This is a genomic window from Planosporangium mesophilum, from assembly GCF_016863255.1.
Taxonomy (GTDB): domain Bacteria; phylum Actinomycetota; class Actinomycetes; order Mycobacteriales; family Micromonosporaceae; genus Planosporangium; species Planosporangium mesophilum.
On record NZ_BOON01000062.1, the window covers coordinates 1 to 43,790 of the forward strand.

At 69.3% G+C, this 43,790-nt stretch carries 35 protein-coding genes; 21 read left to right on the forward strand and 14 right to left on the reverse strand.

Translation table 11 applies throughout. The annotated features are described in order from the left end of the window. Nucleotides 1-176: 176 nt before the first annotated feature. The 4 genes from Pme01_RS27590 to Pme01_RS27605 all read left to right on the forward strand — a co-directional run bounded on the left by Pme01_RS27590 (nt 177) and on the right by Pme01_RS27605 (nt 3,914). On the forward strand, nt 177-809 hold the full coding sequence (locus Pme01_RS27590; protein ID WP_239088504.1) for an SGNH/GDSL hydrolase family protein: 633 nt from the start codon (nt 177-179) through the stop codon (nt 807-809). A gap of 72 nt (nt 810-881) precedes the next feature. Next, the gene (locus Pme01_RS27595) at nt 882-1,499 is read left to right on the forward strand and encodes a hypothetical protein (protein WP_168117861.1); all 618 of its coding nucleotides are present in this window, start codon (nt 882-884) and stop codon (nt 1,497-1,499) included. Nucleotides 1,500-1,676: 177 nt separating this feature from the next. Beyond that, on the forward strand, nt 1,677-2,210 hold the full coding sequence (locus Pme01_RS31280; RefSeq protein WP_275408574.1) for an FAD-dependent monooxygenase: 534 nt from the start codon (nt 1,677-1,679) through the stop codon (nt 2,208-2,210). Nucleotides 2,211-2,855: 645 nt separating this feature from the next. Next, the gene (locus Pme01_RS27605; RefSeq protein ID WP_203935915.1) at nt 2,856-3,914 is read left to right on the forward strand and encodes a magnesium and cobalt transport protein CorA; all 1,059 of its coding nucleotides are present in this window, start codon (nt 2,856-2,858) and stop codon (nt 3,912-3,914) included. A gap of 88 nt (nt 3,915-4,002) precedes the next feature. Here the strand turns inward: Pme01_RS27605 and Pme01_RS27610 are convergent, their stop codons facing one another. Both Pme01_RS27610 and Pme01_RS27615 read right to left on the reverse strand, forming a co-directional pair. After that, on the reverse strand, nt 4,003-5,589 hold the full coding sequence (locus Pme01_RS27610) for a DHA2 family efflux MFS transporter permease subunit (protein WP_168117859.1): 1,587 nt from the start codon (nt 5,587-5,589) through the stop codon (nt 4,003-4,005). After that, nucleotides 5,586-5,885 carry a hypothetical protein gene (locus Pme01_RS27615; protein ID WP_203935916.1) on the reverse strand — a complete coding sequence of 100 codons (300 nt, stop codon included), beginning with the start codon at nt 5,883-5,885 and terminating at the stop codon, nt 5,586-5,588. The genes Pme01_RS27610 and Pme01_RS27615 overlap by 4 nt, the downstream gene beginning before the upstream one ends. A 253-nt stretch (nt 5,886-6,138) precedes the next feature. Between Pme01_RS27615 and Pme01_RS27620 the strand changes: the two genes are divergently transcribed. Beyond that, nucleotides 6,139-7,731, forward strand: coding sequence for a GMC family oxidoreductase (locus Pme01_RS27620; RefSeq protein ID WP_203935917.1), 1,593 nt, complete (start codon nt 6,139-6,141; stop codon nt 7,729-7,731). Continuing rightward, nucleotides 7,728-8,162, forward strand: a complete 435-nt coding sequence (locus tag Pme01_RS27625) for a hypothetical protein (RefSeq protein ID WP_168117857.1) — start codon at nt 7,728-7,730, stop codon at nt 8,160-8,162. Before Pme01_RS27620 ends, Pme01_RS27625 begins: the two co-directional genes overlap by 4 nt. A gap of 301 nt (nt 8,163-8,463) precedes the next feature. Here the strand turns inward: Pme01_RS27625 and pfkB are convergent, their stop codons facing one another. The 3 genes from pfkB to Pme01_RS27640 form a co-directional block, all read right to left on the reverse strand. Further along, nucleotides 8,464-9,402 carry a 1-phosphofructokinase gene (pfkB, locus tag Pme01_RS27630; RefSeq protein WP_168117856.1) on the reverse strand — a complete coding sequence of 313 codons (939 nt, stop codon included), beginning with the start codon at nt 9,400-9,402 and terminating at the stop codon, nt 8,464-8,466. After that, nucleotides 9,399-10,178, reverse strand: coding sequence for a DeoR/GlpR family DNA-binding transcription regulator (locus Pme01_RS27635; protein ID WP_239088505.1), 780 nt, complete (start codon nt 10,176-10,178; stop codon nt 9,399-9,401). The genes pfkB and Pme01_RS27635 overlap by 4 nt, the downstream gene beginning before the upstream one ends. 97 nt (nt 10,179-10,275) lie before the next feature. Then, complete coding sequence (locus tag Pme01_RS27640; RefSeq protein ID WP_168117854.1) at nt 10,276-11,613, reverse strand: FGGY-family carbohydrate kinase; 1,338 nt, start codon at nt 11,611-11,613, stop codon at nt 10,276-10,278. A gap of 154 nt (nt 11,614-11,767) precedes the next feature. Here Pme01_RS27640 and Pme01_RS27645 point away from each other — a divergent pair, with 154 nt between their 5' ends. From Pme01_RS27645 to pntB, 14 genes are all read left to right on the forward strand, one after another. Further along, nucleotides 11,768-12,628 carry a class II fructose-bisphosphate aldolase gene (locus Pme01_RS27645; RefSeq protein WP_168117853.1) on the forward strand — a complete coding sequence of 287 codons (861 nt, stop codon included), beginning with the start codon at nt 11,768-11,770 and terminating at the stop codon, nt 12,626-12,628. A gap of 714 nt (nt 12,629-13,342) precedes the next feature. Next, nucleotides 13,343-14,386, forward strand: a complete 1,044-nt coding sequence (locus Pme01_RS27650) for a substrate-binding domain-containing protein (RefSeq protein ID WP_203935918.1) — start codon at nt 13,343-13,345, stop codon at nt 14,384-14,386. A gap of 164 nt (nt 14,387-14,550) precedes the next feature. Then, on the forward strand, nt 14,551-16,083 hold the full coding sequence (locus Pme01_RS27655; protein WP_203935919.1) for a sugar ABC transporter ATP-binding protein: 1,533 nt from the start codon (nt 14,551-14,553) through the stop codon (nt 16,081-16,083). Next, nucleotides 16,080-17,129, forward strand: coding sequence for an ABC transporter permease (locus Pme01_RS27660; RefSeq protein ID WP_203935920.1), 1,050 nt, complete (start codon nt 16,080-16,082; stop codon nt 17,127-17,129). The genes Pme01_RS27655 and Pme01_RS27660 overlap by 4 nt, the downstream gene beginning before the upstream one ends. Before the next feature lie 50 nt (nt 17,130-17,179). Next, the gene (locus Pme01_RS27665; RefSeq protein ID WP_168117851.1) at nt 17,180-18,259 is read left to right on the forward strand and encodes an ABC transporter permease; all 1,080 of its coding nucleotides are present in this window, start codon (nt 17,180-17,182) and stop codon (nt 18,257-18,259) included. A 55-nt stretch (nt 18,260-18,314) separates the two neighbouring features. Beyond that, nucleotides 18,315-19,970 (forward strand): GMC family oxidoreductase, encoded by a 1,656-nt coding sequence (locus Pme01_RS27670; protein WP_168117850.1) that lies wholly within the window; start codon nt 18,315-18,317, stop codon nt 19,968-19,970. Beyond that, the gene (locus Pme01_RS27675) at nt 19,967-20,671 is read left to right on the forward strand and encodes a gluconate 2-dehydrogenase subunit 3 family protein (protein WP_168117849.1); all 705 of its coding nucleotides are present in this window, start codon (nt 19,967-19,969) and stop codon (nt 20,669-20,671) included. Before Pme01_RS27670 ends, Pme01_RS27675 begins: the two co-directional genes overlap by 4 nt. A gap of 217 nt (nt 20,672-20,888) precedes the next feature. Next, the gene (locus Pme01_RS27680; protein WP_168117848.1) at nt 20,889-21,890 is read left to right on the forward strand and encodes a LacI family DNA-binding transcriptional regulator; all 1,002 of its coding nucleotides are present in this window, start codon (nt 20,889-20,891) and stop codon (nt 21,888-21,890) included. A 408-nt stretch (nt 21,891-22,298) separates the two neighbouring features. Beyond that, the gene (locus Pme01_RS27685; protein WP_168117847.1) at nt 22,299-23,384 is read left to right on the forward strand and encodes a nitrilase-related carbon-nitrogen hydrolase; all 1,086 of its coding nucleotides are present in this window, start codon (nt 22,299-22,301) and stop codon (nt 23,382-23,384) included. A gap of 94 nt (nt 23,385-23,478) precedes the next feature. After that, nucleotides 23,479-24,483, forward strand: coding sequence for an alcohol dehydrogenase catalytic domain-containing protein (locus Pme01_RS27690; RefSeq protein WP_168117846.1), 1,005 nt, complete (start codon nt 23,479-23,481; stop codon nt 24,481-24,483). 31 nt (nt 24,484-24,514) lie between these two features. Beyond that, nucleotides 24,515-25,639: a Gfo/Idh/MocA family protein gene (locus tag Pme01_RS27695; protein ID WP_168117845.1), complete on the forward strand. Its 1,125-nt coding sequence runs from the start codon at nt 24,515-24,517 to the stop codon at nt 25,637-25,639. Next, entirely contained in the window at nt 25,636-26,346 is a 711-nt protein-coding gene (locus Pme01_RS27700; RefSeq protein WP_168117844.1) for an SDR family oxidoreductase, read from the forward strand. The genes Pme01_RS27695 and Pme01_RS27700 overlap by 4 nt, the downstream gene beginning before the upstream one ends. Before the next feature lie 156 nt (nt 26,347-26,502). Then, on the forward strand, nt 26,503-28,032 hold the full coding sequence (locus Pme01_RS27705; RefSeq protein WP_275408575.1) for a Re/Si-specific NAD(P)(+) transhydrogenase subunit alpha: 1,530 nt from the start codon (nt 26,503-26,505) through the stop codon (nt 28,030-28,032). Nucleotides 28,033-28,036: 4 nt separating this feature from the next. Further along, a complete protein-coding gene (gene pntB / locus Pme01_RS27710; protein ID WP_203935921.1) occupies nt 28,037-29,455 on the forward strand; it encodes a Re/Si-specific NAD(P)(+) transhydrogenase subunit beta in 1,419 nt (472 codons plus the stop codon). A gap of 163 nt (nt 29,456-29,618) precedes the next feature. Here the strand turns inward: pntB and Pme01_RS27715 are convergent, their stop codons facing one another. The 3 genes from Pme01_RS27715 to Pme01_RS27725 all read right to left on the reverse strand — a co-directional run bounded on the left by Pme01_RS27715 (nt 29,619) and on the right by Pme01_RS27725 (nt 33,396). Continuing rightward, complete coding sequence (locus Pme01_RS27715; RefSeq protein ID WP_168117843.1) at nt 29,619-31,325, reverse strand: right-handed parallel beta-helix repeat-containing protein; 1,707 nt, start codon at nt 31,323-31,325, stop codon at nt 29,619-29,621. Nucleotides 31,326-31,562: 237 nt separating this feature from the next. After that, on the reverse strand, nt 31,563-33,158 hold the full coding sequence (mdlC, locus tag Pme01_RS27720) for a benzoylformate decarboxylase (protein WP_168117842.1): 1,596 nt from the start codon (nt 33,156-33,158) through the stop codon (nt 31,563-31,565). A gap of 97 nt (nt 33,159-33,255) precedes the next feature. Beyond that, nucleotides 33,256-33,396 carry a hypothetical protein gene (locus tag Pme01_RS27725; RefSeq protein ID WP_168117841.1) on the reverse strand — a complete coding sequence of 47 codons (141 nt, stop codon included), beginning with the start codon at nt 33,394-33,396 and terminating at the stop codon, nt 33,256-33,258. 665 nt (nt 33,397-34,061) lie between these two features. Here Pme01_RS27725 and Pme01_RS27730 point away from each other — a divergent pair. Then, complete coding sequence (locus tag Pme01_RS27730) at nt 34,062-35,369, forward strand: cellulose binding domain-containing protein (protein WP_168117840.1); 1,308 nt, start codon at nt 34,062-34,064, stop codon at nt 35,367-35,369. Between the two features lie 544 nt (nt 35,370-35,913). On the opposite strand, the gene yjfF is transcribed toward Pme01_RS27730, so the two are convergent. The 6 genes from yjfF to Pme01_RS27760 all read right to left on the reverse strand — a co-directional run bounded on the left by yjfF (nt 35,914) and on the right by Pme01_RS27760 (nt 43,683). Then, nucleotides 35,914-36,933, reverse strand: coding sequence for a galactofuranose ABC transporter, permease protein YjfF (gene yjfF / locus Pme01_RS27735; protein WP_168117839.1), 1,020 nt, complete (start codon nt 36,931-36,933; stop codon nt 35,914-35,916). After that, complete coding sequence (locus Pme01_RS27740; RefSeq protein WP_168117838.1) at nt 36,930-38,009, reverse strand: ABC transporter permease; 1,080 nt, start codon at nt 38,007-38,009, stop codon at nt 36,930-36,932. The genes yjfF and Pme01_RS27740 overlap by 4 nt, the downstream gene beginning before the upstream one ends. Continuing rightward, a complete protein-coding gene (locus Pme01_RS27745; RefSeq protein WP_168117837.1) occupies nt 38,006-39,571 on the reverse strand; it encodes a sugar ABC transporter ATP-binding protein in 1,566 nt (521 codons plus the stop codon). Before Pme01_RS27745 ends, Pme01_RS27740 begins: the two co-directional genes overlap by 4 nt. Nucleotides 39,572-39,606: 35 nt before the next feature. Beyond that, nucleotides 39,607-40,584 (reverse strand): ABC transporter substrate-binding protein, encoded by a 978-nt coding sequence (locus Pme01_RS27750; protein ID WP_168117836.1) that lies wholly within the window; start codon nt 40,582-40,584, stop codon nt 39,607-39,609. Nucleotides 40,585-40,779: 195 nt separating this feature from the next. Further along, nucleotides 40,780-41,937, reverse strand: a complete 1,158-nt coding sequence (locus Pme01_RS27755) for an extracellular catalytic domain type 1 short-chain-length polyhydroxyalkanoate depolymerase (protein ID WP_168117835.1) — start codon at nt 41,935-41,937, stop codon at nt 40,780-40,782. Between the two features lie 108 nt (nt 41,938-42,045). After that, nucleotides 42,046-43,683, reverse strand: a complete 1,638-nt coding sequence (locus Pme01_RS27760) for a glycoside hydrolase family 27 protein (protein ID WP_168117834.1) — start codon at nt 43,681-43,683, stop codon at nt 42,046-42,048. Between the last annotated feature and the right edge of the window lie 107 nt (nt 43,684-43,790).

Consider the following 43,790-nt stretch of genomic DNA (forward strand, 5'->3'; position numbering starts at 1 on the left):
AAAAAAGGGGCGCCCCGAGGGGGCGCCCCTTTTTCGTTCGTGAGGTAGCTCGCACACGATCCTGATTCTGCGAAAAGACCCGGATCCGACCGACGAATCTCACGGACGGACCTTCTAGATGTCGAAGAAAGGTCCGAAAACCGTCGCCGGCCCAGGGCATTCCCAGGGGTATTGCGGTGTTGAACGACCTGATGACTCTTCGACTCGCAATCCTTGGTGACTCGATCGCCTACGGCGTCGGTGCGGCCCAGCCCACCGACGCGCTCGGGCCTAGTCTCGCCCGTGACTTGACCGCGTGCGGCCTGCAAGCGCAGTGGCGAACGTTCGCCGTACCCGGAGCACGAAGCGCTGACCTCGCCCGGCAGGTCCAGTCTGCACGATTGTGGCAGCCGGGCATCGTGGTGATCATTATTGGCGCCAACGACCTGACCCACCTCGTCCCGCCCGCTTCGGCCGCCGCGGACCTGGGCGACGCGGTGCGGCAACTACGCGCCGCCGAGGCGGAGGTGGTCGTCGCGCCGGCACCCGATCTGAGCGTCCTACCGCAGGTGCCGCCCGCGATGCGAGATCTGGTCCAGGCCGGCAGTGCGCTGCTACGGCAGGCCCAGGAGCAGGCGGTCCTCGGCGCAGGCGGCCGTATCGCTGACCAGCAGGGGTCAACATCGGCAATCTTCGCCACTGATCCTGCCCTGTTTGCCCACGACCGGTTCCACCCGTCCAGCGCCGGCTACGCGATGATCGCCAAGGCGCTGGCGCCGGTCGTGCGGGCTGCAGCCGACGCCTGCGGTCGGACCGACAAGGTTGGATAAACCCCGTCCGCGCTAGCCGTCCGTGCCGGTTACCACGTTCGGTTACGGCACTGGGTAGGGCACGGTGCTTGCGTGAACTCGACGGTCGGCAGGGCCGGTGCGAGAGACGATCATCGCTGCGTCGTGGTGGGGCTGGGGACGGTGGTCGGGCTCGGCACCATCGTGGGGCTGGGCACGGTCGTGGTCATGGTCGAGGACGGGCCGCCGGGAGAGGTGGGCGGGATGACCACGGTGGTCGGGCTCGGCACCATCGTGGGGCTGGGAACAGTCGTCAGGCCCGGCGCGGCGGGTGAGATCGTCAAGCCCGGCGCGCTGGGTGAGGTCGTACCCGTTGTCGGGCTGGGCACCGTGGTCGGGCTCGGCGTGGTGGTGGGGCTGGGCACGGTCGTGGTCATGGTCGAGGACGGGCCGCCGGGAGACGCGGGTGGGACGACCACGGTCGTCGGGCTCGGCGCCATCGTGGGGCTGGGAACAGTCGTCGGGCTGGGCGTGGTCGTCGGGCTCGGTGCCGGGGTTGGCGACTCCTGGGCCCATGCCTCGCCGGCCCCTCCGCCGAGCGCTAGGGCCGTGCCAGCCGTAACTGCCAGCACGAGTCGACTGATCGGCTTCATGGCGAACCCTCCTGCCGTGCTCAACGGCGGTCGTCGGACACCCTTTCCACCCTGCCCCCTTCAGCTGAGGAGACGCTGAAGAGCATCCGGCGTTGAGCAGGATGGCGGTGGTCCTGACGGCATGGCTGGTCCCGGCCGGTCGGTGGCGAACCGTGCGACAGCCCGCTCGTCTCGGTGACTCGGTCATCGCGGTGCAGCCAGGCGAGCAACTCCGGCATGGTCAGCGCAGGAGAGAACCTGCGCCGGGGACGCGCCGATGCGGCCGCAACCGGCTCCCGACGGTCGTACAGCGCTCCCGCGTACGAACACGGGCAAGCTGCAGCGCTTCCGGCTACTCCCGCCCGGGTACAGCGACACCGCCTCGATCGCCCGGGTGCGCGAGCTGTTCGCAGACATCCTCGACGGGCACGAGGTACACGCGACCAACTCGAGGTGGATCAGCTTCGCGACGGTACGCAACTCCAGCTGGCGGCACGGCAACGTGGTGCTGCTCGGCGACGCCGCGCACACCGCCCACTTCTCCATCGGCTCGGGGACGAAGCTCGCCATGGAGGACGCCTTGGCGCTCGCGGCGTGCCTGCATGAGCATCCGACCGTCGAGGCGGCGCTCACGGCCTGCGAGGCCGAGCGCAAGCCGGTCGTACTCTCCACCCAACGCGCCGCGCAGGCGAGCCTGGAGCGCCGCCGCGTTCGCGGAGGCCGGCGCGGACGCGATCGACGTGTCGACCGGGCAGGTCACGCCACTGGAGAAGCCGGCGTTCGGCCGCTCGTACCAGACGCCGTACGCTGACGCGATCCGCAACCGGGTCGGCATCGCGACCATCGCGGTGGGGGTCATCAGCTCGTACGACGACGTGAACTCCCTGCTGCTGGCCGGCCGAGCCGACCTGTGCGGTGTCGGGCGGGCGCACTGCAGGCCGGCAGCCGCCGGCCGCTGAGCGGACGCACCGACGGGCCGAAGCCGCGGCTGCAACTCGTCCGGGAAGGCGTACCGGGTACGCGACACGCTCGTTGGCGTCCCGGGGGCGCATGCCGGTAGCCAGCCACCAGGGCGATCGTGCGGGTGGTGACCGCCAACTCGACCACGCCGTGCTGGGTTGCGCCGCCGTCCGCAAGGCCGGCCTCCGGTAAGATCAGTGTGTCGTGGACGCGACGATATCGGGAGGTGGGGCCTGCGATGAGTAGCAGCCAGCCTCCCAGTCCCCGCTGACGCTCCGGTGACCGCGCCTCCGCCGGAGGTGTCGTCTGGAACGCCGCCCGCGGTGCCGGCACCGACGGCCATAGGTCAGATCTTCGCTCGCGCTGTTCGTTCGTCCGCGTCTTCGCAATAGAGGGTGGTGCCATGTCCGACTGGCCGTCGCGTGCTCGGACTCCGTCAAAGCGTCTTCGGCGCCGCGCCAACGACCGGCGTCCGCCCTCGGCGCCGGAGTTGTCGATGGATCCGCGGGCCGCAGCGGTCGCCGCGCCGGTGGACCAGAACATGGTCAGCTCGGCGATCTACCGGGACGGGCATCGGGTCGACAGCCCGCCCACCCTGGCCGAGACGTACCAGCGGCTGCGTGAGCAGCCCGGCGTGATGGCCTGGATCGGGCTGTACCGGCCTGCTCCGGTCCAGTTGCTGGCCATCGCCGAGGAGTTCGGGCTGCATGAACTCGCCGTGGAGGACGCGATCGTCGCCCACCAGCGGCCCAAGCTGGAACGCTACGGCGACACCCTGTTCGTGGTCCTACGCGCCGCCCGCTACCTCGACGACGTCGAAGAGGTCGACTTCAGCGAGCTCCACGTGTTCGTCGGCCCCAACTTCGTGATCACTGTCCGGCACGGCGAGGCCCCCGACCTCGCCGCCGTGCGCCACCGCCTGGAAGGCGATCCCGACCTGCTGCGTCGCGGTCCCGAAGCGGTCCTCTACGCCATCCTCGACAGCGTCGTGGACGGCTACGCGCCCGTGGTCGCCGGCCTCCAACACGACATCGACGAGATCGAGACCGAGGTGTTCCGCGGCGACCCGAGGGTGACCCGACGCATCTATGAACTGTCCCGCGAAGTGATCGAGTTCCAGCGCGCCGCCCGACCGCTGCTGACCATCCTGAACGGACTCGCGGCCGGGTTCGACAAGTACGGCACGGACGAGGAGTTGCGCCGCTATCTCGGCGACGTGGCCGACCACGCCACGACGGCGGCTGAACGCGTCGACGTCTTCCGCCAGACCCTCGCCGACATTCTGACGCTCAACGCCACCCTCGTCTCCCAGGCACAGAACGAGGAGATCAAACACCTCACCGAGGCCAGCTACGCCCAGAACGAAGAGATCAAGAAGATCTCCGCCTGGGCCGCCATCCTGTTCGCCCCCACCCTGATCGGAACGATCTACGGCATGAACTTCGAGTACATGCCCGAACTGCGCTGGAGGGTCGGCTACCCCTTTGCGCTCGCACTGATGGCCGCTGTCTGCGTCAGCCTGTACCTGGTGTTCAAACGCCGCGGCTGGCTGTGAGCACACCGGCCGACACCGGCCCTGGGGCGTCGTGGTGTTCACGATGATGGCGGCGTGGGGCCTGAGCGGGCCCCACGCCGCGCGTGAATCAGTGAATCACCACTGGTGCGACCCGGTCGCCGCCCTGTTCGTGGTCGCGCAGGTGGGACTCCTGGCGCTTGCGCGGCAGGAAGAACACCGGGATGAAGGTCGCAAGGATCAGCACGAAGCCCACCCCGAACGTCGTGGCGAACGAGTCGGCCACGAACTCCAGGCCGCGCTGCAGCATCCCCGGATCGACCGGGAACTGCTGGGCCAGTGCCGGGTTCTGCGCGACCGCAATCGCGAGCCCGGCCTCGGAGACCGTCCCGCCGGTCTGCGGGTTGACGGCGCCCGGGATGGCCGGGGAGCCGTTCAGTTCACTGGTCAGGATCACCGACATGATCGCCGAGCCGACCGAGCCGGCGATCTGCTGGAGGATGTTCAGCAGTGTCGAGCCGCGCGCCACCTCGTGGTTGGTGAGCGTCTTCAGCGCCGACGTCATGATCGGCATCATCGTGCCGCCCATGCCGAGGCCCATCACGAACAGTGAGCCGCACAGCAGCCAGTACGACGTGTCCGTGCCGACCTGGGTGAACGTGAAGAAGCCTGCCGCCATCAGCGCCAGCGCGAACGGCACCGTCCGGCCGACCGGGATGCGGTCGGCCAGCATGCCGGCGATCGGCATGGTCACCATCGCGCCGATGCCCTGCGGCGCCATCAGCAGACCGGCGTCGAGTGTCGACTCACCGCGCACCTGCAGGAAGTAGCTAGGGAACAGCAGGCCGGCGCCCATGAACGCGACCGTGAACACGGCCAGCGTCACGGACGCGACCGTCAGGTTACGGTCGCGCAGCAGTCGCAGATCGAGCAGCGGATGCTTCGGCTTGAACGAGTAGAGGACGAACCCGACGACCAGCAGGCCGCCGACCAGCATGGGCAGCCACACCTTGTTGTCGGCGACCGTGCCGGCCTCTGGCAGCGACGACACGCCGTACAGGAAGAGGGCCAGACCCGGCGAGAGCATCAGCATGCCGATGAAGTCGAACGACTCGGACGGCTCCGGGTTGTCCTTGGCCAGCGCCCACTGTGCATAGATCAGCGTGATGAGGCCGATCGGCAGGTTGATCAGGAAGATCCATTGCCAGCTCGCGATGTCGATGAGCCAGCCGCCCAGGATCGGGCCGCCGATCGGGCCGAGAAGCATCGGGATGCCCAGCACGGCCATCAGCCGGCCGATCCGCTCCGGACCGGCCGCCCGTGTCATGATCGTCATGCCGAGCGGCATCAGCATGCCGCCACCGAGGCCCTGCAGCACCCGGTAGCCGATGAGCTGGCCGATCGAGTCGGCGGTGGCGCAAAGGACGGAGCCGAGCGTGAAGAGCACGAGCGCGGTCATGTAGAGCCGCTTCGTACCGAAGCGGTCGGCGGCCCAGCCGGTCAGCGGAATGACCGTGGCGAGCGCCAGCGTGTAGCCGGTCATCGTCCAGGCGACCTGGGCGTACGAGGCGTCGAACTCGGTCTGGAAGGTGGGCAGCGCGACGCTGACCACCGTGACGTCGAGGATCGACATGATCGCGCCGAGGACAACGACCCCGGCGATTTTCAGTACGGCAGCATCGAGCTTGTTCGGTGCTGCCGCGGGTTGGCTGCTCACAGCAAATCTCCTGGTAAACCTGGCGGATAAGGTGATCGTTCGCGCGCTACGCCGCGCGCGGCACCGTGTCTTTGCAATAGGTCATCCCACGAGGCGTCCTCTACGGCCTTCAGGGATGCCACCTCGCCGTCCACCACGCTGATGCCGCGGGCAGCCAGCTTCTCCTCTGCCTCCTCGCCTGCCAGCGACGGCATGGTGTGGGAGAACATCGTGACATCGGCGCTCCACAGGCGGAACAGCAGCGCCTGGTGCGCTGAACAGCGGCCCACCGGCCAGCACGCCAATGGTCTGATCACGGATTTTCAACCATGGCAATACGGGCAATATACAACATCTCGCCCCCACCGAGCCCCACAGTCCCGGCACGTCCGGCAGTTCGTCAACCGGCCCGGTGGTCGCCAGCGGGGCTTGACAGGAATCCAATGACTTGCAACAGTTCCCAACTGTTTGCAAGCAACGCCAGCCGGGCGGTCGGTGACGCTTGCGGCCGACGCAAGGCCGCGCATGGGAGTGGTTGGTTTGGGTTCCAGGCAAGATCCTGCAGATGTCTTGATCGTTGGAGCGGGAACCGCGGCCGGGATCGCGGCCAGACACCTGGCCGAGGCGGGATTCACGGTGGTGGCCCTCGAACAGGGCACCTGGGTCGATCCGGGCAGCCTGCCGGGCAACAAGCCCGAGTACGAGTTGCTAGGGTCCAAGAACTGGCACCCGAGCCCGAACGTCCGTGGCCGTCGCGAGGACTACCCGGTGGACACCACCGAGGCCGACCTGCCGGTATGGCTGTACAACGGGGTGGGCGGCTCGAGTGTGCTCTACGGCGGCATCTGGGCGCGGGCCCTGCCGTCGGACTTCCGGGCGCGGACCCTCGACGGCGTCGCCGACGACTGGCCCATCAGCTACGACGAGCTCCTCCCGTACTACCAGGCCGTCGAGCGTGAGATGAGCGTCTCCGGCCTGGCCGGCAACCCCGCGTACCCGCCGGGGTTCGAGCCGCCGATGCCGGCCGCGCCGATCCACCGGACCGGCCGGACGATGGCCGAGGGTATGAACAAGCTGGGCTGGCACTGGTGGCCCGGCACCAACTCCATCCCGACGCAGAACCGTACCCACGAAGGCAAGTGCGTCCGCTACGGCATCTGCCGGATGGGCTGCCCGGAGGGTGCCAAGTCCTCCACCGACGTCACCCACTGGCGGGACGCCGTGGCGCTGGGAGCCGAGGTCATCACCCGCGCCCGGGTCGCCCGGGTCACCGTCGACGAACGCGGCCGCGCCAACGGGGCCGTCTACCTCCGGGACGGCGTGGAGCACTTCCAGGCAGCCTCGGTCGTCCTCATGGCGGCCGGCGGCATCGGAACTCCCCGGCTGCTGCTGATGTCGGCGTCCGAGCGGTTCCCCGACGGCCTGGCGAACTCGTCCGGCCTGGTCGGTAAGCGGCTCATGCTCCACCCGTACGCCGCGTCCGTCGGCGTCTACGACGACGACCTGGAGAACTGGCTCGGGCCCGCCGGTGAGCACATCGGCTCCATGCAGTTCTACGAGACGGACTCCTCCCGCGGCTTCGTACGCGGCGCGAAGTGGGCACTGCTCCCCATCGCCGGGCCCCTCGAAGCGGCCGAGAAGTGGACCGACAGGGGCAGCCTCGCCGGTGAGGCGCTCTGGGGCGACGGCTCGGCCGACCGGATGAAGTCGTTCGTGCGCATGCTGCAGTGGCACATCGTTCCGGAGGACCTCCCGGAGGAGACGAACGCCGTCTCGCTGCACCCCACGCTCACCGACTCCGACGGTCTGCCGGCGGCGAAGGTGCGGTACCGGGTCTCCGAGAACACGAACAAGATCATCGACTTCAACCTGGCCAGGAGCCTGGAGGCCCATGAGGCTGCCGGCGCCCTGAGGACCTGGGTCGCCGGGCGCAACTTCATGACCGGTCACAACACCGGTACCGCGAAGATGGGCGACGACCCCGCCACGTCGGTCGTCGACCGGTTCGGCCGGGCGCACGACGTACCGAACCTGTACATCATCGACGCGAGCGTGTTCACCACCTCGACGGGCGTGAACCCGACGGCCACGATCTGCGCCCTGGCCAAGCGCACCGCCACCCACATCGCATCCAACGCTCGCAACCAGGAGGTCGGGTCGTGACGGTCGTCAACCTCTCGGACGAACTGGGTGACGCGTCGCGGGCCCGCCTCGCCACGCTGGCCGACGTCCTGATCCCGGGCGGGTCCGGCCTTCCGTCCGCGAGCGACGCCGACGTGGCGGGCCAGTGGATCAACCGTACGCTGGCCGCGAACCCCGACCTGGCCGACGCCGTCGCACACGTCCTGGCCGTCGAGGGTGCGCCCGGTGAGGTGCTCGAGAGGCTGCGGATCGAGCGTACGGACGTCTTCGACGCGTTCGCGTTCGCCGTCAGCGGTGCCTACTTCATGAACCCCGCGGTGCGTCAGGCCCTGGGATACCCGGGTATCGCACCGCGCCGGATGCCCGCGGCGGACGGCGAAGCCGAGTACTACCTCGAGGACGACATCCTCGCCCCGGTCATCGGTCGGGGGCCGGTCTACCGACAGGCCTGATCACGAGAGTGAGGTCGGAGCGGCCAACCCGCGCGGCTCTCGCCCCCGAGGGGCGACCGTCAGGCGTACTCGAAGTGCGCCTGTTGCCCTCGCGAAAGGCCCGGCGCCAGACCTGACTGGCCGGCATCCACACGCTTTGCTCTGCTCCCGGATAGGCAACGGCAGGCGGTCCTGCCCTGTCGCCCATCCGGGAGCAGAGCAAAGCATGCGGCGGAGTGCCCCGTGCCGCGCGGCCTTCGTCCAGCGCAGCGGGCGCTCAGGCGCCCGCGCCTACCCGGCGAGACTGCCGACGCAGACATCGTCAGGCCGGTTCGGCCAGGGGCCGCGCGCGGTCGATGACGTCGTCGACGGTGACCGTGACGCCCGGGTCGGCGGCGGAGAAGAGGGTCCCCTCGTGCTGGACTGCCGCGGCTCCCCACGTCAGGGCGGTACGCAGGGCGTCGACGCCGCTTCCACCGGCCGCCAGGAAGCCGGCGAGCAGCGCGTCACCGGCACCGACCGCGCTCACCACCCGGGTCACCGGTGCGATCCCGTGGTGCACGCCGTCGTCGTCGACGAGGATCGCGCCGTCGGCGCCGAGGCTCGCCAGTACCGATCGGGCGCCGCGCTCGCGCAGGACGGTGGCCGCGTCGACGACGTCTCCGAACGTCTTCAGGGGGCGTTCGACGACCTCGGCCAGTTCGTGGGCGTTGGGCTTGACGAGGTCGGGGCCGGCCGGGAGCGCCGCGCGTAGGGCGGCGCCCGAGCTGTCGACGGCCACCTTGACGCCGCGGCGGTGGGCGTCGGCCGTCAGCTGCGCGTAGAAGTCCTCCGGCAGGCCGGCGGGCAGGCTGCCGCACCCGGCGAGCCAGCTCGCGCCGTCGGCCTTCTCAAGGGCCGCGACGGCCAGGGCCCGGGCCTCGGCCGGGCTGAGGGCCGGCCCGGCTTCGTTGATCTTGGTGACGGTGCCGTCGGGCTCCACCAGGCTGACGTTGCTGCGGATGTCACCGTCGATGGGGACGGTGATGAGGGGGATGTCGGCGGTGTCGAGCATCGTCATGATCTGGCTGCCCACGGCGCCACCCACCGGCAGTACCGCGACGACGTCGTGGCCGTGCGCGCGCAGGGCCAGCGCGACGTTGACCCCCTTGCCGCTGGGCTCGCTGCGGCTGCGCCGGCTGCGGATGACCGCGCCCCTGGGCAGCGCGTCGACGAAGACGGTGCGGTCGACGCTCGGGTTGGGGGTAACGGTGATGATCACGTCTGCTCCACTTCGAGGCCGGTGGCCTGCAGGGTTTTCAGGTCGGCGGCGGACAGGCCGGTGTCGGTGATGAGCAGGTCGATGTCGGACAGCTCTCCGTGCTTGCACAGGCTGACGGCGCCGACCTTGCTGTGATCGGCGAGGAGGATCCGCCGCCGGGCGCTCGCGAGCATGAGGCGCTTGATCGCGGCCTCCGCGGGGTCGGGCGTGGTCAGGCCGCGCTCCACGGAGATCGCGTTCGTGCCGAGGAACGCGACGTCGACGTTGATCTCGCTCAGGGCGCGCGCGGCCCAGTCGTCGACTCCGGCGAGCGTCAGTGGACGGACCCGGCCGCCGAGCGTGATGACCGTGAGCCGGGCACGGGTGGCGAGCGTGAGCGCGATCGACAGGGTGTTGGTGTAGACGGTCAGTTCCCGGTCGGCCGGGAACAGCTCCGCGAGGCGGGCGTTGGTCGACCCGGCGTCGATGAGGACGGACCCACGGGTGGGCAGATGGGCGAGCGCCGCCCGCGCGATCCGGGTCTTCTCCTCGGAGTAGTACGTGCGGGTCGACACCGCCGGCTCGAAGGAGAGCTGTTCCACGGGCACGGCGCCGCCGTGCACCCGGCGTAGCAGGCCCTGCTGTTCGAGTCCGATGAGGTCCTTGCGTACCGTCTCCTGGGTGACGCCGAGCTGGGCCGCGATGTCGGCGGCGTCGATCCGCCCGGTGGCGCGGAGCTCCGTGATGATGGCCTGCTTGCGTTGCGCGGCATAGGGGACCCGCTCGGGCGTGCTCACGCCGCGCCCCCGGCCCGGTGGGCGAGAGCGTGCCGCGTCGCGCCGCCGCTGGTCGTACGCGTGCTCATGCCAGCTGCTCCTTCGTTTGACGACCTGCTCAGTCAAGGGGCGGGAACTGCTCCCGTCCGGCGTAGACGCCCGCGGCCTGACCGGCCAGCAGCGCGGCGCCACGGGCGCCGGCCTCGGCCACATCGGGGTTCCGCAGGGGACCCAGGACCCTGCGCTTCACCTCGAGCAAAGCCCTGCTGCGCGACCACCCGCCGGTGACCACGAGCGCCTGGTGACCGCCGACGACCGCGGACATCGCGGAGTGGATCTGGTCGGCTTCCGCGGTGACGGCCTCCAGTGCGGCGCGCCACAGGTCTGCCGGGCCGACGCCGTTGGTCATACCGGAGATGCGCAGCTCGTCGGTATCGGCGCCGCTGACGGTCACGGTGGGAGTGTGGCGGGTCAGCGCCTCGCGGTCGAGTTCGCTGACATCGGCGGACGTACGGCCGAGCAGGCGCAGAACCCGTTGCAGGGCAAGCCCGCCCTGCGTACCGCCGAGCAGGCACCACCGGTCGGCCAGTACGTGCCAGCCGGTCGTGATCCCGCCCTTGGCGAGGGACGCGACGGCTGCCGTGTCGACGAGGCCGGCCGGTACCGTACGGACCAGCGCCTCGGCGGTGCCGCACGAGTCCAGCTCGTCGCCGGGTCCGGCGGCGTCCGCGCCGACGGTCGCGGCCTGGTGGTCGTGGCCGGCGACGGTCAGGACCGCGCCGGTCAGGCGGGGGATGCCCACCTCGTCACTGACCCGGCCCAGGGGGGTGCCCGCCGTGACGACGTCGGGCATCAGCGAGCGGGCGGCGCCCGACCATTCCAGGGCCTCGGACCACCAGTCCCGGGTGGACAGCTCGAACCATCCGGTACGTGAGGCCAGTGACTGCTCGGCCGACTCCTCGCCGCCGAGCCCCCGCACCACCCACTCGGCGATGTTCAGCCGGCGCACCGCACCCCTGGTCTGTGGATGGTGTGCCAGCAGCCAGCGGTGCTTGGTCAGCGACCACTGACCCCGAAGCGGCAGTCCGGTGTGGCCGGCGAAGCGGTCCTCGCCGAGCGCCGCCGTCAGGTCGCGGACCTCGGCACCGTCGCGGGTGTCGTGCCAGGCGATGACGGGCGCCAGCGGTACGCCGTGGGCGTCCAGGAGTACGCCCGACTCGCCCATGCTGGTCACGCCGACGCCGAGCACGGGGCCGTCCGGGGCCTGTGCCAGGGCCAGCCGCAACGCTTCCCGGGCCGAGGCGAGCAGTTCGACGGCGTCGAGCTCCGCCCCGTGTGCGGTCAGGGCCCACGGGGTGACCGCCTTGCCCTCGCTGACGGGTCGGCCGCTCGTGGTGAACACGACGGCCTTGCTCGTGGTCGTGCCCACGTCCAGGCCGACGATCAGTGGATCCATGCACTCAGCCTTACTGTCCCGACCCGTTGCTTAGTTGTGAGTCGGTGGATATCGTTGCGTTTCGTTGGTGGGGTGTCAAGAGAACTGATGTTCCTAAAAGGCACACCCGATTCGCCCGCGAGACGTCTCGCGCCCGTCACCTCGGAGGCAGTGGATGCCGCTCGTCAGTACCCAGCAGATCGTGGACTCCGCCCGTGCCCGGGGCGTCGGCGCCGGGGCGTTCAACGTCATCACCCTTGAGCACGCGGAGGCCATCGTGACCGGGGCGGAGCAGGCGGGTGCGCCGGTGATCCTGCAGATCAGCGAGAACGCGGTCAAGTTCCACGGTGGCCGGCTGACGCCCATCGCGGCCGCCGCGGCGGCGGTCGCCCGGTCCGCGGCCGTACCGGTCTCGCTGCACCTCGACCACGTCGAGGACACCGCACTGCTGCACCAGGCCGCCGACGCCGGGATGAGCTCGGTCATGTTCGACGCCTCCAAGCTGGACTACGACGCCAACGTCGCCGCCACCCGCGCCGCCGCCGAGTGGGCCCACGAGCGCGGCCTGCACCTGGAGGCGGAGCTGGGCGAGGTCGGCGGCAAGGACGGCGCGCACGCTCCAGGCGTCCGCACCGATCCGGCGGAGGCCGCCGCCTACGTCGCCGCCACCGGCGTCGACGCGCTCGCCGTCGCGGTCGGCAGCTCCCATGCCATGACGACCCGTACCGCCAAGCTCGACCACGGCCTGATCGGCAAGCTGCGCGAGGCCGTACCGGTGCCGCTGGTGCTGCACGGCTCGTCCGGCGTCGCCGACGACGAGCTGCGCGAGGCCGTCGCCGCCGGCATCGTCAAGGTCAACATCGGCACGATCCTGAACGTCGCCTTCACCGGCGCGGTCCGGGACACCCTGCGCGATCCGTCGCTGGTCGACCCGCGCAAGTACCTCGCCCCCGCGCGGGTGGAGATGACGGCCGTCGTGCGGCGTCTGCTGACGGTCCTCACCGGCGCCGGGGACGCCGGCGCGAGCGCGTCCTGAGCGCAGGGTCGGCGTCGCTCGGGATAACAAGAACACGGTGTGGCGACAACCCTTGACATGTTAAATCCGCGTGTCTAAGTTCTAACCACCCTGATGTGACATCGATTACCTCATCTCGAATGGTGACCTCCGAGGGGGTGAGTCGTGCGGACAGTGGTGGCCCGACCAGGGCGACCGTCCTGTTCCACGGTGATCGGTCCGACGGGAGCGACTGGCGCGTGCGCCGGTGTCGCGGTGCGCGCGTCGTGCCCACATACGACGCGTCGTTCCGCGGGCCGTCGCCGAGCCGGTCGGTCGGCTTGCTCGACCCGGTGGTCGGGTAGGTGGGCCGATGCGTCACGCCTGCCGCGAAAGCCCTGAAACGCCTGTGGCACAAGGGAAATCGTGGAGCGACGGGACGGATGAGGCCGGTTGAGAACGACCTGGTGGCGCACCCGGAGGATCACGGTCTGCAGAGGCTTGACATCCCCGGTCGCGATACCTAGCTTGGGTGCACTTGCCGGTGACATCGATTACCTTTCCGTGACCGTAACGGCCATGGACGACCGGAACAGTGCGGCGTCGAACGTCGCTGATTGGACCCGCGCTCCCATGTGAACCAACGGCGTGACACCAGAACCCGGGTCGCGGACGAAGGCAGCCGGGGCAGCGGTGAATCAGCGGGTTAAGAGGCACATCCCCCACAACGACACATTCCTCGGAAGGATCCACCGCATGTCAATCTTCGACGCAAGGATGACGCGACGCGTCTCCTTGGCCGCCGCGGCGGCCGCCGTCCTCGCCACGGCGACGGCGTGTGGCACGTCGTCGGGCTCGAAGTCCGGCAACAAGGAGATCACGATCGGCTGGTCGGTCGCCTACTTCGACCACCCCGTCTACCAGCTCATGATGGAGGGGATCAAGGAGGAGGCCGCCAAGCAGGGCGTGAAGGTCATCCTCGCGGACGGCAAGAACGACCCCGCCGTCCAGACCCAGCAGATCAACAACTTCCTGGCGCAGAAGGTCGACGGGATCATCCTGACCCCGGCAGTCTCCGACCCGATGATCCCGGCGGTCAAGAAGGTCAACGCGGCGAAGGTACCGTTCGCGATTGTCGACCGGCGGATGGAGACCAAGGGTTCGGGCATCAAGTGGGACTTCCTGGTCAGCTGGGACATGGTCAAGTCCGGCACGGTCGGCGGTGAGCAGGTCGTCAAGGCGCTGAACGGCAAGGGCAAGATCGCCGTCGTCGAGGGCACCGCCGGCGCCGGCTCGACGGTCGACCGAGGCGGGGCGTTCTACAAGGTCATCGCCCAGAACCCGGGCATCCAGGTGGTCTACAAGGCGGACGGCGACTTCAAGCGCAGCGGTGGACAGCAGGTGACCGAGGCCATCCTCCAGCGCTTCCCCAAGGGTGAGCTCGACGCCATCTACTACATGGCCGACGAGATGCTGTTCGGTGGCATCCAGGCGATCAACAACTCCGGTCGCCGCGAGGGCTTGAAGATCATCAGCTGTGACGGTGACAAGAACGCCCTGGACATTCTGCGCAAGGGCCAGATCGACTACGACGGCATCTTCTTCCCCAAGGACGAGGGCGTCATCGGCACCCGGCTGATGGCTCAGAAGCTCAAGGGCCAGAAGCCGGAATTCGGCAACCAGGAGTACGAGGGCCGCAAGGCCGCTCTCGTCGAGTACGAGGGCATGCCCTGGGTGAAGCCGGACTTCTTCGGTGTCGATTCCAGCAACATGAACGACCCGATGTTCGTCGGCTGGTAACAGCCCCGGCTCTGCATCGCGGACAGCAATCCGCACCGCCCCTTCCCGCTCGCCGACGGCCGGTGGTGAGCGGGAAGGGCACCTTGTCGACCGACCGCCAACGGGGAGTACGAGAAAGGGGGCGTGCCATGGTCGCTTCATCGGTTCCACAGCCCCTCCTGCGCATGGAGGGCATAACCAAGTCGTACGGCAACGTCCAGGTACTCCACGGCGTCGATCTCGAGGTCGGGCGCGGCGAGGTCCTGGGGCTGCTGGGCGAGAACGGTGCCGGCAAGTCGACGCTGCTGAACATCCTCAACGGGGTGCTCCAGCGCGACACCGGCTCCATCCACATCGACGGCGGGCCGGTCGAGTTCGCCGGGCCGAAGCAGGCGCAGGACGCCGGTCTGGCCTTCATCCACCAGGAACTGAGCGTCCTGCCGTACCTCACCGTCGCGGAGAACGTCTTCCTCGGCCGCCTGCCCCGCCGCAAGGGCCTACCCTGGCTGGTCGACTGGGCCGCCTGCTACCGGCAGGCCGGTGAGATCCTCGAACGCCTCGCGGTGAAGATCGACCCGCGTACGATCGTCGGCCGCCTGGGCACCGCCGAGCAGGAGCTCGTCGAGATCGCCAAGGCGCTGTCGATGAACGCCCGGATCATCACGATGGACGAGCCGACGGCGTCGCTGACCGAATCGGAGATCGAGCGGCTCTTCACCCTGATGCGGGCGTTGAAGGCCGACGGCGTCTCCGTCCTCTACGTCTCGCACCGCCTGCACGAGGTCGCCGAGATCTGCGACCGGGCCACCATCCTGCGCGACGGGAAGATCGTGAACACCGTCGACGCCAGGACGACCAGCTCGCACACGCTGGCCACGATGATGGTGGGGCGCGAGCTGTCGGAGCTCTTCCCGAAGACCGAGCACGAGCGGGGCCGCGAGACCCTGCGGGTGTCCAACCTGTCGACCCCGAAGCTCAAGGACGTCAGCCTGACCGCGCACCGGGGCGAGATCCTGGGCATCGCCGGGCTCGTCGGCTCCGGCCGTACCGAGCTGGCCCGGGCCGTCTTCGGCGCCGATCCGATCACCGCCGGCGAGATCTTCGTCGAGGGCGAGAAGGTCAGGGTGGACTCGCCGGGCGCCGCCATCCGGAACGGCATCGGCCTGGTACCCGAGGACCGCAAGCACCAGGGCGCGGTCCTGTCGATGAGCAACGCGCACAACATCAGCCTCGCCAGCCTGTCGAAGGTGAGCCGGTTCGGTCAGCTCGACCGGGGCGGCGAGAAGCAGGCGGCCCGCAAACTCGTCCAGGACCTGCAGGTCTACCCGCCGCGCGCCGAGCAGGAGACCGGCCGGCTGAGCGGCGGCAACCAGCAGAAGGTGGTGCTGGCGAAGTGGCTGTTCGCCGGCTCGAAGATCCTCATCGTGGACGAGCCCACCCGCGGCGTCGACGTCGGCGCCCGGGCCGCCATCCACGGACTGCTCAACGACCTGGCCGGCGAGGGCGCGACGATCATCATGATCTCCTCGGACCTGCCCGAGGTCATGGGCATGAGCGACCGCATCCTCGTCATGCACGAAGGACGGATCGCCGGTGAGCTCGCCCGGGAGGACTTCAGCGAAGAGGCGATCGTCATGTACGCCTCGGGCCTTGAGCCGACGAGAGACCTCGAGCCGGCGAGAGACCTCGAGCCAACGATAGAAGGGTCGAACGCGTGAGCACCACCGCGCAGGCGGACCGCCAGCAGGTGGACCGCAAGGTCGTCGAAGCGCCCAAGCGCGGCCTGGCGAAGTTCAACATTCAGCTCGAGAACATCGCCAGCGCCGTCGTGCTGGTGGGCCTCGTGATCGTCCTGAGCCTCGTCTCGCCGGCGTTCCTGTCGTTCTCCAACTTCCTCGACATCGCCCGCGTCGTGTCCATCACCGGCATCATCGCCGCGGGCATGACCCTGGTCATCATCACCGGCGGCATCGACCTGTCGGTCGGCTCCACCGTCGGGCTGGTCGGGGCGGTCACCGCGTCGCTGGTCGCCGGGTCCGCCAGCAACTCCCACTTCGTCACCGACTTCAAGCTGCCGGTACCGCTGGCCGTCCTCGTCGGACTCGCCGTCGGCAGCCTCATCGGATTCATCAACGGTCTGATCATCACCAAGACCAAGATCGAGCCGTTCATGGCCACCCTCGGCTCGATGATCTTCGTCAAGGGCCTGCTGTACCTGTTCACGGGCGGCTACCCGGTCCACTTCGACCCCATGCCGCACGCCTTCGCGTTCATCGGACAGGGTGCGCTGCTCGGGATCCCGACGCCGGTCTGGCTGTTCGCGATCGTGGTCGCCGTGCTCTGGTGGATCTCGCGGCGCATGTCGGTCGGCCGCGCCATCTACGCCATCGGCGGCAACCCGGAAGCGGCCCGCCTGTCCGGGCTGAAGGTCGACCGGACGAAGATCTTCGTGTACACGCTCCTGGGCCTTCTCGCCGGTCTGGCGGGAGTCATCCTGACGTCGCGGCTCGCCAGCGCCGACACCGTCAACGGCAGCGGGTACGAGCTGATCGCGATCTCCGGGGTCGTGATCGGCGGTACGAGCCTCGTCGGTGGCCGCGGCTCGGTCATCAGCAGCCTCATCGGCGTCTTCACCGTCGGCGTCATCCAGAACGCGCTCAACCTGTTCGGGGCCTCGACGCAGGTGCAGTACGTCGTCACCGGTCTGGTGCTGCTGGCGGCGATCAGCCTCGACGGGATCGCCCGTCGCCGGAGGCGGTCATGAGCGCGTCGAGGTCGCTTCGGTTCACCGTGGCAGAGAGCAGGAGCAGGTAGATGTCGACGTCGGTAGTAGAGACTGCGGGGCGAAAGACCGAGGCGAGCAAGCCCAAGGCCGGCCGCCGGCTGCCCGTACAGGGACAGCAACTGGCGCTGGTCGTGCTGATCGTCCTGCTCGCGGCCGGGTTCGTCAGCCGGTCGCCGGAGTTCCTGTCCCTGAGCAGCATCGAGAACCTGCTGCGCAGCGCCTCGATGTTCGGCATCGTCGGCCTGGGCATGACGGTCGTCATCATCGCCACCGGATCGCTCGGCGGCATCGACCTGTCGGTCGGGTCCATGATGGCGCTCGGCGGCGCGATCGGCGCCGGGCTGCTCGGCACCGCGTTCAGCGCCGCCAACCCGGTCAAGCTCCCGGCCGTCCTCGCCGTGCTGATCGCCCTTGCGGTGACGGCGATCCTCGGCGCCGTCAGTGGGTCGCTGATCTCGCGGCTGAAGCTCGCGCCGTTCGCGGTCACGCTCGGCATGATGAGCGTGGCGCGAGGGCTGACCTATCTGATGATCGCCTGGGCGATCGGCAGCTCCAACACCGCCGGGGTCACGTTCTCCGATCCGCTGTTCGACTGGTTCGGCCTCACTAACTACGGGCCGGTCCCGGCGATCACGGTTCTGTTCGTCGTGCTCGCCGCGCTGATCGCGTTCGTCCTCAAGGCGACGCCCTTCGGCCGGACCCTGTTCGTCCTGGGCGGCAACGCCGACAACGCCCGGCTGGCCGGCATCAACGTCCGTCGGACGGTCGTGATCGTGTTCGCGCTCAGCGGGCTGCTGGCGGGCCTCGGCGGCCTGATCCTGACCGGCCGCCTGTCGTCGGCGTCACCGCTGGCGGCGACCGGCTACGAGCTCGAGGTCATCATGGTCGCGGTGATCGGCGGCACCAGCCTGTCCGGCGGCCGGGGCTCGATCCTCGGCACCGTCCTGGCCGCGATCCTCGTCAGCGAGATCGACACCGGCCTGGACATGATGAACGTCCCCTCCTTCAACCAGTACCTGATCAAGGGCACGATCCTCGTCCTGGCCGTCGTGCTGGACAAGGTGTACCAGGCCCGCAGCTCCCGGAAGCTGGCAGCAGCGAGCGCATGACGTCACCAGCGGGTCGGGGCACCGTCCCGGCCCGCTCCGGTTGAGAGGGAGCTTCATGGAGTACGCGAGGAAGCCCGACCCGGTCGACGTCCTCATCGTCGGCATGGGCGCGTCCGGTGCCACCGCCGCGAAGGTGCTGTGCGAAGCCGGCCTGAAGGTGGTCGGCCTGGAGCGCGGGCCGTGGCTACGGCCACGCGAGCACTTCTCCGGTGACGAGATCAAGTTCCTCAACCGGACCTACCTGTGGTCGGACCCGCGGGTCAACCCCCGTACGGTGCGCATGGACGAGACCGAGACGGCCGTGCCGACGCCGTTCTCGATGGTGCCGCAGATGGTCGGCGGCGGAACGGTGCACTGGGCGGGCTGGCTGCCGCGGCCCCGCCCGTCGGACTTCATGATGCGGACCCTGCACGGCGACGTCGAGGGCGCCAGCCTCGCCGACTGGCCGATCACGTACGACGACCTCGAGCCGTACCTGTCCAAGGTGGAGTGGGCCTTCGGCTGTGCCGGCCTGGACGGCGCGGACGCGTACGAGCCGTACCGCAGCACGCCGTACCCGACGCCGCCGGCGCCACCGACCCGGGCCGGCAGACGCTTCTACTCCGCGTGCGAGAAGCTGGGCATCAACGCGATGCCGATCCCGCAGGCCCTGATCACCAAGCCGTTCCGCGGCCGGACCCCCTCCAACTGGACCAGCTTCTGGAACGGGTACGGCGACCCGAGCGGGATGCGCTCGTCGACGCTGGACACGTTCGTACCGGAGGCGCTCGCCACCGGAAACCTCGAACTGCGGGCGGAGTGCTACGTACGCGAGGTGACGGTCGGCCCCGACGGCCGCGCCCGCGGGGTCGTGTACCTCGACGCCGACGGCCGGGAGATCGAGCAGGAGGCGAGCCTCGTCCTGCTGTGCCTCGGCGCGGTCGAGTCGGCGCGGCTGATGCTGCTGTCGACGTCGCGGCAGCACCCCGACGGCCTCGCCAACTCGAGCGGGCAGGTCGGGCGCAACGCGACGTTCCACGAGTACCTGTTCGCCGTCGGCCTGTTCAACGACTCCGAGCCGCTGTACGGCTTCCCGGGCAACTACATCAGCGGCGGCTCCTTCCAGTTCTACGAGACCGACTACGACCGTGGCCACATCGGCGGCGCCCTGATCGGCGCGTCACACGTCGGCCAGCCGATCAACTGGAACTTCCCGGGCCGGCCGTCATGGGGGAGCGCGGCCAAGGACGCCGACCGCGACTTCTACAACCACGCCATGAAGATCGGCCACACCCTGCACGACATGCCGGTCGAGTCGAACCGGGTGGACCTCGACCCGGTGGTCAAGGACGCGTGGGGCCTGCCGGCCGCCCGGATCACCCACCAGGCGCACCCCAACGACATCCGCCTGGCGAAGTGGCAGGTCGACAAGAACGTCGAGATCCTCGAGGCGGCGGGCGCCTGGAAGACGATCCCGGTCTACCTGGAGCGCGGTCGCGCCAGCGGCAACACCTGTCACCAGCACGGCACGGTGCGCATGGGCAACGACCCGGCGAAGACCGTCCTCGACAAGTGGTGCCGGGCGCACGACGTCGACAACCTGTACGTGCTCGACGGCGCGAGCTTCCCGACGGCCACCGGGGTCAACCCCACGCTGACCATCATGGCCAACGCGTGGCGGTGCGCCGACTACATCTCCCAGGTCCACGCGAAGGAGGGTGCTCAGCGATGACCTCCATGGCTGACTGGCCCGTCGTCGGAGTACCGGCGGATCCCGGCTCTGACGAGCGGCTGTTCTTCGACGACCACGAGTGGGACACGATCGAGGCGGCCTGCGCCCGCATCATCCCCACGGATCACGACCCCGGCGCGCGCGAGGCGGGCGCGGTACGGTTCATCGACCGGTACCTGTCCGGCATCGACTACGTGTACGCCGCCGCGGACGGCAGCGGGTTCCTGCGGATGAGCGGCAAGCTCGCCGACGCCTGGCGGGCGCGGATCGCGGATCTGCAGGCGACCTACCGCCAGGGCGTCCGCGACCTCGACGCAGGAGCCCGTGAGCGCTTCGGGTCGGACTTCGTGTCGCTGTCCGACACCGACCGGGACGCGGTCCTGGAACAGCTGTCCGGCGCGCCGAAGCCGGCGCCCGTCGCGCTCACCGGCGACGGGGGAAACCCCACCATCCAGGTGTACGCGTTCGACGACGGCCTGGCCTTCTTCGACGCCCTCGTGGCACACACCCGGCAGGGCTTCTACGGCGACCCGGTCTACGGCGGCAACGCCGGCCGGGTCGGCTGGCGGGTGATCGGGTTCCCCGGCCCGGAGTCCCTGAAGGACACCATGGACGGCACGTACAGCGTGCGCGGGTACTACGTGCAGGACTACGACTGGCGCGACCTCATTCCGCACCTGAGAGGGGCGGACGCGTCCTGACCTCCACCGTCGCCGGTCCGCTCCGCTGCGGAGCAGGACGGCGTCTGGGATGGTGAGCCCGGGCGCCGACGGCGAGCCCGGCAACGATGAACGGTGACCTAACATCGACACATCAACGTCTATGAGCACAGATGGACGTCTGGGTGACCCCAGGCGTAACAACGATTACCTCATTCCACGTGGTGAGGGCGGCGGGGGTGTCTGGATGAAGAAACCGGTGCGACTCAGTGACGTCGCCGCCGCTGCCGAGACGAGCGCCAAGACCGCGTCGCGCGTGATCAACGGCGATCCACGGGTGTCGGCGGAGACCCGCCGGCGGGTGGAGGAGGCGGTGGACCGCCTGGGGTACCGCGTCGACCTGCTGGCCAGGTCGTTGCGCCGCGGTGTGGACGACACGATCGGTGTCATCGTGGAGTCGATCGCCGACCCGTTCTTCGCGGCCGTCATCAGCGAGATCGAACTCGCCGCGCTCCGTCGCGGCCTGAACGTCATCGTGACGAGCAACCGGCGACTGCCGAACCGCGAGGCAGCCATCGTCGACAGCCTCCAGCAGCGCCGGGTCGCCGGCCTGATCATCACGCCGCACACCTCGGACCTGTCGTACCTGGCGTCCACCGGCACCCCGGTCGTCTTCGTGGACCGCCACCCCGGGAACTTCCCGGCGGACGTCGTGACGTTCGACGACCGCGGCGGCGCGCGGACGGCCGTGCGTCATCTGCTTCGCTACGGTCATCAGCGGGTCGCGTTCATCAGCGACGACCTGGGGGTCGAGACCTCCCGTAACCGGCACGCGGGCTACGTGGACGCGCTCCAGGAGTCCGGCCTTCCCGTGGTGGGCGAACTCGTCGCCACCGACTGTTCCGACGCGGCGATGGCCCGGGCACGTACCTGCGAGTTCCTGGACCTCGACGAGCCACCGACCGCGATCTTCAGCGCCCGGTCGGAGACCTCGCTGGGGGCGGTGAAGGTGCTTCACGACCGGAAACGCACCGACATCGCCATGGTGTCGTTCGGCGACTTCGCCCTGGCCGACGTCCTGTCGCCGGCGATCACCGTGCTCGAGCAGTCGCCGGAACTTCTCGGCCGGCTCGCGGCCGAGCGGCTCTTCGCCCGGCTGGACGGCGACCACAGCGACCCGGTCAACACGGTCATCCCGCTGCGTCTGGTTCCCCGTGGATCAGGCGAGATCGTCCCGAGCGGCGGTGGCGCCGGGGCGTGACGGTCAGGCTTCGGCCGATGCGCGGGCGGCCCACCGCCGACGCCATCGGCGGTCCCACCGTGTCTTCGCAGAGGCGCGGAGGGCGTCGCGATACAGGGATTTCGCGATGGTTCCGGGTGTCCGACCGCTGCATTTCCGTCCCCGTCCGCCCCGTACGCCGAACTGCTTGACACGTCAGATGGAGGTGTTTACGGTGTTGTTTCGAGGCCGTGACATCGATTACCTAAGCCCCGGAGTGCCGGGGCGCGGCGGCGCAGCCTCTGCGGACGTAGCCCGCCCGAGCATCACCAATCCACGTCGTGCAGCGTCGCTGGTGTGAAACCGCACCCGTACCGAGCAACGACGCGCTTGTAAGAAGAGTGCCGAGCGGCATACCGCTGAGGCGCATGAGTCAGGAGGAAACTGACTGTGGTTGAGCCGTACGGAGTGGTGGCGATCTCGCCGCGCATCGTCACGATGAAGAAGCGCGAAGACGCCGTCGAAAGCGCCAAGCGCATCTGCAACTTCATGGACATGGCGGTCCGCACCGCCGCCACCGAGGGCGCGCCGGTCAAGCTGGTCGTGCTGCCCGAGATGGCCATCCAGGGCATGCCGGAGGACTTCAAGGCCGGCAACCGGGAGGCCCACGCGTCGTTCGCCACGACCGTCCCCGGCCCGGAGACCGACGTCCTGGCGGCAAAGGCCCGCGAGCTGAACACCTACATCGCCGCCGAGCTGCTGTTCGTGACCGACGAGGACTTCCCGGGTCACCTGTTCAACGTGGCGTTCATCATCAACCCCGAGGGCGAGGTCATCTACAAGCGGGCCAAGTCCACCAGCGACGCCTACGAGGGTGGCGCGCTGGGCACCACCAACCCCCACGACATCTACGACGAGTGGGTGGCCAAGAAGGGCAACGGCAACGTCCTCGACGCCATCTTCCCGGTCGCCAAGACCGAGATCGGCAACATCGGCTACATCATCTGCCACGAGGGTGCCTACCCGGAGACCTCCCGCGGTCTGGCGATGAACGGCGCGGAGATCATCATCCGGGCCACGCTGATCGACCCGCAGACCAGCCAGGGCATGTGGGAGCTGCAGAACCGCGCCCACGCCATGTTCAACCAGACCTACGTGGTCTCGCCGAACCTGGGCCCGCAGTGCTACGACGACGGGACCATGTTCGACCTGTTCGGCGGCCGGTCGATGATCGTGGACAGCAAGGGCCACGTCGTCGCCCGCCAGGAGGGCGTGGTCCCCGGCGACTCGTTCGTCAGCTGCGTCATCGACATCGAGGCGCTGCGCCGTGCCCGCGCGCAGAACGGCGTCATGAACTGGTTCAAGGACCTGCGCACCGAGCAGTACGCGGCCATCTACGAGCAGCCCATCTACGAGAAGCACCAGTACGTCGAGGAGCTGCCGCAGGAGGGCTGGCTGGCCCGCGAGGGCGTACGTCGCCAGGGCAACATCGACAAGCTCGTCGAGCGGGGCATCATCACCCCGCCCTCGGCCTGACCTTTTCGACCATGTAGAACGCTCGACCCTTCCAGTACGCGTCATCGCTGGAAGGGTCGAGCGGCGTCTATCGCCTTTCTTGAGGAGCACATACATGAAGGCAGCCCTACTCGAACAAACCGGCCCGATCGAGAGCAAGCCGCTGACGCTGCGCGAGGTGGCCGACCCCACCCCGTCGGCGACCCAGATCGTCATCAAGGTGGGCGCGTGCGGTGTCTGCCGCTCCAACCTGCACATGGTCGAAGGTGACTGGCTGCCCAACACCCCGGCGTCCTTCCCGATCATCCCCGGCCACGAGGTCGTGGGTACGGTCTCGTCGGTCGGCTCGGCCGTCACGCACCTCAAGGTCGGCGACCGGGTCGGCGTCCAGCCGATCTGGAAGACCTGCGGGGTCTGCGAGTACTGCTTCTCCGGCCGCGAGCAGCTGTGCCGCCAGCGGCAGATCACGGGGGAGACCCTCGACGGCGGCTACGCCGAGTACATGCTCGCCGAGTCGGCGTATGCGTACCCGCTGCCGGACAACCTCTCCTTCGAGGAGGCCGCACCGCTGTTCTGCCCCGGCATCACCGCGTACGGCTCGGTGTCCAAGGCACACCTGACCCCCGGCCAGAAGGTCGCCGTGCTGGGCGTCGGCGGCGTGGGCCACATGGTGATCCAGATGGCCGCCCTCACCGGCGCCGGCGTGTACGCCGTGACCCGTAGCTCGGTGCACCAGGGCGTGGCCGAGGAGCTGGGCGCGGTCGCCTCGTACAGCCCCAAGGGCTCGGGTGGCAACAACCTCACCGACAACGCGATGGACGCCGCGATCGTGTTCGCGCCGTCGGACGCCTCGGTCGCCGAAGCGATGCGCGTCGTCAAGCCGGGCGGGCGGATCGTCCTGGGTGTCGCCCAGAACGTCGGCCTGCTCGACATCGGTGACGAGCGGACCGTTGTCGGCTCGGTGCTGGGCAACCGCCAGCAGATGCGCGACGTCCTCGACCTCGCCGCCGCCGGCAAGCTGCGCTCGGTCCACGCCGACTATCCGCTCGCCGAGGCCAACGAGGTGCTGGCGATGCTCAAGGCCGGCCAGGTCAAGGCGCGCGCCGTCCTCGTTCCGTAAGTTCGCCCACAACGACGACAGGGAGTTCCACGTGTCGACCGAGGACCCAACGGCACGGTCCGGACCGGTGCGCTTCGGCGTCGTCGGCCACGGCTGGCGCGCGGACTTCTACCTCCGCCTCGCCCGCCTGGCCCCGGACCGCTTCCGGTGCGTCGGTGCGGTGACCCGGCGCGCCGAGGTGGGCGAGCGGCTGGAACGCGAGTGGAACATCCCGACGTACCGGACCCCGGAGGAGCTCGTCTCCTCCGGGGCGCCGGAGGTCGTCGTCACCTCCGTACCGAGGGAGGCCAACCCCGGCGTCATCGGGGCGCTCGTCGGGCTCGACACGGCGGTGCTGTCGGAGACGCCGCCCGCCGCGGATGCCGACGGGATGCGGCGGCTGTGGGCCGATGTCGGCGCGCGTGACCTGGTGCAGGTGGCCGAGCAGCACCCGTACCTGCCGGTCGTGGCCGCGGTGCGCTCGCTGGTCGACCAGGGGGTTCTGGGCGACGTGAGTTCCGCGCAGGTGTCCTGGACGCACGACTACCACGCCATGGCGCTGCTGCGGACCCTGCTCGGCGTACGGGCGGAGCCGGCGCGGATCAGCGCGGTCGAGACCACCGCGCCGGTACTGGAGGGGCCGGACCGCGGTGGATGGCCGGACGTCCAGCGGGTGCAGGACGCCGTGCACACCCTGTCCATTCTCGACTTCGGCGGCCGGACCGGCGTCTACGACTTCACCGAGGGCCAGTGGTTCCACCCCTGGCGCCGCCGGCACCTGATCCTGCGCGGCAGCCGTGGGGAGATCGTGGGCAACGACGTCATCTGGGCGGGTGACGACGGCCGGCCGCTGTCCGCGCCGATCGTACGGCGCCACCTCGGGTTCGACGGCAACCTCGAAGGCGCCGACCTCGACACGCTGAGCTGGTGCGGCCGGACGCTCTACCGCAACCCGTACCCGGGCTCCCGCCTGTCGGACGAGGAGATCGCCATCGCCACCTGCCTCGAGCGGACGGCGCTCTGGCGGCGCGGTGAAGCTCCCGCGCCGTACCCGCTCGCCGACGCCTGCCAGGACCACCTGCTGGCGCTCACTGTCCACGAGGCGGCCGAGCGGGGTGAGCCGGTGACGACCGGCGTCGAACCGTGGGCCGACGCTGTCCGAGGAGTCTGGGAATGACATCGCTCGCGGGAAAGGTCGCCTTCGTCACCGGGGCGAGCAGCGGTATCGGCGCCGCGGTCGCACGCGCCCTGGCGGCCGAAGGCGTCAAGCTGGGGCTCACCTCCCGACGGCCGGTGGACCTCGGGCTGCCCGACTGCGTGAACGCGGCCTGCGACGTCCGGGACCTGGCGCAGGTGGAGGCCGCCGTCGCGGCGACGGTCGACCGCTTCGGCGGCATCGACATCGTCGTGGCGAACGCGGGCGTCGGCTCGTGGGGGCCGTTCGAGAACACGCCCGTCGAGGATCTCGACGAGATGGTGGACGTCAACGTCCGCGGTCTGTTCCACACCGTCCGGGCGGCGCTGCCACAGCTCAAGGCGCGCGGTGCGGGTGACCTCATCACGGTCGCCTCCGAAGCCGGTCGGCGCGGACTTCCGGACGAAGCGGCGTACGTGGCGACCAAGTTCGCCTCGGTGGGGTTCACCCGGTCGCTGGACCACGAGCTTCGCGGCTACGGCATCCGCTGCACCAACATCTGCCCGGGCGGCGTCGCCACCAACTTCGGGATGGGGCGGGGCCTGCGTAACCCGGAGATGCCGGAACTCGCGGACATGATGCGCCCGGAGGACGTGGCCGAGATGGTGGTTTTCGCGCTCACCCGGCCGCGCCATTACCGGATGCTCGAAGTCGCATTCCGTTCCATGACCGAACAGTCCTGGGGCTGAAACAAAAGCAAGACGGACGTTCGGTTTTCTTTTCCTTCCCGGCGTCTTCGTTGAGTCCCACGTATCAGGAGAATGCCTGGTCGGAACGGGTGGGGTGTCGCGCGTCACGTGAGACACCATATTCACGGCCATGCGCGATCATCTACTGTGCAGCGCATGATGATCATCGGCGTGCTGAAGGAGTCGCGCGCGGACGAGACGCGCGTGGCCGCGACACCCGCCACCGTGGTGCAACTGATCAAACTGGGCTACGAGGTGGTGGTCGAGCCCGGTGCCGGCCTCCGGTCCTCGTTCTCGGACCAGGCGTACCGCGAGGCCGGCGCGACGATCGGTGACCCGCTGGCGGCCGACATCGTGTTCGCCGTCAACGCGCCGTCGACCGAGCAACTGGACGGGCTGTCCAAAGGCGCCACTCTGATCAGCATCCTGAACCCGCGCCTGAACCCGGAGCTGGTCTCCGACCTGTCCCGGCGACCGATCACCGCGCTGGCGATGGACGCCGTACCGCGGATCTCGCGGGCCCAGTCGCTGGACGTGCTGTCGTCGATGGCCAACATCGCCGGTTACCGCGCGGTCGTCGAAGCGGCGAACGTGTTCGGCCGGTTCTTCACGGGACAGGTGACGGCGGCGGGCAAGGTCCCGCCGGCGAAGGTGCTCGTCGCCGGCGCGGGCGTCGCCGGCCTGGCGGCGATCGGCACCGCCGGAAGCCTGGGCGCGATCGTACGGGCGACCGACCCCCGGCCGGAGGTGGCCGACCAGGTCAAGTCCCTCGGCGGGGAGTACCTGGCCGTCGAGACCCCGGACGTGGAGGTCTCCGCGACCGGCTACGCCAAGGAGATGTCGGACGACTACAACCGGCGCGCCGCCGAGTTGTACGCCGCGCAGGCCAAGGACGTCGACATCATCATCACCACGGCGCTCATCCCCGGGAAGCCGGCGCCGCGACTGATCACCGCCGAGATGGTCGCCGGCATGAAACCGGGCAGCGTGATCGTCGACATGGCCGCCGCCAACGGCGGAAACGTCGAGGGCACCGTCCCCGGCGAGGCGGTCGTCACCGAGAACGGCGTGACGATCGTCGGCTACACCGACCTGCCCGGGCGCCTGCCCGCCCAGGCGTCGCAGCTGTACGGCACCAACGTGGTGAACCTGATGAAGCTGATGACGCCCAACCGGGACGGACAGCTCGTACTCGACTTCGACGACGTCGTACAGCGCTCGATGACCGTTGTGCGCGACGGGGACCTGACCTGGCCGCCGCCTCCGGTATCGGTGTCGGCGACGCCCGCGGCGGCCGCTTCGACGACCACCCCGGCCAAACCCGACGAGAAGCGGCCGGTCTCGCCGCGACGGTCGCTGGCACTGACCGGGGCCGGCGCGGCCGCGCTGTTCGGACTCGCGGCGCTGTCGCCGGTCGCCCTGCGGGGGCACCTCACGGTCTTCGCGCTGGCGATCGTCATCGGCTACTACGTGATCGGGCACGTGCACCACGCGCTGCACACGCCGCTGATGTCGGTGACCAACGCGATCTCCGGGATCATCGTCGTCGGCGCCCTCCTGCAGATCGGGCACGGCGACAACGTCGTCACCGGGCTGTCCTTCCTCGCCATCCTGCTGGCGAGCATCAACGTCTTCGGTGGCTTCGCGGTCACGCGCCGCATGCTCGCCATGTTCTCCAGGAGCTGATCTGATGACCATCGAAACGGCGGCGCAGGCGGCGTACATCGTCGCCGCTCTGCTCTTCATCCTGGCGCTGGCCGGCCTGTCCAAGCACGAGACCGCCAAGGCCGGTAACACCTTCGGCATCGCGGGCATGGCGCTGGCGCTCGCGGCGACCATCGCGCTCGCGGTCGACCACGGCATCAACAGCCTCGGGGTGACCCTGCTCATCGTGGCGACCGTCATCGGCGCCGCGATCGGACTGTACCGGGCGGGCAAGGTCGAGATGACCGGCATGCCCGAGCTGATCGCGCTGCTGCACAGCTTCGTCGGCCTCGCTGCCGTGATCGTCGGGTGGAACGGGTACCTGCACGTGGAGGCCGACCTGGGCGGGGTCGAGGCCGCGCTGCTGCGCCGCCAGGAACTGCTCGGCATCCACAGCGCCGAGGTCTTCATCGGCGTCTTCATCGGAGCCGTGACCTTCACCGGGTCGATCGTGGCGTACCTGAAGCTGTCCGCCCGGATCAAGTCCAACCCGCTGATGCTGCCGGGCAAGAACATCCTCAACCTCGGCGCGCTCGCCCTGTTCGTCGTCCTGACGGCCTGGTTCGTGATCCAGCCGCAGCTGTGGCTGCTGCTCGTCGTCACCGTGATCGCCCTGCTCCTGGGCTGGCACCTCGTCGCCTCCATCGGCGGGGGTGACATGCCCGTGGTGGTGTCGATGCTCAACAGCTACTCCGGCTGGGCCGCAGCCGCCTCCGGCTTCCTGCTCGAGAACGATCTGCTCATCGTCACCGGTGCGCTCGTCGGCTCCTCGGGCGCCTACCTGTCGTACATCATGTGCAAGGCCATGAACCGGTCGTTCATCTCCGTGATCGCCGGCGGTTTCGGCATCGAGGCCGGGCCGGCCGACGACAAGGACTACGGCGAGCACCGGGAGATCACCGCCGAGGGCGTCGCCGAACTGCTGGCCACCGCCGACTCGGTGATCATTACGCCGGGTTACGGCATGGCGGTCGCCCAGGCGCAGCACGGCGTCGCCGAGCTCACCCGGAAGCTCCGCGAGAAAGGCGTCAACGTCCGCTTCGGCATCCACCCCGTGGCGGGCCGCCTCCCCGGTCACATGAACGTGCTGCTTGCCGAGGCGAAGGTGCCGTACGACATCGTCCTGGAGATGGACGAGATCAACGACGACTTCACGGGAACCTCGGTCGTACTCGTCATCGGAGCCAACGACACGGTCAACCCCGCGGCCACCGAGGACCCGGCCAGCCCGATCGCCGGCATGCCGGTGCTCCAGGTGTGGGAGGCCGACAACGTCATCGTGTTCAAGCGCTCGATGGCCTCCGGCTACGCCGGCGTGCAGAATCCGCTGTTCTTCCGCGACAACAGCGCGATGCTCTTCGGCGACGCGAAGGACCGCGTGGAGGACATCCTGCGCGCGCTCTGACACCCCTTTCCCGACGCATGGAACCGGGTGGCCATGGCCGCCCGGTTCCATGCGTCGCCAACCGCTCCACCGACCGGTCCGGTGGCCGGGCCTTCTCGGTGAGTGGTCAGTCAGGCTCTCAAGGACCAGGCTTGACCCGCGCGTGCGGTGCTGACTGCGGGGGTCAGCAGTGTTCGCCGGGGCACGCGTCGAGGCCGAGGTTGTGATACCAGCAGCCGCCGGACGGCGCGGTGTCGAAGCGGGTGGGTGCGACGGCGTTGCCTTCGTAACTGTTGTCGTGGACCCAGCCGGACTCGCACATGCCGGTGTCGGTGATCTGCAGCCCGTAGGTCTGGGTCTGGTGTGGCTGGGCGTCCCAGACCCGGTTGTTCTGGATGGTGGCGCGGTAGGTGGCGGCGGCCAGCGTGATGCCTGCCCTGCTGACAGGACAGTCCGGTACCTCGTACGGTGCACCCGGCGGCGGCCTGTGGTCCGGCCAGGCCGTCAGCGCGCCCGGCCGGCGCGGCGCCAGGTTGAGCTTCGTGGGCGTGTTGCCCATGACGATGACGTCCTGCCCGTCGGCGGTGATCCACTTGCCGCGGTGCCCGTCCGGCACCCAGTTCGCGGCGGTATCGGTCAGGGACCGTTCGGTGTAGGAGACGGTGTCACCGCCTCCGGACGCACCGGGCTCGACGCGCCGGCCGTTGTCGCGGATCCGGTTTCCGGAGATGGACGGGTCGGCCAGGGAGGAGTCGACGAGGATGCCCTCCAGCGCGTTGTCCCAGAAGTCGTTGTTGTCGACGATCATGTTCGCAGCGGGTACCTGGGAGCCGCCGGCGAGGTTGTGCTGCCAGAAGCCGTAGCGACCGTTGCGGCTGACGCGATTGCCGGCGAAGGTGTACGGGCCCGGGGTGTTGCCGATCGCGATCCCGTCCCAGACGTTGTCCTCGATGACGCAGTCGGTCACGATGCCACCGCGCCCGGCGATGTGGGTGGTGCCCAGCGACGAGACGTCGTATCCGGCCTGGTGGTTGGCCATCATGGTGCAGGCGGAGACGACCATGCCGTCGGTGCCCCAGTCGGAGATGCCGAACCGGTTGCCTTCCGCGTGGCAGCCGATGATCCGGATACCGCGGGGCGGGGTCCACTCCCTGCCCTGCAGCTCCATGAAGATGCCGCTGGTGCCGTTGCGGATCGTGGTGCAGGCGGTGATGGTCAACCGCTCGGTCGCGCCCCAGCCGCCGACTCCGATGCCGATGCCGGCGCCGCCCATCCACTGGCCGTTCTCCAGCCGCCCGCAGTGGATGATCAGCAGCTTGTCCAGGAACGTGTTCTGCAGGAAGTCGCAGCCGAACCCGGTGGCGGGAGTGTCGTGGATGTACAGGTCACGGAACCTCCCTCGCAGCACGTACTGCAGGCCCAGGCCCTTGGCGAGCACGTCGTAATCGGGAAGTCTGACCCCCGAGCCGTCGATCTCGAAGTGCGCCATGGTGCAGTCGGCGATGAAGTTGTCGCGGCTGGCGCCGTGCTGTTCCTCAGTGAAGTAGGCCAGCGGCGTCGGTGAGGTCGAATTCCCCGGATTGGACAGGGCGAACCGGGTGGCGGCCGGTCCCGCGCCGAGCAGCGACACCCCGCTTCGCCACGCGGTGCCCTCGTCCCGGATCGAATACACCCCGGCCGGACAGTAGATGGCGCGGGGCTGGCCGTCGCGCCGGTAGGCCGCGCCGAGCTCGTCGACCAGGGCCTGCAGCGCAGGCTGGTCGTTGGTGGACCCGTCGCCGGCGAGCCCGCACTCGCGGGCGTTGTAGATGAACGGTCCCGCCGGCATGGTGTCGGTGGGTATCGTCGTGGTCGTTCTCGATCCGCTGCGGGCGGCTTCAGGCCCGTGCATCGCGCTCTCCCGTCGCAGCCGACTGTCGTCGACGGCAGTGCCGTCCGGCATCGGCGCGTATGCCGAAGTGTCCGGCGAGGGCGGATCGCGGTCCTGCGTACAGCGGGCGCATGCGGATCATCACCGTCGGCGCGGCGCCGGAAAGCCGGCTTGTCTGGTCGGCTCCAGTCGTCGGCTTCCCTTTTCCGGAAGGTGGAAACGCCGATCACGAGCCCGGTTGTGCCAGGGCCGTCCCGCTCAGATCAGCGCCGGTACCTTCTTGGTGATCGGCACGGTGAGGACGGTGGGCGCGTAGGCTCGCAGCGCCGAGCCCAGCGCGCCGCCGAGCGCGTCGGCCGACTCGGCGCGCTGCGCCTGGCAGCCGTACCCCCGCGCGATTGCGGGCAGGTCCAGGCCGGGCAGGTCCAGGGCCGGCACGTCCGGGGTGTGCTCGAACTCGGCGTAGGCCTTGAGGATGGCGTACTCCTCGTTGACCGGGACCACGACCACCACCGGCAGGCGGTGCCGCGCCGCGGTCCACAGGGCCTGGATCGAGTACTGCAGCGAGCCCTCGCCGATGACCGCGATCACGGGACGGCGCCGGCCGGTGTGCCGCTCACCCAGGGCGATCCCGACCGCGGCGGGGAGCGCGTAGCCGAGGCCGGCGCTGGAGGCGGTGAAGAACGACGCCGGCCGGTGGATCCGCAGGCGCCGCTTGAGCGCCTTGACGTTGGACGGACTCTCCTCGACCAGCACCCCGTCATCGGGCCACTCCCGCGCCAGGGTGTCGAACAGGGCGTCCGGTGACAGCGGGGTGCCCGTCGGTGGCGGCTGCGGGGGCGAGGGCGGTAATGGCGCCGGCCGGTCGGCGGCGGGTACGAGGTCGGCGAGGGCGGCGCAGGTCAGGGCGGCGTCGGCCAGCAGGCTGTCGCCGACCGGGGCGCGGGCGGCCTCGTCCGGGTCGTCGGTGACGTGCAGCAGTCGGGTGCCCGCGGGCAGGTACTCGCCGGGCGCGTACGGGTAGTAGCGGAACACCGGAGCGCCGATCACCACGACGACGTCGTGCCCGCGCAACTGCTCGCCGAGCGGGCCGATGGCCGGTGGCAGCACCCCTCGGAACTGCGGGTGGTCCTCCGGGAAGGCGGTGCGTTCGTTCCAGGGTGGCGCCCACACCGGGGCGCGCAGCTTCTCCGCCAGCCGTACCGCGTCGTCCCAGCCGCCGGCCCGGTCGACGCCGCCGCCGATGACCAGCGCCGGGTTGCGGGCACAGGCGATGGCGTCGGCGAACTCCCGCAACCGCTGCGGGTCGGCGGCGATGCGGTCGCTGACCCGCCGCACGCTCGGCGCGCCGTCGGCCGGCTGCTCCCAGTCGTCCATCGGGATCGACAGGTAGACCGGCCCGGCCGGCGGCTGCACGGCCCGGGCGTACGCCTGCATGAACGCCTGCGGCACGTCCTGGGCACGGGCCGGCTCGTAGCTCCACTTCATGTACGGCATCGGCAGCAGGTGCGCGTACCGGTTGGTCAGCAGCGGCTCCAGCCGCAGCATGTCGCGGTGCTGCTGGCCCGACGACACGATCAGCGGCACCCGGTTGTGCCAGGCGGTGGCGAGGTTGCCCATCCCGTTGCCCACCCCGGGCGTGGTGTGCAGGTTGACGTGCGCGGGCTTGCCGGTCACCTGCGCGTACCCGTCGGCCATCGCCACCGCCGTGGCCTCCTGCAGCGCCAGCACGTACGTGAAGTCCGCCGGGAACCGCGCCAGGAACGGCTCCTCGGTGGAGCCGGGGTTGCCGAAGACCGTGGTCAAACCGAGATCACGTAGCAGGCCGTAGGTCGCATCGTGCACGGTCGTCATGTCAGACCCCCTGGATCGCCGGATCCGGCCGGTACGGTCACGGGCACGTAGGGTCAGCCGGCTACCCGGTTGCCCGGCCTCGAAACGGCCGGAGCCGTCAGGCGGCAGAGCCGGGCAGCTCTGGCTCGATCACCTCCCACTCGTGGAGCGTCGCGGCCGCCAGCGCCCGCACCTGCGCATTCCATTGACCGCGCAGCCGGACGTAGTCGTCCGCGCCGGCGGCGAGATCGGCGTTCACCAGGAGCCCGACCCTGCGCAGCCGGATGACCGCGCGCCGGTACCGGTCCCGAACTCGCCCAAGCGATCTGACCGCCGACCGGGCGCGGGTTCAACACGTCTGCCGGTTCCACAACGCAACGGCGCCCCTTTGGAGGCTTCATATTGACAGACCTAGATTTCTCGCCCATGCTCGAATCGGCGTTAGCGATAACATCCGTCATCCGTCCGACGCCGCCGTCGGATCCGGCGGGCATGCAGCGGCGGGGCCCACATGCTGTGCGGCTGGATTCCAGGCGGGGCGACTGGCAAGCGGCCGTAGACATCATCCACCGCCGCGCCACATCCGGGTGGGGTCCAACCGGAGGAACCGATGCGCATCGGAGAGAAGCTCGGCAGCCTCGGGCGGCGGCGGCGGCGGTGTCGGCGTTGGCGGCCTTGCTGGTGGCCGGTGCCGGGGGCCCCGGTCATCGTCCGACCGGTGCGCCGTGTGCGGCGGCGCACAGCACCACGCGGGCGCTCGCGGCCTGCAACGGACTGCCGTATCAGGTGCAGCGCGCCGCTGACCACGGCTGTCGGGCGCAGAACGCCGGGCGGCCGACCCCACTTCAATGTGAGCGATCACATTCCAGTCATGTGGTCCGCGTCCGCCGGCAGGACCGCCTTGAATTGAAAGTGAGTTGTGCGATGTTGAGACGTAGACACTTCTTGACGATCGCGGCCGCTGCGCTTCTCGTCGTGGCCGCCGCTGGCGTGGCGCTGCGCGGTGGCTTCGGTGCAACCGCGCTGGCCGCGGAGAGTGACATGGTTGCAGCGGCTACGACTGCGGGATGCGGCAAGACCCCGACGCTGACCAGCGGAACACGCACGATTCAGAGCAGCGGCCAGAGCCGCTCCTACATCCTGAACATCCCCGGCAACTACGACCGAAACCATCCGTACCGGTTGATCTTCGGTCTTCACTGGTTGAACGGAACCGCTGCCAACGTTGCCTCCGACGGCTACTACGGACTCCAGCCGCTGTCGAACAACAGTACGATCTTCGTGGCGCCCCAGGGCATCAACAACGGCTGGGCCAACACCAACGGCCAGGACCTGACCCTGGTCGACGATCTGACCAAGCTGATCGAGGGTGACCTCTGCGTGGACACCACCCAGTTGTTCGCCCTGGGGTGGAGCTACGGCGGCGCCATGAGCTACGCGATCGCGTGCGCCCGGCCGACCGTCTTCCGGGCGGTAACGGTCTTCTCCGGCGCCAACCTCAGCGGATGCAGCGGCGGCACCCAGCCCGTCGCGTACTTCGGCATCCACGGCATCCACGACAGCGTGCTCAACATCTCCAACGGGCGCACGTTGCGTGACACGTTCGTCAGGAACAACGGCTGTACGCCTCAGAACCCGCCCGAGCCGCAGCAGGGCAGTCTGACCCACATCACCACCGCCTACGCCGGGTGCAGGCCCGGGTACCCCGTCCAGTGGGCCGCGTTCGACGGAGACCACACCCCCGATCCGGTGGACGGCTCCACCAGTACCACGTGGTCGAGGACCTGGACGTCGGGCGAGGTCTGGAAGTTCTTCACGCAGTTCCAGTCCACCACGCCGCCGACCACCACGCCGCCGACCACCACGCCGCCGACGCCGCCGCCGACCACGGCGCCTCCGACGACGCCGCCGCCCGGCGGTGGGCAGCCCGGTACCTGCACCGCCACCTACCGGGCGGTCAACAGTTGGCCCGGTGGCTTCCAGGGCGAGGTCACCGTGGCCAATAACGGCTCAACCACCCTCAACGGCTGGACCGTGCGGATGACCCTCGCCAGCGGCCAGACCATCAGCAGCCTCTGGAACGGCACCAACACCGGCACCACCGGCGAGGTCACCGTCAAGAACGCCGCCTACAACGGCACCCTCGCCGCGAACGCCTCGACCACGTTTGGGTTCACCGCCACCGGTAGCAGCGCCACTCCGCCCAGCAACATCTCCTGCACCAGCCCCTGACCACAACGGACGCAGGATCCGGCGCCATTCCGGAGACCGGCGGATCCCCTTCAACCCCTGCCGTGGCGTGCGGGTGCCCCACCCGAATCGGCTGGAACGCCCGCACGCCACCACCGGGCAGGCCGCCGCGATCGCCGCCCAGGCGCAGGGTGTCCCGGCGGTGGATTTCTTCAGCGTCGATACCGTGGTGCTACGCCGGCTGTATGTGTTTTTCGCGATCGAGGTGGACAGTCGCCGGGTCCATCTGCTCGGCGTCATCGCACATCCGGCGGGGGAGTGGGTGACCCAACAGGCCCGCCACCTGCTGATGGACCTCGGTCAGCGCGCTGACCGGTTCCGATTTCTGATCCGGGACCGCGACACGAAGTTCAGCGCCGCGTTCGACGCGGTCTTCGCCGCAGCTGGCGTCGAAGTGCTCACGACACCCGTGCGGGCGCCGAGGGCCAACGCGTACGCCGAGGGCTGGGTCGGCACGGCGCGCCGCGAGCCGCTCGACCCGGATGCTGATCGCCCCCGTCCATGCCGGCGGCCGGTGGGCGGGTACCTAGGCCCGGTTGGTACCGCGGACCCCGATGACCCGCTGGAGGAGGATGAACGCCAGCAGCAGTACCCCGGTGAAGATCTTGATCCACCAGGAGCTGAGCGTGCCCTCCGCCGAGATGATGGTCTTGATCAGGCCGAGTACCAGCACGCCGAGCAGCGAGCCGACGACGTAGCCGGCGCCGCCGGTGAGCAGGGTTCCACCGATGACGACCGCCGCGATCGCGTCGAGTTCCAGGCCGATCGCGTGCAACGGGTCGCCGGACTGGATGTAGAGCACGAAGACCAGACCGGCCAGCGCCGAGCAGAAGCCGCTGACCGCGTACACCCCGACCTTGGTACGCCCCACCGGCAGACCCATCAGCAGCGCTGACTGTTCACTGCCGCCGATCGCGTACACCTGGCGGCCGAAGCGGGTCAGATGCAGCACGTAGGCGGCCACCGCCACCGTGACCAGGGCGACGAGCGCCCCCACCGACAGGAACGTCCCGCCGCCGAGCGGAACGTGGTACTGGGCGAGCTGAGTGACGCCCGCGTCGTCGACGGGGATCGCTTCCTTGCTCAGCACCAGGCTCAGCCCCCGGAACAGGAACAGCCCGGTGAGTGTGGCGATGAACGGCGGCACCTTGTAGACCTGCACCATGCCGCCCATCAGCGCGCCACCGGCGGTACCCACCGCCAGTACGATCAGCGCCGCGACCCCGGCCGGCACGTGGTAGGCGACGATCAGCTTGGCCAGCAGCATGCCGCTGAAGCCGATCACGGAGCCGACCGACAGGTCGATGCCGCCGGCGAGGATGACGAACGTGACACCGACCGCGGCGATGACCAGGTAGCAGTTGTTGACCAGGAGGTTCGGCCCCACCTGGGCGTCGAACGAGTACCGGTAGGAGCCGTAGCCGTACATCATCAGGAACAGCAGCGCGGTGGCGGCGACCGGCAGGCGGCGGTCGTGCAGCACCCGGCGCAGCCGCGGGGTGGTCGCGGTGGCGGGGGCGGCGGCGACGGTGGTCGGAGCGTTCACGGCCGCGCCTCCACAGGGGTGTCGACGCCTGCCGGCTGGCGTACCGGTGGACTGCCCGTACGGGTACCGCCGCGGAACGGTGCGGTGGCCCGGCGACGGAAGTCCGGGGACTGGATGAGGCACACGATGATGACGACGGCCGCCTCGAAGACCATGTTGGCCTGCGACGGTACGCCGATGGTGTAGATCGTCGTCTTGAGCGTCTGGAGGATGAGCGCGCCGAGGACCGTACCGCCGAGGCTGAACCGGCCTCCGGTGAGCGGGGTACCGCCGATGACGACCGCGAGGATCGCGTCCAGTTCGATCCACAACCCGGCGTTGTTGGCGTCGGCGTTGGCGAGGTTGGAGCTGTTCATCAGGCCGGCGACGCCGGCACACAGCGCGCAGAACACGTACACCAGGATCGTGATCCGCTGCGCCCGCACCCCGGCGAGCCGGCTGGCCTCGGCGTTGCCACCGACGGACTCGACCAGCAGGCCCAGCGCGGTGCGCCGGGTCACGGCCAGCGTGCCGACGACCGCGGCGACGGCGATGAACACGCCGGTGGGGAGAGTGAACAGGTACCCGCCGATCGTCTGGTACGGCCGCGACTGCACCGTGATGATGAAGCCGCCGGTGATGAGCTGGGCGATGCCGCGCCCGGCGACCATCAGCACCAGCGTGGCGATGATGGGTTGCACCCCCGCCCGCGCCACCAGCAGCCCGTTCCACGCGCCGAGCAGCAGCGACACCACCAGCGCGAGCGCTACCGCGGTCAGCGCGGCGGTCACCGCGTTCTGGTCGGGCTGCCGGCTGATGTACGAGCAGGCCAGCGCGCCGGAGATGGCCATCACCGCGCCGACGGACAGGTCGATGCCGCCGGTGGCGATGACCATGGTCATGCCCAGCGCGACGAGGATCAGCGGGGTGCCGAAGACGAGAATCGACACCAGGCTGCCGTACAGATGCCCGTTGCGGACTCCGACGGCGAGGAAGCCGGGCGTGAAGGGCAGGTTGAACAGCAGCAGCGCGACCAGGATGGTCGCCGGCCAGAACAGCTGGTGCCGGGTCAACCGCCGCCAGCTGGTCAGGCTCATCGGTGTGCTCCGCTCGCGATCGTGCGCATGATGTGCTCCTCGGTCACCTCGGCGCCGTTGTCGAGCCGGGCGACGAGGCTGCGGTCCCGCAGGACGCCGATGGTGCGGCTGAGCCGCAGGACCTCCTCCAGTTCGGCGGAGATGTACAGCACCGCGAGCCCGTCAGCGGCCAGCGCCGCGACCAACTTCTGGATCTCGGCCTTCGCGCCGACGTCGATGCCCCGGGTGGGTTCGTCGAGGATCAGCAGCCGTGGTTGCGTGATCAGCCAGCGGGCGAGCAGGATCTTCTGCTGGTTGCCGCCGGAAAGCGCGCCGGCGCGTAGCTCCGGATCGGCGGGGCGGATGTCCAGCGCCGCGATGAACCGGGCGACCAGGTCGTCGACCCGGTCGCGGGGCACCGGGCGCAGCCAGCCACGCGCGGCCTGCATCGCCAGGATGATGTTCTCCCGGACGGTCAGGTCGGGGATGATCCCCTCCGCCCGTCGGTTCTCCGAACAGAACGCGACCCCCCGGGCGATCGCCGTGTGCGGGCCGCGCAGCACCACCGGCTCGCCGGCGATCGCCAGCCGGCCGCTGTCGCCCGCGTCCGCGCCGAACAGCAGCCGGGCCAGTTCGGTACGGCCGGAGCCGAGCAGCCCGGCCAGTCCCACCACTTCGCTGGCGTGCAACTCCAGGTCGAAGGGGGCGATACCGCCGCGCCGTCCGAGCGCTTCGGCGCGCAGTACCGGGTCGCCGACGGGTGGACGGTCCGTTTCGGCCAGCGCCTCCAGTCCGCCCAGTTCCTTGCCGATCATCAGCCGGACGAGTCCGACCCGGTCGAGGTCGGCCACCCGGTACTCACCAACGAGGCGGCCGTTGCGCAGGATGGTCATCCGGTCGCAGATCTCGTAGATCTGGTCGAGGAAGTGCGACACGAACACGATCGCCACCCCCTCGTCGCGCAGCCGGCGCATCACCGAGAACAGCACCCGCACCTCGTCGCGGTCCAAGCTGGAGGTCGGCTCGTCGAGGATGAGCACTTTCGTGGCGGAGCCACCGTCCCGATCCGTGGCGGAGCCGTCCGCGCGGTACTCCACCGCTCGGGCGATCGCGACGAGTTGCTGGACAGCCAGCGGGTAGGACCCGAGCCGGGCGCCCACGTCCAGGGTGAGACCGAACCGCGCGAGCAGCTCGGCGGCCACGCGGCGGGTCTTCCGCCACCGGATCACGCCCCCCGGACCGGTCAGCTCGCGGCCGAGGAAGATGTTCTCCGCCACGGTCAGGTTCGGGCAGAGATTCACCTCCTGGTACACCGTGCTGATGCCCATCCGCTGGGCCTGGTGCGGGTTGCTGACGCGTACCGGCGTGCCGTCGAGTTCCACGCTTCCGGTGTCGAGGTCGTAGACGCCGGTGAGCGCCTTGATGAGCGTCGACTTGCCGGCCCCGTTCTCCCCGAGCAGGGCATGGATCTCACCGGGCAACAGCCGGAAGTCGACCTCCGACAGTGCCTGCACAGTTCCGAATCGCTTGCCGATGCCGGTCATCCGCAGCACCGGCCGGGTACCGGGGGCGACCTCCGCCATGCGGGCACTCCCTTCCGCTTGGTGGCGCGAGGCTCTTAGTACTTGCGGTTGGGTAGCGCCGACGCGGCGTCGGCGGCGAGGAAGTCGCTCTCCTGCGTCTTGATCCACTTTTCGACGCTCTGTTTGGCGAGGACCTTCTTCACCGTGTCCATCAGTTGGGGGCCGAGCAGCGGGTTGCACTCGGCGATCGCGTTGATCTGGCCCTGGGTCATCGCGACGAAGCCGTCGTGCACCCCGTCGATCGACACAATCTTGATGTCGGTGCCCGGCTTCCTGCCCGCCGCCTGGATCGACTGGATCGCACCGAGGGCCATGTCGTCGTTGTGCGCGAACAGCACGTTCGCCTCGGGATGCGATTGCAGGAACGCGGCCATCACCTGCTTGCCGCCGTCTCGGGTGAAGTTGCCGGTCTGGCTGGCGACGATCTTCCACTCCGGGTGCGAGGCGTCCATGACCTTCTTGAATCCGGCGGCCCGCTGGGTGGCCGGCGCGGAGCCCGTCGTGCCCTCCAGCACCGCGATGTTCACCGGGCCGGACGACTGCCCCAGCACCTTCTCCAGCAAGTGCGCGGCGCGCTCACCCTCGGCTTCGAAGTCGGAGCCGACCAGCGACACCCACAGCGAGGCGTCGGCGTCGACCTGCCGGTCGGTAAGGATCACCGGGATCTTCGCAGCCTTCGCCTCCTTCAGTACCGTGTCCCAGCCACTGCTGACCACCGGCGAGAAGGAGATGACGTCGACCTTCTGGGTGATGTAGTCCCGGATCGCCTGGATCTGGTTCTCCTGCTTCTGCTGCGCGTCGGAGAACTTGAGGTTGATGCCGGCTGCCCCGGCAGCGTCCTTGATGGACGTGGTGTTGGCCGAGCGCCAGCCGGACTCCGAGCCGACCTGTGAGAAGCCCAGTGTGACGGTCTTGCCGCCGCCGGTGCCGTTGTTCTTCTTGCCGCAGGCGGCGAGCGAGCCGACGGCCACGGTGGCCGCCACGCCGGTCAGAAACGATCTTCTGCTGATCATTTTCTCTCCCTCAACGGGGTTCCGGGGTGTCATGGGCGGTGGTCGGCGTGGGGCGCGTCATGGACCCGGGCGCGGTACCGGTCGCCAGCCGGGCATCGGGCCGGGCCCCCGCGCACCGCCCACGGCGGATGACGCCGGTGGTGTTTGCCGCCGTCGCCACTGAAGAAAAAGTGTGTGCGCTCACATCAATGATCGTCAAGATGATGGACAACGCGAGCGGGTTACGAACAGATCACGACGGTCGATATGTCCGTACCGTTCACCGCTATGCTTTGCGCAGGTAAAAACGTACGTGTGAGCCCCGTACGCGCATCTGACGAGGTGAAGCGTCGCCAACAGGCAGGACGAGCCGGGCCGCGAGCGACGGGCTGGAACCATGCCGGCCGGTGGGCAGATGTTAACGCTCATACTCCGCACGGGTGCGCTGCCGTCCAGACCGAGAAAGGAGATCGCGTACCCGAGCATGCCGTTCATCGGCAGCTGGTGTCCGACACCGGCGATGCTGACGCCCTCGACCGTGGCCTGGGTGCCGGTGTTGCCGTACCGGGTGCGCGTCCAGCTCGGCTGCGGGTGGTCGGTCAACGCCGGGGTCTGGCTCAGCCCGTGCAGGTTGGTCCACTGCTTGACCTCTTCGCCGAAGTTCGGGTACGCCAGCGTGGTGTCCGTGGTGCCGTGCCACAGCTGCATCCGGGGGTAGCCGCCGGTGTAGCCGGGGTACATGGCGCGGGCCAGGTCACCCCACTGCTTCGGCGTCCTGCTGACGTTCCCGCCCGAACACTGGCTGTTCCACAGGGAGCCGTCGGTGGTGGCGAAGCACCCCGCCGGCACCCCGGAGAAAGCGGAACCGGCCGCGAACACGTCCGGGTACTCGGCGGCCAGGACGTTGTTCATCATCGCCCCGGAGGAGAATCCGGAGACCACGATGCGGGCCGGGTCGACGTTGTAGTGCTGGCGGGCGTAGCTGACCATCGACATGATGCCGGTGGAGTCGCTGCCGCCGTTGCGCTTGAGCGCCGCAGGCGAGGAGACATCGAAGCAGCTGCCGCTGCGGGTCGCCTCGGGCAGCACGATGATGTACCCGTACCGGTCCGCCGCGGTCACGTAGTCGTGTCCGTTGCCGTTGAAGATGCCGCTGGCCGAACCGGTGCAGTAGTGGACCAGCACCAGCAACGCCGGCCGCGGCACGACGGTGTCGGGCACATAGAGGTACATGTTGAGGTTCGTCGGGTTGCTGCCGAAGTTCGTCACCCGCGTCAGCGAGGCCGCAGCGGCAGGCCGGGCCGCCAGCAGTACCGCGCCGACGGCGAGCGGCAGCAACGCCGCCACCAGGACCGCGCGCAGAAGTCGTTTCATACGGTCGTCCTTTCGATCCGGCCGGAGCCGGCCGTCGTTGCCGCGGCTCGACCCGGGGCGGGCGGGCGGGGACGATGACCGACCACCCCGGGCGTCGTCCCGGACGCGTCAGGTGCGCGTCCACTTCTGGTTGCTGCCGCCGTTGCACGTCCACAGTTGGACCAGAGTGCCGTTGGCCGTGCCCGCACCGGTCACGTCCAGGCACAGCCCGGACTGGACCCCGGTGATCGTGCCGTCGGAGTTGAGCCGCCACTGTTGATTGGCCTGGCCGTTGCAGCCCCAGATCTCGACTTTCGTGCCGACGGACGTCTGGTTGTTGTAGGCGTCCAGGCACTTTCCGAGTACCTGCAACTGATTGGAACCGGTGTAGGTCCACAGCTGGTTGCTGCCGCCGTGACAGTCCCAGATCTCCACCTGCACCCCGTTGGCGGTGCTGCTGTTCGGGTCGTCAAGGCACCGGTTGGACCCCACACCTCGCAGGACCGTGGCCGAGCCACCGCCACCCCCGCCGGTGGTGCCGCCGGCCACCCGGTACATCACCACGCCGTGGCCGGGGACGGTGGCGCTGATGGTCCCGCTGGTGGTGCTGGAAGTTCCGGCCCACAGGTCGGCCAGGGCGTAGCTGGACGCGCCGCTCTTGCCGATCGCCGACACCGAGGTGGTGATGGTGGCCGCCGAACTGTTCTCGTTGAACAGCACCACGGACACGTCCCCGTTGGACAGTTGCTTGGCCAACACGTCCAGGCCGCCCGACGAGCTGACCATTCTGCCCTGCTTGCCGAGCGGGTCCTGGTCGACCGCGATCACCGCCTTGTTGCCCAGGATCGACAGCGTGGTGGCGGACGCGTTGACCAGATTGTTGCCCGCCAGCAGCGGAGCGGCCATCTCGGCCCACAGGCTGAACTCGGCCCGGTCCTCGGTGGCCGACATGCCGTTGCCGACCTCGAGCATGTCCGGGTCGTTCCAGGCGCCAGGACCGGCGTACGAGGACAGGCCGACGTTCTGGTGGAAGATCGACAGCATGCTGGAGTAGTTGGGTTGGATGTCACCGGTGGTACGCCAGAGGTTGCCGACGTTGCCGGCCCAGGTCCACGGCGCGTTGATGCCCCACTCGCAGATGCTGTAGACGATCGGGCGTCCGGTCGCCGCGAGCGCGTCCCGCATCGCCGAGTACCGGCTGATGTACTGCTGCGTGGTGCTGCTGCCGTTGTTGTTGCAGTTGTCGTACTTGAGGTAGTCCACTCCCCACGACGCGAACAGCTTCGCGTCCTGCGTCTCGTGCCCGAGGCTGCCCGGGTAGCCCGCGCACGTCGCCGTTCCGGCGTCCTCGTAGATGCCCAGCTTCAGGCCCTTGGAGTGGACGTACGCCGCGGTTCCCGAGATGCCGTCCGGGAACTTGCCGTAGTCGGGTTGGAGGTTGCCGGCGGCGTCCCGGCTGTGCTGCATCCAGCAGTCGTCGATGTTGACGTACTGGTACCCGGCCGCGGCCAGGCCGGACGACACCATCTTGTCGGCGGTCTGCTTGACGAGCGTCTCGGAGACGTTGCAGCCGTAGGCGTTCCAGTCGTTCCAGCCCATCGGCGGGGTCAACGCCAGTCCGTTGCCCAACGCCTGCGCCGGCGTCGCCGAGCGCACTCCGACCAGCCAGAAGGCGGCACCGGAGAGCAGCAGCAGTGCCGCCGCCCCGATCAACGGACGACGTCGACGTCTCCCGGCGCGTCTCGCTTCGAGGTACCCGAGGTGCATTCTGCTCTCCTCTCCGGGGCCGGCAGGTGGTACGGAGCCAACCGGTGACGACCCCCTGGCAATTGGTGGAACGTCGCCGCAGGTCCGACGGCCGGTAGTGGCGGCCG

Coding starts and splice junctions, on each gene's coding strand:
- Pme01_RS31280 (WP_275408574.1), top strand. CDS start 1,677: ATGCGGCCGCAACCGGCTCCCGACGGTCGTACAGCGCTCCCGCGTACG.
- Pme01_RS27605 (WP_203935915.1), top strand. CDS start 2,856: ATGGATCCGCGGGCCGCAGCGGTCGCCGCGCCGGTGGACCAGAACATG.
- Pme01_RS27640 (WP_168117854.1), bottom strand. CDS start 11,613: ATGGATCCACTGATCGTCGGCCTGGACGTGGGCACGACCACGAGCAAG.
- Pme01_RS27645 (WP_168117853.1), top strand. CDS start 11,768: ATGCCGCTCGTCAGTACCCAGCAGATCGTGGACTCCGCCCGTGCCCGG.
- Pme01_RS27650 (WP_203935918.1), top strand. CDS start 13,343: ATGTCAATCTTCGACGCAAGGATGACGCGACGCGTCTCCTTGGCCGCC.
- Pme01_RS27655 (WP_203935919.1), top strand. CDS start 14,551: ATGGAGGGCATAACCAAGTCGTACGGCAACGTCCAGGTACTCCACGGC.
- Pme01_RS27665 (WP_168117851.1), top strand. CDS start 17,180: ATGTCGACGTCGGTAGTAGAGACTGCGGGGCGAAAGACCGAGGCGAGC.
- Pme01_RS27670 (WP_168117850.1), top strand. CDS start 18,315: ATGGAGTACGCGAGGAAGCCCGACCCGGTCGACGTCCTCATCGTCGGC.
- Pme01_RS27675 (WP_168117849.1), top strand. CDS start 19,967: ATGACCTCCATGGCTGACTGGCCCGTCGTCGGAGTACCGGCGGATCCC.
- Pme01_RS27690 (WP_168117846.1), top strand. CDS start 23,479: ATGAAGGCAGCCCTACTCGAACAAACCGGCCCGATCGAGAGCAAGCCG.
- Pme01_RS27700 (WP_168117844.1), top strand. CDS start 25,636: ATGACATCGCTCGCGGGAAAGGTCGCCTTCGTCACCGGGGCGAGCAGC.
- Pme01_RS27705 (WP_275408575.1), top strand. CDS start 26,503: ATGATGATCATCGGCGTGCTGAAGGAGTCGCGCGCGGACGAGACGCGC.
- pntB (WP_203935921.1), top strand. CDS start 28,037: ATGACCATCGAAACGGCGGCGCAGGCGGCGTACATCGTCGCCGCTCTG.
- Pme01_RS27715 (WP_168117843.1), bottom strand. CDS start 31,325: ATGCACGGGCCTGAAGCCGCCCGCAGCGGATCGAGAACGACCACGACG.
- mdlC (WP_168117842.1), bottom strand. CDS start 33,158: ATGACGACCGTGCACGATGCGACCTACGGCCTGCTACGTGATCTCGGT.
- Pme01_RS27730 (WP_168117840.1), top strand. CDS start 34,062: ATGTTGAGACGTAGACACTTCTTGACGATCGCGGCCGCTGCGCTTCTC.
- Pme01_RS27740 (WP_168117838.1), bottom strand. CDS start 38,009: ATGAGCCTGACCAGCTGGCGGCGGTTGACCCGGCACCAGCTGTTCTGG.
- Pme01_RS27745 (WP_168117837.1), bottom strand. CDS start 39,571: ATGGCGGAGGTCGCCCCCGGTACCCGGCCGGTGCTGCGGATGACCGGC.
- Pme01_RS27750 (WP_168117836.1), bottom strand. CDS start 40,584: ATGATCAGCAGAAGATCGTTTCTGACCGGCGTGGCGGCCACCGTGGCC.
- Pme01_RS27755 (WP_168117835.1), bottom strand. CDS start 41,937: ATGAAACGACTTCTGCGCGCGGTCCTGGTGGCGGCGTTGCTGCCGCTC.
- Pme01_RS27760 (WP_168117834.1), bottom strand. CDS start 43,683: ATGCACCTCGGGTACCTCGAAGCGAGACGCGCCGGGAGACGTCGACGT.